The sequence below is a fragment of the Ruegeria sp. BE9 genome, from assembly GCF_056538765.1.
Genome location: NZ_JBQFTS010000004.1, coordinates 170,041 through 227,374, shown reverse-complemented (window position 1 = coordinate 227,374; position 57,334 = coordinate 170,041). Strand labels below are relative to the sequence as shown.

At 56.4% G+C, this 57,334-nt stretch carries 53 protein-coding genes (1 of these 53 cut by a window edge); 20 read left to right on the top strand and 33 right to left on the bottom strand.

Annotated elements, in window-relative coordinates; translation table 11 throughout:
• Positions 1-189: the 3' portion of an NUDIX hydrolase gene (locus ACR0EO_RS13815; RefSeq protein WP_480690846.1), read on the top strand. 270 nt of this gene lie to the left of the window's left edge; 189 of the gene's 459 nt are visible here — the last part of the coding sequence; the start codon falls outside the window, past its left edge; it ends in the stop codon at positions 187-189.
• A gap of 90 nt (positions 190-279) precedes the next feature.
• Positions 280-1,758 carry an inorganic phosphate transporter gene (locus ACR0EO_RS13810; protein ID WP_480690844.1) on the top strand — a complete coding sequence of 493 codons (1,479 nt, stop codon included), beginning with the start codon at positions 280-282 and terminating at the stop codon, positions 1,756-1,758.
• Positions 1,759-1,765: 7 nt separating this feature from the next.
• Here the strand turns inward: ACR0EO_RS13810 and ACR0EO_RS13805 are convergent, their stop codons facing one another.
• The 4 genes from ACR0EO_RS13805 to ACR0EO_RS13790 form a co-directional block, all read right to left on the bottom strand.
• On the bottom strand, positions 1,766-2,740 hold the full coding sequence (locus ACR0EO_RS13805) for a 2-dehydropantoate 2-reductase (protein ID WP_480690842.1): 975 nt from the start codon (positions 2,738-2,740) through the stop codon (positions 1,766-1,768).
• 66 nt (positions 2,741-2,806) lie between these two features.
• Positions 2,807-3,769, bottom strand: coding sequence for a pirin family protein (locus tag ACR0EO_RS13800; RefSeq protein ID WP_480690841.1), 963 nt, complete (start codon positions 3,767-3,769; stop codon positions 2,807-2,809).
• A 223-nt stretch (positions 3,770-3,992) separates the two neighbouring features.
• Entirely contained in the window at positions 3,993-4,919 is a 927-nt protein-coding gene (gene argF, locus ACR0EO_RS13795; RefSeq protein ID WP_480690839.1) for an ornithine carbamoyltransferase, read from the bottom strand.
• A gap of 28 nt (positions 4,920-4,947) precedes the next feature.
• Positions 4,948-6,135: an acetylornithine transaminase gene (locus ACR0EO_RS13790; RefSeq protein ID WP_480690837.1), complete on the bottom strand. Its 1,188-nt coding sequence runs from the start codon at positions 6,133-6,135 to the stop codon at positions 4,948-4,950.
• Between the two features lie 292 nt (positions 6,136-6,427).
• On the opposite strand from ACR0EO_RS13790, the gene ACR0EO_RS13785 reads away from it, so the two are divergent.
• Positions 6,428-7,318 (top strand): DMT family transporter, encoded by an 891-nt coding sequence (locus tag ACR0EO_RS13785; RefSeq protein ID WP_480690835.1) that lies wholly within the window; start codon positions 6,428-6,430, stop codon positions 7,316-7,318.
• Here the strand turns inward: ACR0EO_RS13785 and ACR0EO_RS13780 are convergent.
• Positions 7,300-8,103 (bottom strand): ABC transporter permease, encoded by an 804-nt coding sequence (locus ACR0EO_RS13780; RefSeq protein WP_480690833.1) that lies wholly within the window; start codon positions 8,101-8,103, stop codon positions 7,300-7,302. The genes ACR0EO_RS13785 and ACR0EO_RS13780 overlap by 19 nt on opposite strands.
• A 125-nt stretch (positions 8,104-8,228) precedes the next feature.
• Here ACR0EO_RS13780 and ACR0EO_RS13775 point away from each other — a divergent pair, with 125 nt between their 5' ends.
• Positions 8,229-8,804, top strand: coding sequence for a GcrA family cell cycle regulator (locus ACR0EO_RS13775; RefSeq protein WP_170377923.1), 576 nt, complete (start codon positions 8,229-8,231; stop codon positions 8,802-8,804).
• Between the two features lie 200 nt (positions 8,805-9,004).
• Positions 9,005-9,694, top strand: a complete 690-nt coding sequence (locus ACR0EO_RS13770; protein ID WP_480690831.1) for a hypothetical protein — start codon at positions 9,005-9,007, stop codon at positions 9,692-9,694.
• A 2-nt stretch (positions 9,695-9,696) separates the two neighbouring features.
• Here ACR0EO_RS13770 and ACR0EO_RS13765 read toward each other — a convergent pair whose 3' ends face one another.
• Together ACR0EO_RS13765 and ACR0EO_RS13760 are read right to left on the bottom strand one after the other, a co-directional pair.
• Complete coding sequence (locus ACR0EO_RS13765; protein ID WP_480690829.1) at positions 9,697-10,773, bottom strand: DUF2235 domain-containing protein; 1,077 nt, start codon at positions 10,771-10,773, stop codon at positions 9,697-9,699.
• Entirely contained in the window at positions 10,751-13,042 is a 2,292-nt protein-coding gene (locus ACR0EO_RS13760; protein WP_480690827.1) for a xanthine dehydrogenase family protein molybdopterin-binding subunit, read from the bottom strand. The genes ACR0EO_RS13765 and ACR0EO_RS13760 overlap by 23 nt, the downstream gene beginning before the upstream one ends.
• A gap of 139 nt (positions 13,043-13,181) precedes the next feature.
• On the opposite strand from ACR0EO_RS13760, the gene ACR0EO_RS13755 reads away from it, so the two are divergent.
• Complete coding sequence (locus ACR0EO_RS13755; protein WP_480690825.1) at positions 13,182-16,343, top strand: valine--tRNA ligase; 3,162 nt, start codon at positions 13,182-13,184, stop codon at positions 16,341-16,343.
• 129 nt (positions 16,344-16,472) lie between these two features.
• Entirely contained in the window at positions 16,473-17,630 is a 1,158-nt protein-coding gene (locus ACR0EO_RS13750) for a benzoate/H(+) symporter BenE family transporter (RefSeq protein ID WP_480690823.1), read from the top strand.
• A 209-nt stretch (positions 17,631-17,839) separates the two neighbouring features.
• On the opposite strand, the gene ACR0EO_RS13745 is transcribed toward ACR0EO_RS13750, so the two are convergent.
• Positions 17,840-18,622: a crotonase/enoyl-CoA hydratase family protein gene (locus ACR0EO_RS13745; protein ID WP_480690822.1), complete on the bottom strand. Its 783-nt coding sequence runs from the start codon at positions 18,620-18,622 to the stop codon at positions 17,840-17,842.
• Positions 18,623-18,773: 151 nt separating this feature from the next.
• On the opposite strand from ACR0EO_RS13745, the gene ACR0EO_RS13740 reads away from it, so the two are divergent.
• Positions 18,774-19,889: a pyridoxal phosphate-dependent aminotransferase gene (locus tag ACR0EO_RS13740; RefSeq protein ID WP_480690820.1), complete on the top strand. Its 1,116-nt coding sequence runs from the start codon at positions 18,774-18,776 to the stop codon at positions 19,887-19,889.
• A gap of 67 nt (positions 19,890-19,956) precedes the next feature.
• Here ACR0EO_RS13740 and ACR0EO_RS13735 read toward each other — a convergent pair whose 3' ends face one another.
• The 6 genes from ACR0EO_RS13735 to ACR0EO_RS13710 form a co-directional block, all read right to left on the bottom strand.
• Positions 19,957-21,147: a pyridoxal-phosphate-dependent aminotransferase family protein gene (locus ACR0EO_RS13735; protein WP_480690818.1), complete on the bottom strand. Its 1,191-nt coding sequence runs from the start codon at positions 21,145-21,147 to the stop codon at positions 19,957-19,959.
• A 51-nt stretch (positions 21,148-21,198) separates the two neighbouring features.
• A complete protein-coding gene (locus ACR0EO_RS13730) occupies positions 21,199-21,834 on the bottom strand; it encodes a bifunctional 4-hydroxy-2-oxoglutarate aldolase/2-dehydro-3-deoxy-phosphogluconate aldolase (RefSeq protein ID WP_480690816.1) in 636 nt (211 codons plus the stop codon).
• Positions 21,835-21,836: 2 nt separating this feature from the next.
• Entirely contained in the window at positions 21,837-23,642 is a 1,806-nt protein-coding gene (gene edd, locus ACR0EO_RS13725) for a phosphogluconate dehydratase (protein ID WP_480690814.1), read from the bottom strand.
• Between the two features lie 2 nt (positions 23,643-23,644).
• Positions 23,645-25,090: a glucose-6-phosphate dehydrogenase gene (zwf, locus tag ACR0EO_RS13720; protein WP_480690812.1), complete on the bottom strand. Its 1,446-nt coding sequence runs from the start codon at positions 25,088-25,090 to the stop codon at positions 23,645-23,647.
• A 116-nt stretch (positions 25,091-25,206) separates the two neighbouring features.
• A complete protein-coding gene (gene ptsP / locus ACR0EO_RS13715; RefSeq protein ID WP_480690810.1) occupies positions 25,207-27,450 on the bottom strand; it encodes a phosphoenolpyruvate--protein phosphotransferase in 2,244 nt (747 codons plus the stop codon).
• A 45-nt stretch (positions 27,451-27,495) separates the two neighbouring features.
• On the bottom strand, positions 27,496-28,734 hold the full coding sequence (locus ACR0EO_RS13710; RefSeq protein WP_480690808.1) for an aspartate kinase: 1,239 nt from the start codon (positions 28,732-28,734) through the stop codon (positions 27,496-27,498).
• Positions 28,735-28,898: 164 nt separating this feature from the next.
• On the opposite strand from ACR0EO_RS13710, the gene ACR0EO_RS13705 reads away from it, so the two are divergent.
• Positions 28,899-29,255, top strand: a complete 357-nt coding sequence (locus ACR0EO_RS13705) for a hypothetical protein (protein WP_480690806.1) — start codon at positions 28,899-28,901, stop codon at positions 29,253-29,255.
• Here the strand turns inward: ACR0EO_RS13705 and ACR0EO_RS13700 are convergent.
• The 5 genes from ACR0EO_RS13700 to ACR0EO_RS13680 all read right to left on the bottom strand — a co-directional run bounded on the left by ACR0EO_RS13700 (position 29,249) and on the right by ACR0EO_RS13680 (position 32,298).
• Positions 29,249-29,887, bottom strand: coding sequence for an SDR family NAD(P)-dependent oxidoreductase (locus ACR0EO_RS13700; protein ID WP_480690804.1), 639 nt, complete (start codon positions 29,885-29,887; stop codon positions 29,249-29,251). The two genes, ACR0EO_RS13705 and ACR0EO_RS13700, sit on opposite strands and share 7 nt — an antisense overlap.
• A 3-nt stretch (positions 29,888-29,890) precedes the next feature.
• On the bottom strand, positions 29,891-30,346 hold the full coding sequence (locus tag ACR0EO_RS13695) for a DUF1178 family protein (protein ID WP_480690801.1): 456 nt from the start codon (positions 30,344-30,346) through the stop codon (positions 29,891-29,893).
• A gap of 71 nt (positions 30,347-30,417) precedes the next feature.
• Complete coding sequence (locus ACR0EO_RS13690) at positions 30,418-30,882, bottom strand: NUDIX hydrolase (RefSeq protein WP_480690799.1); 465 nt, start codon at positions 30,880-30,882, stop codon at positions 30,418-30,420.
• A gap of 124 nt (positions 30,883-31,006) precedes the next feature.
• Positions 31,007-31,750, bottom strand: a complete 744-nt coding sequence (locus tag ACR0EO_RS13685; protein WP_480690798.1) for an EcsC family protein — start codon at positions 31,748-31,750, stop codon at positions 31,007-31,009.
• A 53-nt stretch (positions 31,751-31,803) separates the two neighbouring features.
• Positions 31,804-32,298 carry a GNAT family N-acetyltransferase gene (locus tag ACR0EO_RS13680; protein ID WP_480690796.1) on the bottom strand — a complete coding sequence of 165 codons (495 nt, stop codon included), beginning with the start codon at positions 32,296-32,298 and terminating at the stop codon, positions 31,804-31,806.
• A gap of 72 nt (positions 32,299-32,370) precedes the next feature.
• Here ACR0EO_RS13680 and ACR0EO_RS13675 point away from each other — a divergent pair, with 72 nt between their 5' ends.
• Complete coding sequence (locus ACR0EO_RS13675; RefSeq protein ID WP_480690794.1) at positions 32,371-32,976, top strand: flavin reductase family protein; 606 nt, start codon at positions 32,371-32,373, stop codon at positions 32,974-32,976.
• On the top strand, positions 32,976-33,617 hold the full coding sequence (locus ACR0EO_RS13670) for a CatB-related O-acetyltransferase (protein WP_480690792.1): 642 nt from the start codon (positions 32,976-32,978) through the stop codon (positions 33,615-33,617). The genes ACR0EO_RS13675 and ACR0EO_RS13670 overlap by 1 nt, the downstream gene beginning before the upstream one ends.
• Before the next feature lie 30 nt (positions 33,618-33,647).
• Here the strand turns inward: ACR0EO_RS13670 and ACR0EO_RS13665 are convergent, their stop codons facing one another.
• Complete coding sequence (locus ACR0EO_RS13665; protein WP_480690790.1) at positions 33,648-35,282, bottom strand: SulP family inorganic anion transporter; 1,635 nt, start codon at positions 35,280-35,282, stop codon at positions 33,648-33,650.
• 165 nt (positions 35,283-35,447) lie between these two features.
• Between ACR0EO_RS13665 and ACR0EO_RS13660 the strand changes: the two genes are divergently transcribed.
• Together ACR0EO_RS13660 and ACR0EO_RS13655 are read left to right on the top strand one after the other, a co-directional pair.
• Positions 35,448-36,005: an invasion associated locus B family protein gene (locus ACR0EO_RS13660; RefSeq protein ID WP_480690788.1), complete on the top strand. Its 558-nt coding sequence runs from the start codon at positions 35,448-35,450 to the stop codon at positions 36,003-36,005.
• A 72-nt stretch (positions 36,006-36,077) separates the two neighbouring features.
• Positions 36,078-36,950 (top strand): S-methyl-5'-thioadenosine phosphorylase, encoded by an 873-nt coding sequence (locus ACR0EO_RS13655; protein ID WP_480690786.1) that lies wholly within the window; start codon positions 36,078-36,080, stop codon positions 36,948-36,950.
• A gap of 13 nt (positions 36,951-36,963) precedes the next feature.
• On the opposite strand, the gene ACR0EO_RS13650 is transcribed toward ACR0EO_RS13655, so the two are convergent.
• Positions 36,964-37,827 carry an alpha/beta hydrolase gene (locus ACR0EO_RS13650; RefSeq protein WP_480690784.1) on the bottom strand — a complete coding sequence of 288 codons (864 nt, stop codon included), beginning with the start codon at positions 37,825-37,827 and terminating at the stop codon, positions 36,964-36,966.
• Between the two features lie 213 nt (positions 37,828-38,040).
• Here ACR0EO_RS13650 and ACR0EO_RS13645 point away from each other — a divergent pair, with 213 nt between their 5' ends.
• Together ACR0EO_RS13645 and ACR0EO_RS13640 are read left to right on the top strand one after the other, a co-directional pair.
• Positions 38,041-39,057 carry a DUF418 domain-containing protein gene (locus ACR0EO_RS13645; RefSeq protein ID WP_480690782.1) on the top strand — a complete coding sequence of 339 codons (1,017 nt, stop codon included), beginning with the start codon at positions 38,041-38,043 and terminating at the stop codon, positions 39,055-39,057.
• A 51-nt stretch (positions 39,058-39,108) separates the two neighbouring features.
• Entirely contained in the window at positions 39,109-39,738 is a 630-nt protein-coding gene (locus ACR0EO_RS13640) for a LysE family translocator (protein ID WP_480690780.1), read from the top strand.
• A 3-nt stretch (positions 39,739-39,741) separates the two neighbouring features.
• Here ACR0EO_RS13640 and ACR0EO_RS13635 read toward each other — a convergent pair whose 3' ends face one another.
• A complete protein-coding gene (locus ACR0EO_RS13635; protein ID WP_480690778.1) occupies positions 39,742-39,915 on the bottom strand; it encodes a hypothetical protein in 174 nt (57 codons plus the stop codon).
• A gap of 322 nt (positions 39,916-40,237) precedes the next feature.
• Here ACR0EO_RS13635 and ACR0EO_RS13630 point away from each other — a divergent pair, with 322 nt between their 5' ends.
• Both ACR0EO_RS13630 and ACR0EO_RS13625 read left to right on the top strand, forming a co-directional pair.
• Positions 40,238-40,777 (top strand): adenine phosphoribosyltransferase, encoded by a 540-nt coding sequence (locus ACR0EO_RS13630; RefSeq protein ID WP_480690776.1) that lies wholly within the window; start codon positions 40,238-40,240, stop codon positions 40,775-40,777.
• A 168-nt stretch (positions 40,778-40,945) separates the two neighbouring features.
• Complete coding sequence (locus ACR0EO_RS13625) at positions 40,946-41,428, top strand: fasciclin domain-containing protein (protein WP_480690774.1); 483 nt, start codon at positions 40,946-40,948, stop codon at positions 41,426-41,428.
• A gap of 39 nt (positions 41,429-41,467) precedes the next feature.
• Here the strand turns inward: ACR0EO_RS13625 and ACR0EO_RS13620 are convergent, their stop codons facing one another.
• The 11 genes from ACR0EO_RS13620 to coxB form a co-directional block, all read right to left on the bottom strand.
• The gene (locus ACR0EO_RS13620) at positions 41,468-42,880 is read right to left on the bottom strand and encodes an FAD-binding oxidoreductase (protein ID WP_480690772.1); all 1,413 of its coding nucleotides are present in this window, start codon (positions 42,878-42,880) and stop codon (positions 41,468-41,470) included.
• Between the two features lie 38 nt (positions 42,881-42,918).
• Positions 42,919-43,710: an MBL fold metallo-hydrolase gene (locus ACR0EO_RS13615; protein ID WP_480691025.1), complete on the bottom strand. Its 792-nt coding sequence runs from the start codon at positions 43,708-43,710 to the stop codon at positions 42,919-42,921.
• Positions 43,711-43,924: 214 nt separating this feature from the next.
• The gene (locus ACR0EO_RS13610) at positions 43,925-44,509 is read right to left on the bottom strand and encodes a GNAT family N-acetyltransferase (RefSeq protein ID WP_480690770.1); all 585 of its coding nucleotides are present in this window, start codon (positions 44,507-44,509) and stop codon (positions 43,925-43,927) included.
• Entirely contained in the window at positions 44,509-45,771 is a 1,263-nt protein-coding gene (locus ACR0EO_RS13605; RefSeq protein ID WP_480690768.1) for a M16 family metallopeptidase, read from the bottom strand. The genes ACR0EO_RS13610 and ACR0EO_RS13605 overlap by 1 nt, the downstream gene beginning before the upstream one ends.
• On the bottom strand, positions 45,768-47,156 hold the full coding sequence (gene thrC, locus ACR0EO_RS13600) for a threonine synthase (RefSeq protein ID WP_480690766.1): 1,389 nt from the start codon (positions 47,154-47,156) through the stop codon (positions 45,768-45,770). The genes ACR0EO_RS13605 and thrC overlap by 4 nt, the downstream gene beginning before the upstream one ends.
• A complete protein-coding gene (locus ACR0EO_RS13595; RefSeq protein WP_480690764.1) occupies positions 47,153-47,830 on the bottom strand; it encodes an SURF1 family protein in 678 nt (225 codons plus the stop codon). Before ACR0EO_RS13595 ends, thrC begins: the two co-directional genes overlap by 4 nt.
• A 157-nt stretch (positions 47,831-47,987) precedes the next feature.
• Entirely contained in the window at positions 47,988-48,803 is an 816-nt protein-coding gene (locus ACR0EO_RS13590; protein ID WP_480690762.1) for a cytochrome c oxidase subunit 3, read from the bottom strand.
• Positions 48,804-48,825: 22 nt separating this feature from the next.
• Positions 48,826-49,401 (bottom strand): cytochrome c oxidase assembly protein, encoded by a 576-nt coding sequence (locus ACR0EO_RS13585; protein WP_480690760.1) that lies wholly within the window; start codon positions 49,399-49,401, stop codon positions 48,826-48,828.
• Positions 49,401-49,562, bottom strand: coding sequence for a hypothetical protein (locus tag ACR0EO_RS13580; RefSeq protein WP_480690758.1), 162 nt, complete (start codon positions 49,560-49,562; stop codon positions 49,401-49,403). The genes ACR0EO_RS13585 and ACR0EO_RS13580 overlap by 1 nt, the downstream gene beginning before the upstream one ends.
• Entirely contained in the window at positions 49,559-50,515 is a 957-nt protein-coding gene (gene cyoE, locus ACR0EO_RS13575; RefSeq protein WP_480690756.1) for a heme o synthase, read from the bottom strand. Before cyoE ends, ACR0EO_RS13580 begins: the two co-directional genes overlap by 4 nt.
• A gap of 76 nt (positions 50,516-50,591) precedes the next feature.
• Positions 50,592-51,503 carry a cytochrome c oxidase subunit II gene (coxB, locus tag ACR0EO_RS13570; RefSeq protein WP_480690755.1) on the bottom strand — a complete coding sequence of 304 codons (912 nt, stop codon included), beginning with the start codon at positions 51,501-51,503 and terminating at the stop codon, positions 50,592-50,594.
• A gap of 176 nt (positions 51,504-51,679) precedes the next feature.
• Between coxB and tldD the strand changes: the two genes are divergently transcribed.
• From tldD to topA, 3 genes are all read left to right on the top strand, one after another.
• Positions 51,680-53,101, top strand: coding sequence for a metalloprotease TldD (gene tldD / locus ACR0EO_RS13565; protein WP_480690754.1), 1,422 nt, complete (start codon positions 51,680-51,682; stop codon positions 53,099-53,101).
• Between the two features lie 238 nt (positions 53,102-53,339).
• Positions 53,340-54,476: a DNA-processing protein DprA gene (gene dprA, locus ACR0EO_RS13560; RefSeq protein ID WP_480690752.1), complete on the top strand. Its 1,137-nt coding sequence runs from the start codon at positions 53,340-53,342 to the stop codon at positions 54,474-54,476.
• A 173-nt stretch (positions 54,477-54,649) separates the two neighbouring features.
• Positions 54,650-57,289, top strand: coding sequence for a type I DNA topoisomerase (gene topA / locus ACR0EO_RS13555; protein ID WP_480690750.1), 2,640 nt, complete (start codon positions 54,650-54,652; stop codon positions 57,287-57,289).
• Positions 57,290-57,334: the final 45 nt, after the last annotated feature.

The window sequence follows — 57,334 nt, the reverse complement described above, 5'->3', positions numbered from 1 at the left end:
ACTTATGACAAGGTTATGAACGACGGTTCTGGCCTACCAGTCCGAACCAGTGTCTATCGCATTGACGTCAAAGACCTTGCGGACACGTTTCCAGAGGTCACACAGCGTAAACGGCAATGGTTTCCACCGGAAGAGGCCGCAAACCTGGTCAGAGAGCCTGAATTGAGCGCCTTGCTCCGCTCAATGTAAAAGTTTGGTCACAATTTGATGACAGATGGTTGCCCGCGACGAGGAATCCGAGTAGCGGCCTACGTCAATCAAAAAAACTGTTGAACCCCTATGTCAAATTCGAACGCCAAAACCCGCTGGCAGGCACTGGACAGCGATCTGCACCGAATTTCCCGCGTTGAGACTGCGAACGTCCACGTGGCTCGCCCACTGCTGGCTCCGGGCATTGCCTTGGCCTTTATTGCCTTGGCTGGATTGTCGGCCGCAGTGTTGTTCGGTCAGGCAGATGGCGGGCTGATTGTTATCGCCGCAGCGGCATTTGGGGCTTACATGGCGATCAATATTGGCGCCAACGACGTTGCGAACAACATGGGCCCCGCCGTGGGAGCCAACGCACTGACTATGGGCGGAGCCATCGTTATTGCCGCAATTGCCGAAAGTGCGGGGGCGCTCTTGGCTGGTGGAGACGTGGTGTCGACTATCTCGAAAGGGATCATTGATCCTGCATCTGTCCAGAACAGTAACGTGTTTATCTGGGCAATGATGGCAGCACTGATTTCATCGGCTATGTGGGTAAACTTGGCCACATGGATTGGCGCTCCGGTATCGACCACACACTCAGTCGTAGGCGGCGTAATGGGCGCAGGCATCGCAGCCGCCGGCCTGAGCGCCGTTAGCTGGGGAACGATGAGCGCGATTGCAGCCAGCTGGGTCATCTCACCTGTTTTGGGCGGAGTAATTGCGGCTGGGTTTTTGGCGCTCATCAAGGCCAAAGTACAATATCAGGACGACAAGATCGCTGCTGCACGGCGTTGGGTTCCGATCCTCGTGGGACTTATGGCAGGGGCGTTCGCGACGTATCTGGCCGTAAAAGGCTTGAAGCGGATTGTGAAGGTAGATCTGGAAATTGCTCTGCTTATCGGCTTCCTATCGGGCGTGATGGCTTGGTCTGTCACGGTCCCTTGGGTCCGCCGCAAATCCGAGGGGATGGAAAACCGCACTCGGTCTCTGAAAGCACTGTTTGGCCTGCCTCTGGTCATTTCCGCAACCTTCCTCAGCTTTGCCCACGGGGCCAACGATGTGGCCAATGCGGTTGGCCCGCTGGCCGCCATCGTGCATGCGGCAGAGTTCGGTGACTTTGCTGCGAAAGTGACGATCCCCAGTTGGGTTATGGTGATCGGCGCCTTTGGCATTTCGTTCGGCTTGTTCCTGTTTGGGCCCAAGCTGATCCGGATGGTGGGCAGCCAGATTACCAAGCTGAACCCGATGCGGGCCTTCTGCGTAGCACTATCCGCAGCGATTACAGTGATCGTCGCTAGCTGGCTTGGCCTCCCGGTCAGCTCCACACACATTGCCGTTGGGGCCGTCTTTGGCGTTGGCTTCTACCGCGAATGGCATTCGGACCGTCGGTGGAAACAGTCGAACCGTCAACGTCCAGCCGAGCGCAGGTTAGCGCGCGAAGAGCACCAGAGACGTAAACTGGTGCGCCGATCGCATTTCATGACCATCGTCGCTGCTTGGATCGTCACCGTTCCCGCGGCTGCAACCATGTCGGCGGTTATTTTCTGGGTGTTGACTGCATTCCACTAGGCACGCTTCACCCCACTATCTGACTTGGCGAAAGCGGTTGCTTTGGGCCGCTTTCGATCAAAGCTTGAACTTTAGCGCAGATAGGAGTCGCCACGCCAAACTTGTTGCCGAGACGGATGACTTCTCCTTGCAGGCTATCGATTTCGGTCGATCTCCCCTCCATCAGATCATAGGCCATAGAGGTGCGTGCGCTTGGGTCGATCGTCAACATCCGGGCTGCAATCCGGGAAAAGACCGGGGTCGGCAAGCGCAATATATGAGGCGTCATCCAAGCAGGAAGCGGTGTCGTCGATGCAACCGAATGGCCCGCCGACTTGAGAACGGCCAGGGCCTCAGCCATCTGATCCGCCATCAGGCGGCGCCAATTTCGATCCAGCAACTGCTCTTTCAGGGTCAGGCCGGACAGCGCGTTCAGCGCATTGTTCAGATTGATCACAAGCTTGCCCCACTGGACCGCTTCGATTTCATCGCTCTCAACTACTGGGAGGGCGGGACTACTCAGATGTTGCCCCAATGCCCCGGGTCCACCTTGAATGACGATGTCGCCAGACGTTGCGCGGTGAAATCCTGCAACTCCGGACGGGACGACATTAAATGGCACCATCCCGGCGCGCACGTCATGGTTCGGCAGGGTCTCATGCAATACACGTCCATTTTCCATACCATTCTGCCAAGACAGTACAGGTACAGATTTGGGTGCATGACCCGCAATGTCAGCCGCAATCTGCGCCGTCGCGCCGGATTTGACGGTCACGACTACTAACTCAGCCTGGGCAAGGTATACGGGATCTGTAGTCAATTTCAGGTCTTGTGGCGCAATGTAACAATGCAGACCCGAGAAATCTGTAACGGTAAGGCCATTTTGTCGGATCGGGTTCAGAATGCGAGGGCGCCCAAGCAACGTGACCTCGTGCCCCGCATTCGCCAACAAAGCTCCGCAATAGCACCCAATGCTACCCGCGCCTGCGATCACGATCTTCATAGCCTGCCTCCCCTGCCATCAGGATTGCCGGGATCCTGAGCGCGGGCAAGACCATCTTACGTCTGGTCAGCGGGCCAATCGAGGACGGGTGCGCTCCAATTCTTGCGAGATCGGAATGAACTCTTGATCGTCCCCCGGCGGCAGATGGAAAGCGCCATTGGCCCAATCTGCCGTTTTCCATTCGCGCGTCGCAGTTTCAATCTTCTCTTTCGAAGACGAAACAAAGTTCCACCAGATATAGCGATCCTCGTTGAGGGTCGCCCCGCCAAGCAGCATCAGGCGTGCCCCTTTAGGCCCAGCTTTGACCGAAAGCTTATCGCCGGGGCGAAACACCATCATCCGACCTTCGTCAAAAGTGTCGCCTGCGATCTCAACTTGCCCCTGTGTGACGTATACACCTCGATCTTCGTGATCATCGGGGAGAGGAAAAGAGGCTCCGGGGTCAAGCACAACATCCAAATAGAAGGTTTCAGACAGCATATTAACCGGGCTGGCCTGACCATAAGCTGAACCAAGGATCAAACGGGCGCTCACCCCTTTGTCCTGAATATGCGGCAGATCCGCTTGTTTGTGGTGCTCAAAATCCGGTGCCATGTCCTCATGAGCTTCGGGCAGGGCAATCCAGGTCTGGATTCCAAACAAACTGTGTTTCTTCGCGCGTGTTTCGGCACTGGTGCGTTCGGAGTGGGTAACGCCACGACCAGCGACCATCCAGTTTACCTCGCCCGGGTAAATCATCTGATGGGTGCCGAGGCTGTCGCGGTGCTCGAACTCGCCCTGATAAAGATACGTTACAGTACCGAGTCCGATATGAGGGTGTGGACGTACGTCAATACCGCCTTCGGTGATGAATTCAGCAGGTCCCATTTGGTCAAAGAAAATGAAAGGGCCGACGAGCTGACGTTTGATCGAAGGCAGTGCACGGCGCACTTCAAACCCACCCAAGTCGCGGGCTCGGGGTATGATTAACGTCTCTAGCGCCGATTTATCCGATACACATTCCGGGCTGTGGGTTGGATTCCAACTCATGATTGCTCTCCTGCGACCAAACTTTCAGTGTTCACTAATGCAGAATATAGGCCGATTTTCTTTGAGGCCACCGGCATGAATGCACACTATGAGTGCGCTAGTCGCGCCTGAGTATTTAGAATTCAGGTCGGAGCACTTTTGCGAACGGTTGAGATACCAACACACAAAAGGCGAGCGTTTGCACACTCGCCTTATTTGGTTTCAGGACTTTAAGAAGCTTTAGTTAGACGCCAAGGCACCAGCGCATTACGGCTTTTTGCGCATGCAAGCGGTTCTCTGCCTCGTCAAAGATCACCGAGTTCGGCCCATCCATAACCTCAGACGTCGCCTCTTCCTCGCGGTGCGCAGGCAGGCAGTGCATGAACAGCGCATCAGGCTTGGCGTGAGACATCAGCTCAGTGTTTACCTGGTACGGGCGCAGCAGGTTGTGACGGCGTTCTTTGGCAGATTGGGAATCGTGCATTGAGACCCAGGTGTCAGCAACGACGAGGTCAGCACCTTCCACCGCTTTGAAAGGGTCACGTTCAACAACGATTTTTGAACCTTTTTGGCGGGCAAAGCCCATGAATTCCTCTTCCGGATCGAACTGCGCCGGGCCGGTAAAGGTCAGGTCAAACCCGAACTGCCCAGCCGCATGCAAGAACGATGCGCAGACGTTGTTGCCGTCTCCTGTCCAGACAACCTTTTTTCCTGCGATCGGGCCGCGATGCTCCTCGAATGTCAGCACATCGGCCATGATTTGGCATGGGTGAGTGCGGTCTGTCAGGCCGTTGATAACTGGCACGTCCGAATACTCGGCCATCTCGGTCAGGATGGTTTCATCAAACGTCCGGATCATGATCATATCGACATAGCGCGACAGAACTCGGGCGGTGTCGGCGATTGTTTCACCATGGCCCAGCTGCATGTCCTTTCCGGACAAAACCATAGTCTCGCCGCCCATCTGGCGCACACCAACGTCAAAGGACACCCGTGTCCGGGTCGAAGGCTTTTCAAAGATCAGGGCCACCATGCGCCCGGCCAAGGGCTGCTCTTCGTCCAAGGCTGCTTTGGGCAGCCCAAGACGGGCCTGCTTCATCGCGCCGGCCTGATCAATCATGTTCCGCAGTTCACCCGCGTCGGTTTTGTGGATATCGAGGAAGTGGTTCATTTCATTTCACTTTTCATTCGGGTGAATCTCAGGCCGTAGCCAGGTTGCTTTCGACTTTAGCGGCGGTCTTCTCAAGACGGATCAACGCTTGTGCGATGTCATCTTCTGTCAGGGTAAGGGGAGGCAACAAACGGATCACATTATCGGCGGCAGGAACGGTGATAACTCCGTTGTCATAACCCGCATTCACCACGTCGATATTGGTTGGCTTACACTTCAAACCCAACATCAGGCCCGAACCCCGAACCTCTTCGAAAACCTCGGGATGGTCGGCGACCAACCCTTCCAGTTTTTGACGCAACAAGCCTGACTTGCGATTCACACCCTCAAGAAAAGCAGGCGTTGCCACCTGATCGATAACCGCACAGCCAACTGCGCAGCCCAGCGGGTTACCGCCATATGTTGACCCATGGGTGCCTGCTGTCATACCGCTCGCAGCGTCCTCTGTGGCCAAAACAGCACCCAATGGGAAGCCACCGCCGATCCCTTTGGCGACCATCATGACGTCCGGTTTGATCCCTGACCATTCATGCGCAAACAGCTTGCCGGTCCGTCCGACGCCGCACTGCACCTCATCAAGGATCAAGAGCAAACCATTCTCGTCGCAGATCTGACGGAGGGCTTTGAGCTCGGCATCAGGCACCGGACGGATACCGCCTTCACCCTGTACCGGCTCGATCAGGATAGCCGCAGTGTTTTCGGTGATCGCATTGGTTACGCCGTCAAGATCGCCGAATGTGACGTGCACAAAGCCGGGCAACAGTGGGCCAAACCCTTTGGTCATCTTTTCCGACCCCGCCGCCGCAATACCAGCAGAGGAACGACCGTGAAACGAGCCGCTAAAGGTGATGATCTCAACCTTTTCGGGCTGGTTTTTGTCATAGAAGTATTTGCGAGCCATTTTCACGGCCAGCTCGCAGGATTCAGTGCCCGAATTCGTAAAAAACACCGTGTCAGCGAATGTGTGCTCGACCAGCTTGTCCGCCAGCGCTTGTTGCTGAGGGATTTGGTAGAGGTTCGAAACATGCCACAACGCATGTGCCTGCTCGGTCAGCGCAGCTACTAGCGCCGGATGCGCATGGCCCAGTGCGTTCACCGCGATCCCAGCGCCGAGGTCCAGAAAACGTCGGCCGTCCGCCTCGGTCAGCCAAGCGCCTTCGCCCTTCACAAAAGTCAGGGGCGCACGATTATAAGTCGGCAGAACGGACGGGATCATCGGATCATCCTTTTCGATATGTTGAGCCCCGTGAGTGATACACGAAGGCAGGGTTCGTCAACTGATTTGGTGGAAAGTGCGCGGATTCTAAGCGCACATAAGATCAAACGGGCCGATTACGCAGCAATGCGTCGGCGTCGGAGTCGCAGGATATTTGCGTTTTTGATCATGACCGCGCGTATAGCGAGGCGCGGACCGTCTGAAAACCCTGAAAATTCCGTTGTCCGAAATTTCATCATGAGACGTTGTTTCTGACTTGCTATTTGGCTGTCGCTGGCCCACCGCTAAGGCCATGCCCCCTGTGCGCCAAAACCCCACCCTTGCGGCCTTGTTGATTGTTTCTGCCAGCGCATTTATCGCGGGCACAACTTTGCTTGCCAAAGCACTTGGAACGGACACGTTAGGTCCGGCACTGCATCCAATGCAGATCAGTCACGGGCGATTTCTGTTTGCCTTTCTGGTGATCGTAAGTGCGGTAGGCATCATGCGCCCGCAATTACGCCGGCCACACTGGGGGCTCCACGTTGGACGGACGAGCTTTGGCTGGGTGGGCATCACCTTAATGTTTGCTTCCGTGGCCTTCATCCCCATCGCAGACGCGACCGCAATCTCGTTTCTGAACCCGGTTTTTGCGATGGTTCTGGCAATCCCACTTCTTAAAGAAGGGGTCGGCCCGTGGCGATGGCTGGCGGCTGCTGTAGCTTTGGCCGGAGCTTTAATTCTGTTGCGCCCGACACCGGATAGCTTTCAGCCTGCGGCCCTGTTGGCTCTGGCCGCTGCCGCTTCGATTGGAATGGAACTAATTTTCATCAAGAAACTCTCCGGCCGGGAAATTCCGATTCAGATCCTGCTGATCAATAACGCGATGGGCTTAACGATCGCCTCGGTCGCGGTCAGCTTTGTGTTTCAAATGCCTACGCCCGCCCAATGGGCGGCACTGGCGGGAATCGGCGTACTAATGGCGTGCGCTCAGGCATGCTTTGTTAATGGCATGGCCCGAGCCGACGCTTCGTTCGTTGCCCCGATCAGCTATGCGACTCTGATCTTTGCGGCTTTTTATGATTTCATAGCGTTCGACGTGGTACCAGACTCAGTCAGCCAAATCGGATCCGCCATTATTCTGGCGGGCGGATTGATTCTGGTTTGGCGGGAAACACGGCAGCGTCAGGCCTTGAGACGATAACCTGTACGCAACATCTGCCATGTGATTGTACCAACCACGAGCGTTGCGCCCGTGCAGAAGACCATGCCCAACCACGGTGAGCTGTCAGACACACCGATCATTCCATAGCGCAGTCCGTCAATCAGGTAGAAGACCGGATTCAGGTGGCTCAACTTGTTGAGCAACGGAGGCAAAGCCTCGACCGAGTAGAAGGTGCCTGACAAAAAGGCCAGCGGCGTTACGATGAAGTTGGTGATCGCCGCCATTTGGTCGAATTTATTAGCGAAAATCCCTGCAAACAAACCCAACGCTCCCATGAAAGCGGCACCGAGGATCACGAAGATCAGGGTAATAAACGGATTCTGTGGAGCAATAGACAGGAAAAGCAGAAACGCACTGGCAACAACGAAGGCAATCAAAACACCACGGGCGATACCGCCAGCGAGATAGCCCAAAAGGATTTCTAGCGGAGACAACGGCGGCATCAAGGTATCCACAATATTCCCTTGAACCTTGGCGATAATGATCGAGGACGAGGTATTGGCGAACGCATTCTGGATGACCGTCATCATCATGATCCCCGGTGCGAGAAAGACCAGGAACGGTACACCCATCACATCCGGCCGCCCTGGCCCGATAGCGATGGTGAAGATCAATAGAAACAATCCTGCGGTAACCAACGGCGCCAGCAAGGTCTGCGTCCAGACAGCCAGAAACCGCAGGGTTTCACGTTTGGCCAGCGTGTAGAGGCCCATCCAATTGACCGCACCGAAACGGCGCGCGTCCTGATCCATAAGATTCTGCATGTCTGCCCCATAGCTGATTCGAAGACCGCTTGTAACTCGGACCACAGAGATTAAAATAGGGCGCTGAGACGAATTCCCAAGGCGGCCCGAATCGGGGGCCGCTTTCCGCTTTTGAAAGGCAACCCATGTCCTGGACTGACGAGCGCGTAGAACTTCTTAAGAAAATGTGGGGCGAGGGCCAATCGGCAAGCCAGATCGCCAAGGAATTGGGCGGTGTGACCCGCAACGCCGTGATCGGCAAGGTGCATCGCCTGGGCCTGTCAAACCGCGCAACCGGTGCTACTCCGGCCAAAGCCGAGCCCAAGGAAAAACCGGCGCCCGCGCCCAAAGCCGAGGCAAAGCCAAAACCAGCACCCAAAACAGAACCGGCCCGTCCGGCCCCTGCCCCAGCGGCCGAGGCGAAACCAGCCGTTCCTGCCCGCCGTCAGATCATTCCGGCCGGGCAACCGCTGCCTCCGCAACCCTCAGCCAACGAAATCAGCCCCGAAGCTCTGGCCAAGGTCAACGAGGTTGAGAAAAAGGCTAAGAAGCTGACGCTGATGGAGTTGACTGAGAAAACCTGTAAATGGCCCGTCGGAGACCCCGCAACCGAGGATTTCTGGTTCTGCGGCCTGCCCGTTGAAGCTGGCAAACCTTATTGCGAGGCACATGTGGGCGTAGCCTTCCAGCCCATGAGCTCGCGCCGCGACCGTCGGCGGTAACTTCCTGAGCGTGATGCGCACCAGTATTGTCGGTGTTTGCATCAGGCTAAACACTGGATAAATCTATAAGCTGGCTGTCCAATTTAAATGAGTGGGTGGCCAGCTTTTTTTGTTGCCTCTAGAAAGTTTCAGATATTAACCCGCATTTGAGACTTAGAATACTTTTCTGGGCCTACGCAGCATTGATCTTTGCGGCGTACATGCAACCGCTGAACCCTGCGGTTTTCTCCAAGAACCTTCTCGGGCACACTGCGCCCCTTCATGCCAAGGTTATGTACGTTTCCGCCTGGCTCGCACCACTTGTCCCTGCGGTTGTTGGTTGTGCTGCGCTGTTAGGCACGCGTCAAATCGCAAGGAACATTGCGCGCGTTCTCGCGTTTTTAGCCTTGGCCTACGGCCTTTTTCTCACCCTCGCGTCGTCAGTTTTTTCACTTGGGTCTAACACACAGTATGTTCACGGCATCACGCTAACGATTGCCGTAGCTTCCAGCATTCTCATCTGGTCGGGAAGCGAGGGCAAAACGCGTCCTCCCCGCGTCGCGAAGGCTGGTGTCTTGATTTCGGCACTTGCAGCACTTTGGTCTGTGCTCACAGTGCCAATGGTCCTGATCCAAGCCCAAGCAATCTCGGAGGGGTTTCCCTATTGTATTGGTCGCCATCAGGCGGATTCACCGGTCACCACCCTATCCGAATTGCGTGGGTTTGCGTTCTACACTGAAAAAACAGGATATAAGTCCACGTCAGAATGGTTCTTTCACGGCGTTATGCTTGTTGACCACCCCGAAGGTCAGAAAGCTTACAACTGGTCCCCAAGACGGTGGCGGTTTGATTTGGTCAATGAACCAGACAAATTAATCGAATCCGTCGGAAACGTCTGCGTTCCGACCTGACCCTACTGAGCTGGGTGAGACGGCAAATCCGGCATCGGCACCCACCCCGGCAGATCATCAGGTGAGACTGAGACATGCAGGCGTTCGGATTGATCTCGTCCAATCTTACGGTGTTTACGCAGCAGGAAAATCTTGCCCCACCCGCGCCAGGTTCCAACAGAAGGCGCTGTCGTTGAGGTGGGGAAACGATCGCGCCAGCCTTCGGGCAAAGGCAGCCCGTGCAACTCGGCCTTGTCCAACATCCAGATCAGGGAAATGTTGCTAAGGGGACGTGCTTCTTCGAATCCATTCAATTGCCCCCCTACATCTCCGTGAGTGCCGCGAAACCAGACCTGCTCGACGTGACCTTTAAAATCAGGTGTACATTTCCACAGCACAGGTTCGAACACCTCACGCGTTTCGTCCAATGCCATGGCGTGGTAACCATGTCGGGTGGCCGGACCCAACTGATGGTTGTGAAAGGCGTGCCGTTCCTCGGCCCAGCGCCACAAAAGCGGAAGGCGCAAACCTAGCGCCTTGACCGTGTCCCAGACCCCAACCATCTCAATTGCCACTTCTTCGTGGCAAAACTGACGACGAAAAGCGGCGGCGGCTTTGCCGTTGGCGTTACACTCGTAATGGCGGTATGCCTGTTTGATGTTTCGGACGGTTGCATGCTCAGCCTTGAGCAAACCAATGATGTCGATGACACCAGCCAAGCTGCGCACGCCATAAGCACCGCGTGAATAACCAATGAAATAGATGCGATCACCGGGTTTGTATCGCGATGCAAGATAACCGTATGCGCGGCGAATTTGGCGATTGATACCGCGCCCCATCATGACATCCAGTGAAGATTTCCAATTATCCCACTGCACTCCGGACTCATAAAAGACCGATACTCTGCTGCCCATTTCATTACACAGGCGCAGCGTCTGACCCGCATGGGTTTCGAAACCGGGCTCCAGCGTCGACATAGTGCCATCAAGGATAATAACGTGACTAATTGGTTCGCGATGCAATCCTTCGGCCGAGTGCTCGGACCGGAGAGGCCGCCCGAGCCATCCCAGTACCTTTTTACTCAGCCGCGTCAGAAACATGTGTCAACAATTCCCATACTCTGAGGGGCGTGAACGGCATATCTGCCTGCCGCACCCCGTAATCCCAAAGCGCATCCTGCACTGCGTTTGCCACCGCAGCCAGCGCGCCTACGGTGCCGGCTTCTCCGCATCCTTTCATCCCCATCGGGTTTGAAGTTGACGGAACCGGCGCCGAGGTAAACTTTATCATGGGTATCTCAGTGGCACGGGGCAAGGCATAATCCATCAACGAAGCCGTGAGCAGTTGCCCCTGAGCATCATGTACTACACGTTCACTTAACGCTTGACCGATGCCTTGAACCACGCCGCCGTGCACTTGCCCCTCAGCCAGCATCGGGTTGATAAGATTGCCGAAATCATCAACGACCGTATAGCGGTCCACCCATGTTTCGCCGGTGTAAGAATCGATAACGATTTCGGCAACATGTGCGCCATTGGGATAGCTGCGAGCATCGAGGTTGGCACGCGCCTGATGTTGCAGCAAATCGGTACGGCCATCCGCACGGGCCATTTCAGCGGCCTCGGTCAATGTCGGTGTCAGGTTCGACCCTGGGGCGCGGAAGGTTTCATGATCAAAACTCACCTCGCGCTCATCTACGCCCATCTTATCGGCCAGATAGGGTGTGAAAGCCGCGATCATGACGTCAATGGTGGCCAGAGTCGCCGTACTTTGCACAGTGACCGAGCGTGAACCGCCGGTACCTCCGCCATGGGGCAGTTGATCGCTATCACCTTGCACCACGTTTATTCGATCCATCGGAATCCCGGTCTGATCCGACAGGAAATGGGTGTACACTGTCTCATGTCCCTGACCGTTGGATTGGGTGCCGACATATAGATTCACTGTCCCGTCCTCACAGAACTCAACCTTCGCATTCTCAGAAGGGTCGCCCAGAATACTTTCGATATAGTAACAAAGGCCCTGACCTCGGATTAGTCCGCGTTCGGCGTCAGCAGCCTTGCGTTCAGCAAAACCGCGGGTTTGGCTGTCGGCCAGCCTGAGAACCATGTCAAAATCACCTACGTCATAGGTCTCGGCCGTTGCGGTCGTGTAAGGAAAGCTCTCTGGTTTGATGAAGTTCTTTCGTCGCAGTTCCCAAGGGTCGACCCCCAATTCACGGGCTGCACGGTCCATCACGCGTTCCAACACATAGATTGCCTCGGGCCGGCCGGCACCGCGATAGGCGTCCACTTGCGTGGTGTTGGTATAAAAACCTTCAACCCGTAAATATGTGTTTTGCACGTCATAGACGCCCATCAACACCTTGCTGAACAGGTTTGTTTGAATCGCCTGTCCAAAGTGGCTGTTGTAGGCACCAAGGTTCACCTTGCTATGTACGCGATAGGCCGTAATCCGATGATCTTTGTCAAAAGCCAGTTCGGCCAGCGAGGTCAGATCTCGACCATGATGATCAGACAGCATCGCCTCGGATCTATCTGACATCCAATGTACGGGGTGGCCCAATTTCATCGCAGCGCCTGCTACACAGAAATACTCAGGGTACGGCATCACCTTCATGCCAAAACCACCGCCCACATCTGGAGTGGTGACGCGGATGGCCTCGGGTTCCAGTTTCAGCTTCTGCGCCATCTGCGCCCTCATGGCCCAGACACCTTGCCCTCCGTAGGCAAAGTGCAAACGCCCATCGGACCATTGCGCCTGACAACCGCGTGGCTCGATCGAGGTAATGATCACCCGGTTGTCTTCCACATTCAGAGAAACCGTATGAGCAGCGTTCTCAAAAGCGGCCTCGACTGCGGCCTCATCGCCCAGCCCCCAATCAAACGCACGATTGTCGGGAGCTTCTTCGTGCAGCGGCTCGCCTCCGGCATCGACATCCAGCTTGGTAGGCAGACCTTCGGTTTCCATCCATATCAGCTCAACCGCATCACGCGCCTGCATCTCGGTCTCAGCGATCACCACCGCGACTGGCTCACCGACAAACCTCACGCGGTCCTTGGCTAACATATGACGATCTGGAGCCGCCGCCTTCGATCCATCCCGGTTAGTCACTGTCGCGGCATTCAGAACCGTGTCGATTCCTGCATCGGCGAGATCATCCAGCGTCATTACCAAATGCACCCCGTCCGCCTGACGGGCAGCGTCCAAATCCAGAGTGGTGATCCGCCCATGCGCGACAGGGCTGCGAAAGAACGCAGCAACCAGCGCTCCGCTTGGAACGTCATCATCCATGTACTTTCCCTGCCCGGTCAAAAAGCGCTGATCTTCGGTCCGTTTAACCGGCTGGCTCTTTCCGAACTTTTCCATGGGATGCTCCTGTCGCTGCCTCAAAGGCGACATTAGGCTGCGGTAGATCGTTGTCCAGAGCACGCGCAGACCCTTCCCCTTCCTGCACGCATTCGTTATTGCAGGCGCTGACCCGAGATTGATGACGCAGGACGCACCCATGGCGATGGAAAAGACATTCAACGCGGCCGAGGCCGAGGCCCGCATTTATGAAGCCTGGGAACAGGCCGGAGCCTTCAAGGCAGGCGCGAACAAATCGCGCGACGAAAGCTTTACCATCATGATCCCGCCGCCCAACGTGACAGGCGCGCTGCACGTTGGCCATGCGTTCAACAACACGCTGCAGGACATCCTGATCCGCTGGCACCGGATGCGCGGGTTCGACACGCTATGGCAGCCCGGTCAAGACCACGCGGGCATCGCCACTCAGATGCAGGTCGAAAAGATGCTGGCCGCCACCCAGCAGCCCGGTCGGCGCGAGCTGGGCCGCGAGAAGTTCCTTGAGAAAGTCTGGGAATGGAAAGGCGAATACGGCGGCACGATCATCGAGCAGTTGAAACGTTTGGGCTCCTCCTGTGACTGGTCGCGTAACGCCTTTACCATGGCCGGTGCGGCAGGTGACCCGCGCACGGGGCACGAGAACTCGGCCAACTTCCACGACGCGGTCATCAAGGTCTTCGTCGACATGTACGAAAAGGGCCTGATCTATCGCGGTAAGCGTCTGGTCAACTGGGACCCGCATTTCGAGACCGCGATCTCGGACCTTGAGGTCGAGAATATCGAAGTCGCGGGCCACATGTGGCACTTCAAATACCCACTCGCCGGCGGCGAAACCTATACCTACGTCGAAAAGGACGAGGACGGGAACGTCATCCTCGAGGAAGAGCGCGACTATATCTCGATCGCCACGACCCGACCCGAAACCATGCTGGGCGACGGCGCGGTTGCAGTTCATCCGTCAGATGAGCGTTACGCGCCCATCGTCGGCAAGCTCTGCGAAATCCCGGTTGGCCCGAAAGAGCATCGCCGTCAGATTCCGATCATCACCGATGACTATCCCGATCCTGATTTCGGCTCGGGCGCGGTGAAGATCACTGGTGCGCATGACTTCAACGACAACATGGTCGCCAAGCGCGGCGGCATTCCGATGTACCGCCTGATGGACACCAAAGGCGCGATGCGGGCTGACGGTGCACCTTACGCCGACGAAGCAGGCAAGGCGCAGGAATATGCGCGTGGGCGTGAGTTCACCGAGAACGAGATCGACGCGATTAACCTTGTTCCCGATCACCTGCGTGGGCTGGACCGGTTCGAAGCGCGTGCGAAGGTCGTCGAAGAGATTACCAATGACGGTCTGGCCGTAATGTGCCGCGCCGATGATGCGCGCCTGGGATCAACCGCTCTGAAACCCGAGCATGAAGGTGCGGACAAGCTTGTGCCGCTGGTCGAAAGCAAACCAATTATGCAGCCCTTCGGCGACCGCTCAAAAGTCGTGATCGAGCCGATGTTCACCGACCAGTGGTTCGTTGATGCTGCCAAGGTTGTTGGCCCCGCGCTGGATGCGGTCAAGGACGGCACGGTTAAGATCATCCCCGAGTCGGGCGAGAAGACCTATTACCACTGGCTGGAAAACATCGAGCCCTGGTGCATCTCGCGCCAGCTATGGTGGGGGCATCAGATTCCGGTTTGGTATGGCCTCGATCTCTCGGCTGAGAACTTCAAGGATGACGAAAACGACGGCGACCTTGATTTGGTCGAGCTGGGCCGCTTGCTGAACGAAGGCGGCATGCTACACCGTGGCAATGTCATGGAATGTGCCGCGAGCCTTGAGGCTGTCACCGAAAAATTTCTCGACGACAACGCAAACATTCCGAGCCCGCTGAGCCACGCGACCGTTATCGAAGTCGCTGATAAGCAGGCAGCGATCCATCAATTCGCCGAGAGCCTTGCTCAGTACGCGGTCGAACAAGACCCGACCAAGCTGGTCTATCCGGTCTGGCGCGACCCCGACGTTCTGGACACTTGGTTCTCTTCCGGCCTCTGGCCGATCGGCACGCTGGGCTGGCCCGAGCAAACCGAGGAGCTGGAACGGTACTTCCCCACGGACGTTCTGATTACCGGCTTTGACATCCTGTTCTTCTGGGTCGCCCGGATGATGATGATGCAACTGGCTGTGGTCGATCAGATCCCTTTCCACACCGTCTACCTGCACCAGCTCGTCCGCGACGAGAAGGGCAAGAAAATGTCCAAGACCACCGGCAACGTAATCGACCCGCTGGAGATCGTGGACGAATTCGGCGCCGACGCGCTGCGCTTCACCAACGCCTCTATGGCGGCGATAGGCGGTGTGTTGAAACTGTCCAAGGAGCGCATCACTGGTTACCGGAACTTCGGCACCAAGCTGTGGAACGCCGTTCGTTTTGCCGAGATGAACGAGGTCTTCACCGACGCCGTCCCACAACTGGATGTGGCTGACTTGAAACCCAAAGCCGCCGTGAACCGTTGGATCATTGGCGAAACCGCCCGCGTTCGTGAAGAAGTCGACGCAGCGCTGGAAAGCTATCGTTTCAACGACGCGGCCAACGGGCTTTATGCCTTTGTCTGGGGCAAGGTCTGCGACTGGTACGTGGAGCTGTCGAAACCTCTGCTTCAAGGCGATGACGCCGAAGCACAGGCCGAAACCCGCGCGACCATGCGCTGGGTTCTGGATCAGTGCATGGTCCTGCTGCACCCGATCATGCCCTTTGTCACCGAAGAGCTGTGGGGCCTGACCGGCAACCGCGCTAAGATGGTTGTTCACGCCGACTGGCCGAGCTACTCCGCCGCGGATCTGGTGGATGCCGACGCGGATCGTGAGATGAACTGGGTGATTTCGGTGATCGAAAACACTCGTTCAGCGCGCGCGCAGATGCGTGTTCCGGCTGGCCTTTATGTGCCAATGCTGGTGACCGCGATCGATGATCACGGCCAAGCCGCATGGGATCGCAACGAAGCGTTGATCAAACGTCTGGCACGGATCGATAGCCTGACCAAGGCAGACGAACTGCCCAAAGGCACAATCTCGATCGCCGCCCCTGGCGCGTCCTTTGGCCTGCCGCTGGCGGACATCATCGATATCGGCGCGGAAAAAGAGCGGCTGGAGAAAGCCAAGGGCAAACTGGCTAAGGAACTGGGCGGTTTGCGCGGTCGCTTGAACAACCCGAAATTCGTGGCCTCGGCCCCGGAAGAGGTTGTCGCAGAAGCCAAAGCCAACCTCGCCGCTCGCGAAGAGGAAGAGGCCAAATTGAACGAAGCTCTGGCCCGCCTGGCCGAGATCGCCTGACCTTTATCTCTCCCTAAACACATCAACCCCACCGCCAAACCAGCGGTGGGGTTTTCTTTTGCCCAAGGGACTTGTCCCCGCCGCTAAACCCTTGTTAGCAAGTGAGGGTTCATCCCCCCTGAGGTTCCAATGGCGTGCGCAGTCCCACCGTTTCAAACTGTCTCCACCGGGCTTGTGGTCGCCATTGTAGGCTTCTTCAGTTCGTTCCCAATTGTCTTGCAAGGTCTGGCTGCGATGGGGGCCTCGGCATCCGAGTCCGCATCGGGTCTGATGATGGCTGCGATTGCAATGGGCCTGACGGCCATAGCGCTCAGCCTCTGGTACCGGCAACCTATCAGCGTGGCATGGTCGACCCCGGGTGTAGCCTTACTAGCCGTTACGGCGACCCCCGCGGCAGGCTTCTCTGAGGCAGTCGGTGCGTTTCTTTGTGCAGGGGCCCTTACGATACTTGCTGGTCTTTGGCGACCGCTTGGGCGTTTGGCAGCTGCGATCCCTACAACTCTCGCCCAGGCGATGTTGGGCGGCGTTCTGTTGCCGCTGTGTATCGTACCCTTCAAAGCCGCCGTAGATTTACCTTGGCAAGCGTTGCCGGTGATCCTGACTTGGTTCATCGCGGGACGGATCAATCGCCTGTTCGCCGTTCCTGCGGCTGTGGTCGCCGCAGCGATCGTAGTTGTGCTCAACTCTGGCGACTCTTCTGTGGCTCCGTCCCATTTCATCGCGGCGCCAGTATTGACCATGCCGACCTTCTCGTTAGCCTCAATCATCGGCATCGGCATTCCCCTGTTCATCGTCACAATGGCCACTCAAAACATCCCGGGAATCGCGGTGATGCGCAGCTTTGGGTACACACCTGCCCCGGGTCGGTTGTTCTCTTCGGTCGGGACAGCCAGCATCCTGTCTGCTCCTTTCGGCGCCCCTGCCACCTGTCTCGCCGCGATCACTGCTGCGATGTGTTCGAACGAAGACAGCCACCCTGACCCGGATCAGCGCTATTGGTCAGCAGTTATGGGAGGCGTGTTTTATTGTCTGTTTGGGGTCTTCGCCGTAGCAATCACTGGTTTCGCCGTACATGCCGATCCATTGCTGATGGGGACACTAACCGGCATCGCACTGATTGGCGTCCTGGCCAATGCCACCCACGCGGCGCTGGAAGTGCCCGCCGAACGCGAAGCCGCGATCCTGACCTTTGCCATCACAGCCTCTGGAATTTCAGTGTTTGGTTTGGGCGCTGCTGTTTGGGGGTTATTGGCCGGCGGCATCGCCTATCTCGTGACCAAAAGATAGGCATAAGGTCTAGCTTTAATCCCCTGCTAAGGTCCGGTTGTGAATTGAGGTTGAGTTTTCTCAGGGTCTTTTGCATTCGCAAACTGACAACCGAACGATTGTTGAACCACCTAACGACGGGCTTTGCACCCGAAAAGATGCCATGTTGAAGCGTACTATCTCATTCAAGGGCTTGGATTAAACGACCAGTCGATTCAGTAGTAGATCGTTCATTTGAATTCGGGTTTGCGGCCCTGCATCTGCGCCATCACGACCTCCATCTGATCGGGCTTTCCAATCAGTTCGACCTGCTCGGCGGACTCTTCTAACAAGACCTCGGCACGTGTTTTGGTTTCGCCCACTTCGATCAAGCGTTTGGCTGCACGTATGGCGGATGGGCTTTTGCCCGCGATGTCCTCAGCCAAAGCCAGGGCCTCGGTCAGTGGGTCATCCGAAAGCTTGGTAACCAAACCCCACTCGGCCGCCTGCTGCGCTCCTATGGGACGCGCGGTGTAGGTCAGCAAGCGCAGCACGTCCGACCGTACCAAATGGGGCAACAGAACCATGCCACCCATATCAGGAATGATGCCCCATTTCATCTCCATCACAGCCAGCTTGCTTTCAGGATGTGCAATTCGGACATCTGCGCCCAGCGCGATCTGCAAACCACCGCCGTAAGCAGCACCCTGAATGGCGCAGATCACCGGCACGGGTACGCGCCGCCACGTAAGCGCCAGTTCCTGCATTTCGTTGGCGTCCGAATGACTGCGGGTCATCAGCCATTCTGTCGGATCCATATGCGCCATCTTGGCAAAACTCGCCATATCGAGCCCGGCACAGAAGCTTTTGCCCTCCCCGGAAAGCACAACGGCGCGGGCATCCGAAGCGGCAACCTCTTGCCCTGCAGACAGGATGGCCTTGATCATGGCATCGTCCAGCGCGTTCATCTTGTCACCACGGGTCAGCGTGACATGGGCGATGTGATCTTTGTATTCGACGGATACGCGTGACATGCGGGCCTCCCAATTCATGTTGCACCAACCATGCCCGGAAGGCTTGCCAAGTTCCAGTTCAACGTCGGGGCAGTTTTTCGGATGCAGTGACAGAAGCAATTCCTTGCACCTCACGGTTGCCCGGCACGCAGCCTAACGTTTATCTGGTCGCATGACCGAACCACGTTACACCCCGCTTACGCTCTCTTTGCCCGCAACCGTGCCATTTGTTGGCCCTGAAACACAGGAGCGTCAGCGTGGCGCGCCATTTGTGGCGCGACTGGGCGCGAACGAAAGCGTTTTTGGTCCATCTCCCCTTGCGATTGAAGCGATGCAGAACGCCGCGCAAGAAATTTGGATGTACGGTGACCCGGAAAACCATGACTTGCGCCAAGCTTTGGCAAATCACCACAGGATCAGCGCTGAGAACATCGTGGTGGGTGAGGGAATCGACGGCCTTTTGGGGTACTTGGTGCGATTGATCGTCGGGCCGGGTGATGCGGTTGTAACCTCAGACGGTGCGTATCCGACCTTCAACTATCACGTCGCGGGTTACGGCGGTGTATTGCACAAGGTGCCGTATCGCGACGATCACGAAGATCCGAAGGCTTTGTTTGCCAAAGCCGCTGAAACCAACGCCAAACTTGTGTATCTGGCCAACCCTGACAACCCCATGGGCAGCTGGCATTCCGGCGAAGACATCGTCTCAGCAATGGACACCTTGCCAGACGGCTGCCTGTTGGTTCTTGACGAGGCTTACGTTGAATGCGCGCCAGAAGGAACAGCCGCGCCAGTAACGCCTGATGATCCCCGCGTGATACGGATGCGGACATTCTCTAAGGTCTATGGCATGGCTGGGGCGCGAGTTGGTTACGCGATAGCCGAGCCAGGGCTGATTTCGGCCTTCAACAAAGTGCGGAACCATTTCGGAATGAACCGCGCGGCGCAAGCAGGTGCGTTGGCAGCGTTGCAGGATGCCAAATGGTTGGATCACGTCCAGACGCAGATCACCGAAGCCCGTGAACGAATTGCTCAAATCGCGCAGAACAATGGTCTCTCTCCGTTGCCATCTGCCACAAATTTCGTGTCAATCGACTGTGGGCGGGATGGGGCATTTGCGAAGTCAGTGCTGGATTCTCTAGTCCGCCAAGGCATCTTTGTCAGAATGCCGTTTGCAGCTCCACAAAATAGGTGCATTCGCGTCAGTTGTGGCTCAACAGAAGATCTAAATGCCTTCGAAGCGGCTCTGCCTCGAGCACTTGAAGACGCCTCAGCAGAACCATCGTGACTGATCATGGTCCAAGAGGCCAAACAGGCCTCTCGGACTTGGCTTTAAGGCCGGTGTCGGCGAAATCTTAACTGGCCAAAACGGCTGCGGCCGCTTCAAGGGCGCGGTTCCCACGGGGAATATCCAGAGCGGCCATGGCTGTCTCGACGCTCCCCAGCATTGCCATCACCATCTGGCCGTTAACGTGCCCCATATGGCCAAGACGGAAATACCCGTCCCAGTCCTCCATCCCCAAGCCGATGCCCAAGGTCAGACCCAGTTGGCTCTCGGTGTATCCACGCAGTTTGGTACCGCGGCCTTCGGTCAGGCGCAAAGTTGTCACCGCGTGGCTACGATTGGCGTGGTCAGCGACGTTGAGATGAAGCGCACCGCCCTCGGACCAAACTTCGCATGCTTTCCAAACGGCGTTGGCCAGCTTTTCGTGACGGGTCCAGACGTTTTCCATGCCCTCGGCGTGAATCATGTCTAGCGCAGCGCGCAAACCATACAGATGATGCGTCGGCGCAGTACCATTGAAGAACTGGTAGAACAGATCGGGATTTGCGCGCGGCTGCCAGTCCCAGTACTGCGATACGCGCGGCATCGTGGCGCGTTTGGCCTGTGCTTTGTCATTGAAGAAAACAAAGCCAACACCCGCCGGAGTCATGAGCCCCTTTTGACAGGCAGTAACCATAACATCGACACCCCAAGCATCCATTTCAAACCGGTCACAGCCCAAGGATGCAATGCAATCGGCCATCAGCAAAGCCGGGTGTTTCAGTTCATCCAGTAGTGACCGCAAGGCCGGGATATCGTTTCGTATCGAACTGGAAGTATCCACATGTACGGCCAGAACGGCCTTGATCTCATGCGCGATGTCTGCGCGCAGAGCGTCCGCGACTTGCTCCAGGTCCCAGGTCGATGCGGATCCAAAATCAATCAACTGAACGTTTGCACCAATGCCCTTGGCCATCTCGGCCCATCCATGAGTGAACAGACCTGACGAGGGCGCCAAGACCGTTTCTCCCGGAGCGATTACGTTAGAAAGCGCGGCCTCCCACGTACCGTGACCGTTAGAGATGTAGATGGCGACACTATGCTCGGTTCGGGCGACGCGACACAAATCACGGGTCAGAGTGGGCATCATTTCAATCAGTTCGCCGTCATAAATATTTGGAGACGGTCGATGCATCGCCTGCAATACCGCATCCGGCATTACTGATGGGCCTGGAATAGCCAGATACTCGCGCCCACGCACGATAGAGAGTTGGTTTGTCATGGGATCAACCTGTTTGAATTGCCGCCCACCCTAGCGCGGCAACAGGCCGCGTCAATCCATCAGTCTGGATGCCTCGCGGGCAAGTGTTTCAATTCCTGCCCAATCCCCCTCTTGCACCATCTGTTTCGGAGCAACCCAGCTTCCGCCAGCGCAGACTACGTTCGACAATGACAGATAATCCCGCGCATTCGACGGAGAGACCCCACCGGTCGGACAGAACTTAATCTGCGGCAAAGGCGCGCCTATGGCCTTCAGCGCGGGGGCACCGCCCGAGGCTTCGGCGGGAAAGAACTTGAGCATGTCGTACCCTTGCTCAAGAAGGCGCATAGCCTCGCTTGCGGTGGCGGCACCGGGTAGTAAAGGCAAACCCTCGGCCTCACATGCAGCGATCAGCGCGTCTGTCGCACCAGGCGAGACCCCGAATTGCGCACCCGCTTCCTTCGCAGCCCGAACATCTTGTGGGGTGACCAGTGTGCCGGCACCGACAACACCGCCCGGTACACGGGCCATCGCTCGGATCGCATCCAAGGCTGCGGGTGTACGCAGAGTAACTTCAAGCGCGGGCAATCCACCTGCAACCAAGGCTTCGGCCAACGGGCCTGCATGCGTTGCGTCATCAACTACCAAAACGGGCACGATTGGGGCCAGTTCGCAGATTTCGCGAGTACGTTGGGTTTTAGAAGACATCACTACGCTCCGAAAATACTGGCACCGGCATCGGCCGAACCGACGGCATTGCGGAAAACGCCGAACAGATCGCGCCCGACGCCATGTTGATTTGCCGAAAGATCGGCTTTCGCTGGCGCGCGATCCAGAACGCCTTCTGTCAGGATCTCTAAATCGCCCTTCTTTGCATCAACCCTTACAACATCACCGTCTTGCAGATAGGCGATTGCACCGCCATCCAGTGCTTCGGGACAAACGTGGATTGCAGCAGGGACTTTACCTGAAGCGCCAGACATCCGACCATCGGTAACCAAGGCCACTTTTTGCCCTCGCCCTTGCAGGATCGAGAGCATCGGGGTCAGGGAGTGCAGTTCCGGCATTCCGTTGGCTTTTGGCCCTTGGAACCGAACAACCACGACGACATCGCCGGTGAATTCGCCGGCTTTGAACGCTGCTTTAACTTCGTCTTGGTCGTGGAACACACGAACCGGAGCTTCGACCACTTGATGTTCGGGGGCAACGGCCGAAACCTTCATGACCGCTGTGCCCAGATTGCCGGTGAGCCGCGACAGACCGCCGGTCGGCTGGAACGGGTCCTTGGCAGAACGAACGATCTTTTCGTTCAGGCTATGACCAGCACCTTCCTCCCACACAAGTTCATCGCCAATCAGCTTGGGTTCCTTGGTGTAGTTGTGCAGACCCTGCCCCGCTACGGTCAGGGTGTCAGGATGCAGAAGCCCGTCTTCTAACAGTGTTCCGATACAGTAACCCAGGCCCCCGGCTGCGTGGAAGTGGTTCACGTCCGCCAAACCGTTGGGGTAGACCCGTGCAACCAGCGGTACAACGGCCGAAATATCTGAAAAATCCTGCCAGTCCAATACGATACCGCCCGCTCGCGCCATAGCGATGAGATGGATCAGCAAGTTTGTTGACCCACCGGTGGCCATCAACCCAACGATGCCGTTCACAAAGGCACGTTCGTCGAGCACCTTGTACACAGGCGTATAATCGTTACCCAACGCACTCAGCGACAAGGCTCGGAGTGCGCCTTCTTCGGTCAGGGCGTCGCGCATTGGCGTATTCGGGTTCACGAAACTGGCACCCGGCAGATGCAGGCCCATAAACTCCATCAGCATCTGGTTGGAATTGGCGGTTCCATAAAACGTACAGGTTCCAGGCCCGTGGTAAGCCGCCATTTCCGCCGCCATGAGCGCGTCACGGCCCACTTCTCCGGCAGCGAACTGCTGGCGAACCTTAGCTTTTTCGTCATTCGGCAAACCGCTGGTCATCGGCCCAGCCGGCAAGAAGACTGCTGGTATGTGCCCAAACGTCTGCGCGCCGATGACAAGGCCCGGCACGATTTTATCGCAGACGCCGAGGTATACGGCTGCGTCATATGTGTTGTGGCTCAACGCAACACCCGTAGCCAAGGCAATTACATCGCGGGAAAACAGCGAAAGTTCCATTCCCGCCTCACCCTGTGTAACGCCGTCACACATAGCGGGCACTCCGCCTGCGACCTGCGCTGTACCACCCGCTTCACGGATCGCCTGACGGATCAGTTCGGGATAGCGTTCGAAAGGTTGGTGAGCCGAGAGCATGTCATTGTAAGCCGTGACAATACCCAGGTTCCCCGCGGTCCCCTTTGCCATTGATTGCTGATCCTCGCCCGCCCCTGCATAAGCGTGAGCTTGGCCGCTACAGGACAGATGCGCCCGGGCGGGGCCTTTGGATTTGGCCTGCTCCATTCGCTCTATGTGCGGGCCGCGCAAATCCGCGCTGCGGTCGATGATCCGTTTCGTAACATCGGTGATGACTGCGTGAACCATGATTACCCTCCGATCTGACGCCAGCGGCGTCCATCGCGATGCATTAACATTAGCGCTTCCTCAGGGCCTGAACTGCCCTGATCATACCGTGCAGGACGATCGCCGCGTTCCTCCCAACTCTTGATGATGGGATCGACCCAAGCCCAAGCAGCCTCGGCCTCATCCCCTCGCATGAACAGTGTTTGATCGCCGCGAATGACGTCCATAACCAACCGCTCATACGCATCGGGCGACTTGGAGGCATCGCCCAGCGCTTCGGCAAAGCTCATGTCCAGTGCGACATCAGACAAGCGGAACCCACCCTGCCCTGGCTCTTTGATAGTCGTGCGCAGAGTAATGCCTTCGTCAGGCTGCAAGCGGATCACCAAAACGTTGCCATGCAGCGGGCCGACATTGGGGAAAATTGTATGTGGCGGATCCCGGAAATATACAGCAATCTCAGATTCCCGTGCGCGCAGGCGCTTACCGGTTCGCAAATAAAACGGAACCCCGGCCCAACGCCAGTTCCCCAAATGCACCTTTAGGGCGATGAAACTCTCGGTCCGGCTGGCGGGGTTTCCGACGTGATCCAGATATCCATCACCCCCCTTATCCGTCCGGTACTGCCCCCTTGCAATGTCTTTGGGTTCTATAGGCTCCAGCGCCTCGATCACCTTGACCTTTTCATCGCGCACCGCGTTGGGAGAAAATCTGGAAGGAGGCTCCATCGCCGTCAGACACAAGAGTTGCACAAGGTGGTTCTGTATCATGTCCCGCATTGCGCCAGACTGGTCGTAGTAGGCCCCGCGACCCTCGACCCCGACTGTTTCAGCCACGGTGATCTGTACGTGGTCGATATGGGTTGAATTCCAAAGAGGCTCAAACAGAGAATTGGCAAAGCGCAGAGCCATGAGGTTCTGTACCGTCTCTTTACCAAGGTAGTGATCAATCCGGTAAATCTGGTGCTCTTCAAAACAGGCGCGCAGGCCTTCATTCAGCGCCTTTGCCGAAGCGAGATCGTGACCAAAAGGTTTTTCAACCACAATCCGGCTATCCGGTGTCGCCAAACCATGATCATGCAATCGCTTGGCAATGCCCGAGAACAAGCTTGGCCCAACGGACAGATAGAACGCACGAACGACATCAGGACGCAAAGCCTTGGCCAAGTCTGACCACCCTGCATCCCCCAGTGCGTCGACTGCAACGTATTCAACCCGCTGCAAGAACTGATCCAAGACATCCGCTTTGAAGGCCGGTGCAAATTCCTTCATCGAGGCGCGGATCTGCTTTCGGAAATCGTCACTATTCATTTCAGAGCGGGCAGTGCCGATAATCCTTGCCTCGTCCGGCATCTGGCCGACCTCGAACCGATGATACAATCCAGGCAGGATTTTCCGTTGAGCCAGATCGCCGGTCGCGCCGAACAATACCAGATCGAACGGGTTAACCGGAATTACGCGTGAAACCATCGACGGGCTCCTTCAGTTCTCACCAGGATCACCTTAGCACCGCTGTTGGATGCATGTGACAGAAGCAATGTTATCGCTAACATTTGTGCACTGGATAGGGAACATGCAAAGAAAAATCAACCCTGATTTCGCAACCACTCCATTACAGCAGGGCGCACCGACTGTTCGCCCCGGTGTCGTGCGTCAGCGATTATCTTGCGAAGGGATTTCAAATCGGCTCGCAAAAGAACGCTTTTGACAGGGCCAATAGACGCGGGCCGCATGGACAGCGACCGAATACCCATAGCCGCCAGGCAGAGTGCTTCAACCGGGCGCCCGGCGTCCTCACCGCAGAAGGAAAGTGGCGTATTCGAGATATTGCAGCGCTCAACAATCCGCTCGATGAAACTAAGGAAACTAACGTTCAGCGTATCATAGCGACGGCGCACCAGTTCGTTCTCGCGGTCGGCGGCAAAAAAGAACTGCTTTAGGTCATTGCCACCGATCGAGACGAAATCGACCTCATCAAAGAACTTCTGCGGAGCAAAAGCGAGCGAAGGCGTTTCAAGCATCGCGCCGACTTCGATCGTCTCTGGCAGTACATGGCCAAGGCGTTTTTCACGCTCGATGGTCTTGTTGATTTCCCATTTGGCCTCGCGGAATTCATCAGCTTGCGCGACGAACGGGAACATGACTGTAAGCGGGCGGCCGTTGGCTGCACGCATCAGAGCCTGCAACTGCATCCGCATCACGCCGCGCTTGTCCAGCCCGACGCGAATCGCCCGCCATCCCAAAGCCGGGTTTGGCTCTGCCACATGCTTCATGTAGGGCAGCACCTTGTCCGACCCGATGTCCAGCGTGCGAAAGACCACGCGTTTACCGCCAGCGGCATCCAGAACCCGCTGATACTGCGTCACAAGCTCGGAACGCTTGGGCATCTGGCTACGGATCAGAAACTGAAGTTCAGTTCGGAACAGCCCCACGCCCTCGGCTCCTGAGGTATTCAACGAAGGCAGGTCCGCCATCAACCCGGCGTTCATCACCAAGTTGATCCGCTCACCATCCCGCGTCACCGTAGGAGTTTCGCGGATCGAGGCATAGCGCTCCTGCGCCTTGGCTTGCATCGCGATCTTGTCGCGAAAGGCGCTTACAACGGTCTCCTCAGGGCGCAACTGCACTGTGCCGTTGTCTCCATCGACCAGGATGTGGTCGCCATTCAGCGCCTCGGTCGTGATCCGCCCAACATGGACGACCAGCGGAATCGCAAGCGCACGGGCAACAATGGTCGCGTGGCTGCCGACAGATCCCTCTTCAAGCACGATCCCTTTAAGAGAGCGCCCGTATTCCAACAAATCACCGGGGCCGATATTACGCGCAACCAGTATAGGATCAGGCGGCAGATCGGCACCGTTCGTCCTTCCCTGCCCTGTCAATATGCGTAACAAACGGTTCGAGAGGTCATCCAGGTCCGCCAGACGTTCGCGCAGATACGGGTCCGTGACCTGCCCCATTCGCGCCCGAGCTTGAGATTGCTCTTTCTCAACCGCCGCTTCGGCGCTGAGACCAAGGGCGATGTCCTCTTCCATCCGGCGCATCCAACCCTTGGAGTTGGCGAACATTCGATAGGCTTCCAGAACCTGAAGCTGCTCTTTGTCGCCGCCCTGAGAAATCTCAAGCATCTTGTCCACGCCAACGCGCAGCTCTTCGACAGCTTCGATCAGCCGCTCCCGCTCGCGATGAGGATCTTCGGCGATTGGATTTGTGACCACCACCCTTGGCTCGTGCAACCAGACGTGGCCTTCAGCAGAGCCTTCCTGCGCCGGCCCGCCAGTCAGCTGAACTGAATGCTGGTGACGAGGGGAAAGGGCCGCGCCCTCACCTACAAAGGCACCTAGCTCAGCCATTTCGGCCAGAACCATCGCAACAACTTCCAGCGCATAGACCTCGTCGGCAGAAAACTCACGCGCGCTTCGGGACTGAACGACCAGTACGCCCAGTTTTTCACCGAGCCTCTGGACGGGCACACCAAGAAATGACGAGAACTTTTCCTCACCGGTTTCGGGCATATACCGAAACCCTTTGGCCGATGGCGCGTCAGCGGTGTTGACCACCTTGCCAGATCGCGCGACACGACCCACCAAGCCCTCGCCGAGGCGCATCCGGGTTTTATGCACCGCTTCGGGTGACAAACCTTCCGTTGCACACAGCTCTAGGGTTTCTTCATCACGGAACAGATAGATCGAGCAGACCTCGGCCCGAATGCTATCCGCAATCAGGCTGGTGATCCGGTCAAGACGTTCCTGACCGGCGGCCTCGCTCGCCATCTCTTCGCGCAGCCGCCCAAGCAGCTTGCGGGATTCTGTTTCGGTGCCGTCCGCCATGGCCCAACCAAATTAAGGTGTCAGGCTAAACCTTTGGCTGAATGCTCAGGCCGCCTTGTCCAATTCAAAGGCATCATGCAGTGCCTGAACCGCAAGTTCCATGTATTTCCTGTCCACGAGGACGGAAATTTTTATCTCAGAGGTTGTAATGACCTTAATGTTGATCCCCTCATCCGAGAGTATCTTGAACATTTTGGCCGCAACACCGGACTGAGATCGCATCCCGATGCCTACGACAGAGACCTTGCAAACGTCTTCATCGGCGACCAACTCGGCGTAATTCAACTCACCCGCATCCTTGATCGCAAGCAGCGCTTTTTCAGCGCGAGCCACCTGATCAGTCGGGCAAGAGAACGTCATGTCAGTCCGGCCCTCGTCCGAGATGTTCTGCACGATCATATCTACGTTCACGCCTTCATCGCTGAGCGCAGTGAAGATGGTCGAGGCAATACCGGGGCGGTCCGCCACCGATACGACAGTCATCTTGGCCTCGTCGCGGGAATAGGCCACACCGGCCACAACATTGGATTCCATGATATCCTCCTCGTCAACGACCAGCGTACCGGCCTCGTCCGATTGTTCTTCAAAACTTGAGAGAACGCGCAGTTTAACCTTATAGCGCATCGCCAGCTCGACCGAGCGAGTTTGCAGCACTTTGGCCCCCAGCGAGGCCAGTTCGAGCATTTCCTCAAACGAGATCTTGTCAAGCTTACGCGCTTTTTCACAGATGCGCGGGTCAGTGGTATAGACGCCGTCCACATCCGTGTAGATGTCGCAACGCTCGGCGCCGAACGCCGCAGCAAAAGCGACGGCAGTTGTATCCGAACCACCCCGCCCCAGCGTGGTGATGCGACCCTCGGGGCTGATCCCTTGGAACCCGGCGACAACGGCAACCTTCATGCCTTCACCGAACTTCTGGTTCAGGTTCTCGGTCGGGATTTCCTCGATCCGGGCCTGGCTGTGAGCGCTGGTGGTCAGCAATGGCACCTGCCAACCCTGCCAACTACGGGCCGGAATATCCATTTCCTGCAGGGTCAACGCCATCAGGCCAGCGGTGACATTTTCGCCAGAAGAAACAACTGCATCGTATTCACGTGCGTCAAACAAAGGAGATGTTTCATTCACCCAGCCCACCAACTCATTGGTCTTACCGGACATGGCAGAGACGATGACAATCACGTCATAGCCCTTGGCCACCTCGACGCCGATGCGTTTGGCCGCGCGGCGGATGCGGTCAAGATTGGCAACCGAAGTGCCACCGAATTTCATAACGAGTAAGGGCATGGGGGTGGGATCTCCGCGCCTTGGAATTCAGATCCCGTGCGTCTTATGCGAGGGGAACCGCAAGGGCAAGGGTCCAATACAGCCCTGAACGCGGCATTGGGCCGCTTTACAACGGTTTGTAGGGGTGACAGCTTATGGCCAACGAATATTCCACGAGGTTTTCAATGTTCCGCTTTGCTATCGCCTTTGCTTTGCTCTCTTCACCTGCGCTTGCACAGGTCGCCACCCTCGCCGGGACTGACGGAGAGAACTCGTTGGGCACCGTTCCGTGTGCGGCCAATGCAGGCGACGCGCTGCAAAGCTGCCACGCTGAGCTGCGCCATCACGACGATGGCACCACCACTCTGGCCGTTTCGCTGGGTGGCGGCGCAGTACGCAGCATTTACTTCACCGATGGCGTGCCAAATTCCAGTAGCTCGCCTGCTAATCTCTCGTATGAAACACGCGGAGACCTAACGGTCGTCTTCATCGAGCCCGGCGAGGTATATGAGATCCCTACAGCGGCGCTGATCCGTCAATAAGAATGGGGGCGACCGTCCCATGTTTCAAAACAGCCGGTCGTATCCAATGACAATGCATCAAATCTCTCGATCAGGCTGTCCGCGGCCTGGTCTACGGTAATTTCGGCACCGGTTCCGCCCATGTCAGTCTGCACCCAGCCCGGATGGTATATGCCAACGGCGATCCCGTCCTTGCGAAGATCAGTCGCTAGATTGCGCCCCAAATTCAAAGCCGCAGCCTTGGACGCGCGATAGATATAGCTACCGCCCGGGGCACGTGTATGGGATGCCATTTGCGAGGACATGATCGCAATCTTACCCCCTGCCGCACGCAAATTGGGAAGCAATGCCTGAACTGACAGGAACACCCCCGTCACGTTAGTCGCAAAGGAATGTGCCCACATATCGGCAGGATAGCCGTCGATACCATGCCCTTTGTCCAGATAAACTCCGGCATTACAGATCAGTAGATCGACCGGCTGGCCTTTAAGCTGAGCCGCCATTTCAGCATGTTGTTTGGGGTCCATCACGTCCAGAACAACCTGCGCGCTTTCATCGCGTGCTGTACCTGTGAGTGTATTGCCTCTTGCCAGATAGCGATCTGCCAGAGCCCTTCCAATTCCACGGTTGGACCCGGTGATAACGATATGCACGGCTCAGTTAGTCTTTCTTTTGGGGACAAAAGGTAGCGGCGCAACGGGTACGCCATCATCAATCAAAGCCTGCGCTTCTTCTGGCTTGGCTTCACCATAGATGGCCCGCTCAGGGGCGTCGCCAAGATGGATTTTTCGCGCTTCCGAGGCAAACTCTTTGCCGACGTAATCCGAGTTCTCTTCAACTTTGCGCCGAAGCTCAGCCAGGACTTTTTCAACGTCCGCCGGTGGCGTTGCTACATTTATCGTATCAGCCTCGGGAGCAGGTGCCTGTGCTATTTCCTTGGCTTTTCGCGCAGGACGTACACGCGGTGTCATGACTGCTTTTTCGACATGCAGGTCACCGCACACCGCGCATGTCACCATGCCCGCTGATGCCAGCTTGTCGTAAGCGTCCGCAGATTGAAACCAACTGTCAAAGGTATGGCCGTTGCTGCATTTCAATGCGTATTGAATCATGTTTCGTCCAAATATCGGTTGCCGAATAGATACCGAGAGCCTTGACAATATCAAGCCCTCTCAGCGGCCATTTAATGACGGAGAGGCCCACCCGCGCGTAACAATGATGCGAGATCAGCCAAATGAACACGCGCCGCCGCCTTTTTCGGCGATAACCATTTTAGCTGGCGCTGACCCCGTTCAGGAAAGCGCTCAGACATCGACTGGACGTATAGCGGGAAGACGTCCACCTGACACAGCACACTGCCTTTTTTTGGCCGATGCTTGTAGTAAGAGAAACCACCTAGAGCCTGCTTTGCACATTTACCCGTTACGCCGGCTTCTTCCCAAGCCTCCTGCCGAGCAGTTTCAGACGGAGTCAGCCCGTCAATCAACCAACCTTTGGGGATAATCCAGCGACCCGACTTGCGCGTTGTAATCAACAAAACCTCAGTACCACCATGGTTTGTACGATAGCACAAAGCCGCCGCTTGCCGCAGCACCGGAAGATGCCCGGATTTTCGCGCAATGCGAGACGATAGGCTTACGTCGTACACGCTGTGCCGCCTTTCGATTGAGGTTCATGCCTGTCTGCCAGCTCGCAGATTTTGTGTTTTTTTAGCGAGCCTTAGCCTTTGACATACCACATAAGGCGTTTTTCTCAAAGCGTTTGTGCAAGATTCACATGCGCTTTGCGAGCTTTCGCACAAGTTCATCATGGGGAATATCTGCATCTAAGGCCAAACGCCTGAGACCAAAGTGCACCCGTGCAATCTGCTGGTAATACCGGGTGTAGACATAGTTTGTACCGCTTCCCGCGATGGCCCCTAGCACAGGGACAGACTGAGCAGCCAGCTTCTGACCCAGCACGACTGATAGCTTAGGCGCAACAGCTGCGATCAGACGCTGCATCGCTGGTCCGGTCAACGTGAGGCGCACTGAGAAAAACCCAAGATCCGCTCCGTCATCATCTGCCAACGGTCCCGCCGCAGACAAAACCTGAATGCAATCGAACTTGACCCCTTCTTCCGACGGATCAAATCCTTCGCGGGCTGCGGCCCCCTGAATCGAACGCAAAAGCATGGCCGTTGTTGCAGGTAACTCCATCAAGGCTGTAGATACGCCGCCAAACCCTCCGGCTGCCCCCATGGCGGTCGCGACTGCTGTATTGACCCAAGGCTGCTGGTCCGGGACAGCGCGGCGCGATCCTTCGGCTGCATGCATTGCAAACCACAAAGCTTGCTCGGTCGCCCCGGTCAATCCATTCCTGATTGGTTCAGGCAGTTGATCTAACAAGGATTCCGCTGACCCGCCCAAGCTGTTCAATAACTTGACGCCCGGCCCTCCGGCGGATTTGTAGTAGCCGGCCAACCGATCCAACTCGGCCTCTGCATCCAGTTTTTCGACGAGAATTACGTCCTGCATAAAATCCCTCCTGCCCCTATGACATCGGGGCTGAAGGATCATGTTTCAATAGATCAGCGGGTCCAGCGCGTTACCAAGCCACTCACGCCATCCCAGACACCTGGGGTCAATGTCAGCCCCAAAACCCGCTCTGGGTTGGTCGGAGGTGGCATTTCTACACCTGCCAGCCTGGAAAACCCAAAGCGCGAGTAATAGGGCTCATCCCCCACCAACATGACCCGTTCCCAGCCTTTCGTGCGGCCGGCCTCAATCCCCTCGTGGATCAGGAATCCGCCCAGCCCCTCGCCCTGATGCGTCGGGTGAACGGCGACGGGCCCCAACAGCAATGCATCGCGATCCCCGATGTGAACCGGCCAAAAACGGATTGCACCGGCCAGAATGCCCTGCCCATCGCGCGCAATCAGTGAAAGCCCCGCCACCGGCGGTACATCATCGCGCAAACGATAAGAAGACAGCGCCTCGCGCCCAGGCGCAAAGCACAGGTCATAGAGGGCCTCAACCTCCCACCAGTCGTCCGGCTCTTCCGGCCTGATCCCGAATTGCTGCACCCCTGCCCTCTTTTCCTTGCTGGCATTCGCCCTAGCACTTCGATACGCCTTGAGCAAACGCTTGGAGACCAGATGTTCTACCGCCCAGAAGACGGCCACGGATTGCCGCATAACCCGTTCAACGCCATCATAACGCCCCGCCCGATCGGTTGGATATCGACCCGCGACGCTGACGGGGTCAATAATTTGGCTCCGTATTCATTTTTTAACGGGGTCGCCTATACGCCGCCGCAAGTCATGTTTGCTTCGACAGGCACCAAGCATGATCAGGAAAACGGCAAAGACAGCCTGGCAAATATCGAGGCAACCGGCGTTTTCTGCGTTAACGTCGTCGCGCACGCCCACAAGGACGCCATGAACGCAAGCTCAGAGGGGCTTCCGAAACACGTTGATGAGTTCGGCCACGCGGGTCTGACGCCTGTGATGTGCGAAACCATCCCTTGCGCACGCGTCCAAGGTGCGCCCGCCGCGCTGGAATGCAAGCTTACGCAGATTGTGACCCTTCCCGGAGAGGCCAATCGCGTCGTGTTCGGCGAAGTCACAGGTATTCACCTGCATGACGACCACATCAAAGACGGAAAGTTCGATGTAACGTCCTTCCAGCCTTTGGCGCGGCTGGGGTACCGAGACTACTCGGTTGTCACCGAGTTATTCAACCTGTCCAGGCCTGACGACTGATGCCACTCCCCGATCCTCATCTCAGATACCCGGTTACCCTGCCAGACGGGTCCGTTCACAAAGGCACAGTGTTTTTGTCCGAGGCAGTCGATCATCCGCGTTTTGAGGCCGGGGCGTTCAGCTACGCATCAGACTTTGACCCGCCCGAGGATTGGGGCGCACGGCTGGCTCCTTATTTGTTTCCGTTTTCGAAAGAAAAACTGATCCTGGGAAAATTTTGCCAGATTGCTCATGGCGTTAGGTTCATTACTTCTTCGGCCAATCACGCAATGGCGGGTCTGACTTGTTTTCCTTTTCCTATCTTCGATCCGGACAGGATGTCAGGATACCAACCCGACACGCGGGATACGATCATCGGGCATGATGTGTGGATCGGATATGGCGCGTTGATTCTGCCCGGGGCCCGGATCGGTAACGGATCTATCATTGGCGCCGGATCGGTTGTCAGAGGTGTTATCCCACCTTACGCAATCGTCACCGGAAACCCTGCAGAGGTGCGGCGATACCGTTTTGAAGCGGATGTGATTGCCAGACTGGAGGCGCTGGGCTGGTGGGACTGGCCACCACAAGCAGTCGCAGCCGCCGAAAGCGCCCTTCTATCCGGGGATATTGATAGGCTGGAACGACTAGCACCAAATTGAAAGGCGACCCTCGGGCCGCCTTTCAATTTGTCAGTGGCCGCCCAAAATGCCGGTCCGGACAGTGTAATCAACAGCCAGTTCGTAATCGGGGTCGTCGTCGCTGTCGACCATCAGATGGCCGGCCTTGTTCAGCAACTTATGACAGTCGCGGCTCAGGTGACGCAGCATGACGCGCTTTCCTGCCGCTTCATACTTGGCCGCAACGTTTTCGATTGCCTGAAGGGCCGATTGGTCGACAACGCGGCTTTCGGCGAAATCCACGATCACAGTTTCCGGGTCGTTCGGAACGTCAAACAATTCGACAAAACCCTCAGACGAACCAAAGAACAAAGGCCCCTGAATTTCGTAAACCTTCGCACCTTCTTCAGTCGACGACTCTCTGGTTACCGCATGGATGCGTTTGGCGTTGTTCCACGCATAAGCCAGCGCCGAAACAATAACACCGACGACAACGGCGACTGCGAGGTCTTCCATCACAGTCACCACCGTGACCAGTACGATCACGAAAGCGTCCATCAAAGGCACTTTGCTCATGATCTTAAACGAGTTCCAGGCAAACGTTCCGATCACCACCATGAACATTACCCCGACCAGAGCGGCCAACGGAATCTTTTCAATCAAGGGTGAGGCAAAGAGAATGAACACCAGCAGGAACAACGCCGCAGCGATCCCCGCGATACGGGTACGTCCGCCGGATTTTACGTTGATCATCGACTGACCGATCATGGCGCAACCGCCCATGCCGCCAAAAAAGCCGGTCGCTACGTTGGCGACGCCCTGCGCGATACACTCCTGCGAAGCACCACCACGTTTACCGGTGATCTCTCCAACAAGGTTCAGAGTCAGCAGAGATTCAATCAAACCGATTGCCGCCAGAATTACGGCATACGGCAAAATGATCTCAAAGGTTTCCCAATTCAGCGGAACCATTGGAATGTGGAACGCGGGCAACCCGCCCTCGATCGAAGCAAGGTCGCCAACCCGCGGTACGTCCAGACCAAAGCCGATTACCAGCGCGGCCACGACGACAATGCCGGCCAGCGGCGCTGGTACGATACGTGTGATGCGAGGCATAACCCAAATAACGGCCATAGTCAGAGCCACCAGGCCCAACATGGTATAGAGCTGGATACCGGACAGCCATTCGCCGCCACCCATACCGTGACCCGTGTTTTCCATGCTGCCGGGAACTTTGAACTGACCCAACTGAGCCAAAAAGATCACAATCGCCAGACCATTAACAAAACCCAGCATAACCGGATGTGGCACCAGCCGGATAAAGCGCCCCCAATGCATTGCCCCTGCAATAACTTGAAGAATGCCCATCAAAACAACCGTCGCGAACAGGTATTCAACACCGTGTTCCGCCACCAGCGCGACCATGACAACGGCCAAAGCCCCGGTTGCCCCTGAAATCATACCCGGACGACCGCCGATCAACGCCGTGATCAGGCCAACCATGAACGCGGCGTACAGACCGACAAGCGGATGAACCCCGGCAACGAAGGCAAAGGCCACTGCTTCGGGGACAAGAGCCAGCGCAACGGTCAGACCAGATAGAAGTTCGATCCGCAGACGTGAGACGGTCAGCCCCTCATCCGGAACCCAACGGAGGTCGGGTTTGGCTATACGATTGGCAAAGCTTGCCAGCATGGCTCGGGGCATGGGGCATCCTGTGGATTGATATGTTCGCGCGAATTGGGTCTTCTACCTGTCATAAGGCGCATAAGCTACCGCACCAATCGGGATGCTGGTATGCGCAGATCGCATAGCTAACAGCTCGCAGCTTCGTGAATTGAACACCTGCGTTCGGATACGCACCTTTGCGGCATGCGATGGTTGTTATTATTCCTACTAGCCCCGTTTTCTGGATTTGCACAGGATTTACAGGGCAATGACACGGCCAGCAATTGGCGTGTGACGCACTATGAGTCCTTTGGAATCTGGAATTCCATTTGTGATGAGAGGGAAGAAAGCGCTGCCTTACGCCAGAGATGCTTCATCCGCCGCGCCGAGGTTTTTTCCTTCCGCCCCAAGTTCGGTGCGCAGTTTATGTTCATAACTCCCCAACCCGATGGTTACGAAATCGAGTTCGGGATGGAGCCCGGAACCCTGTTCTCTCCTTCCGGGTTTCGCATTGACGGAGAGAATGATGTCTTGTGGCGCACGCGGCGGCCGGGATGCCTGACCGGGCTGAGCTGCACATTCGGAGGGAGCCGCGCGCAGGATATCTTGGATGCAATGCTGACGGGCGATGCCTATCGTTTTGTTTTTCGGGACCGACATGGGCAATCACAAGATCTCACCTGGTCATTGCAGGGTTTTAACGCAGCTTGGGATGATTTTCGCCAACAGGCTGACGCCCGCGGTCTGTTACCCTCGCAATAGGTCTTGCCCCTTGTCAAATGCAGCCACGCGACGCAGAAATCATTGACCACTCATAACATTCGGAGAAAGCCAGTGACCCAGACCAAGATTGCCGTAATCGGCGGATCAGGCATTTACGAAATCGATGGGCTGGAGAACGCCGAGTGGGTCACAGTGGAAACGCCCTGGGGCGATCCGTCAGATCAAATTCTGACAGGGTCCCTGAACGGCGTCGACATGGCTTTCTTACCCCGGCATGGGCGTGGCCACGTGCATTCGCCGACCGAGGTACCCTATCGCGCCAATATCGACGCATTGAAACGGCTGGGCGTAACGGATGTGATTTCGGTTTCTGCCTGCGGTTCGTTCCGCGAGCATATGGCACCAGGCGATTTCGTTATCGTCGATCAGTTCATTGACCGTACTTTTGCTCGGGAAAAAAGTTTCTTTGGCACCGGGTGCGTGGCGCATGTCAGTGTAGCCCATCCCACATGCCCGCGCCTTTCGGATGCCTGCGAAACGGCGGCCAAGGCTGCAGGGATCACAATTCACCGAGGCGGCACCTATTTGGCGATGGAGGGACCTCAGTTCTCAACCCTTGCCGAGTCTAAGATGTACCGCGAACACTGGGGGGCGGATGTTATCGGCATGACAAACATGCCCGAAGCAAAGCTCGCCCGAGAAGCAGAGCTATGCTACGCCTCTATTGCTATGGTCACCGACTACGACAGCTGGCATCCGGATCACGGAGAGGTCGATGTGACAGCCATCATCGCCACCCTGACAGGTAACGCGGACAAGGGCCGTGCTATGGTGAAAGGCCTGCCAGAATTGCTGGGAGGCGACCGCGCGCCCTGTGTACACGGTTGTGACAGAGCTCTCGAGTACGCGATCCTGACTGCGCCCGACAAACGAGACCCGGCATTGTTGACCAAACTGGATGCCGTAGCCGGGCGGGTTCTTTGAACCTCGCCCTCCTCTATTGCGAAAGAGTTTTCTGAACCTCATCCCACAGACCATACGACCAAAGGTCGTTGTGCCCCCCATCCGGGATAACGTACAGTTGCGCCGTGTCACCGGCGATTGATGCCAAGGCCTCGCCGTGGTGAACCGGGACGGTTTGGTCCTCTGTCCCATGAAAAATCAAAGTTGGAACAGTGATTTTCTCCATCAAGTCCCGCGTCGCGAACTGATCATTCATAAGAGAGTGGACAGGCAGCCACGGGTAACGCTCGGCGGCGACATCAACCGTGGCGGTGAACGGTGCCTCCAGAACCAGTAACTGAGCGTCAGGGCGTTGCTCGGCTACTGCCGACGCAATCGCGGTTCCCAGGCTTTGACCGTGCAGCACAACGTCCACCCCCTGGCTGGCCAAACGGTCGTACATCTGGACACCGTCCGAAATCAGCGCCAGTTCCGAGGGCTCACCTTCGCTGCCCGGATAGCCACGATAGCTGGGCGCAAGGAGCCCAAACCCGCTGTTAAGAATCTCACGCAACCGATCAGCCCGGTCGCCCAGATTGCCACCTTGCCCGTGAAAAAACAAAACCGTGGGGGCACCTTCGATCGCCGGAGGCGCGGCCCAAGCCGTCAAGCCTGTCCCGTCTGACATGGTCAGGGAAACCACCTCGACATCCGCAAGTCCAACCGCATTAGGTTCGGGCAATTCACCTGAAGGCTTGTAAAGCAGTGATTGCTGATTGGTGTACATGTATCCCACGGCGCCCATGTAGATCACGCCTCCGACGACCAGCAGTAGGACCAACGCTCCTTTTAGTCGTCCAAGCCCCAACCGCAGACGGTGAGAAAGGGCGCCAGAGTTTTCATGAGGTATTTGTGTCATCGCTTTCTCCGACGCCGCTGTATTCAATCCTAACTTTGGGTCTTTGTAGAATTGCTTCAAGCCGCTGACCGAAGACTTAATCCAATCTTAAAACTTACCGATCGGCCTTGAAATGTCGACTTGTTACTCGCGATTTGTTTATCGTATGCAAGGAACTAGGCCGTACTTGCGCCATAAACGCCGTTCAGAACAGCGCCCGAACAGAGGATCGCTATGAAACGACTTGAGGCCTTGGACGCCGCCCGCTTTTTAGCCTATTGCGGCATGGTTCTGGTGAACTTCCGCATCGCAGCTCAGGTTGCGCCGGGCGACGATTGGGCTTCGGTCGTGATCACCGCAGTCGAAGGGCGGGCGGCCGCTCTTTTCGTTATTCTCGCCGGTATCGGAATTGTATTATCAACCGTTACTTCAACTGTTCTGCTTCGGCGCGCCGTGTTTCTTTTCGCAATCGGCTTGATCAACATGGCGATCTTCGACGCAGATATCCTGCACCTTTACGCCATCTACTTTGTGGTTGGCGTCGTCTTTCTTACATCCTCAACCCCGAGGCTTTGGTTTGGAGCTTTGGCGATCGTCGTTTTGGCCGTTCTGGCGAATATGGTTTTCGACTACGATCAGGGCTGGGATTGGCCTGCTCTGCAATATACCGATCTTTGGACCCTGCCCGGATTTGTTCGCAACACAGTCTTCAATGGCTGGCATCCGGTTTTGCCTTGGGCAGCGTTTCTTTTGATCGGGATGGCCATTGGGCGGTCGCAACTTCAGACAGTATGCATCCAGCACCGCCTCATTATGTGGGGATTTGGTGCTGCTGTGCTAGCAGTTTTTCCTCAGATGCTGACATCCGACCCAGAGCTTGCGATGTATCTGGGAACCGCTTCCATCCCACCGGGACCGTTTTACATTCTGGCAGGGACAGGAACGTCTTGTGTAGTAATCGGGCTGCTACTGAAACTTTGGCCGAAATTCAGTCAGCTACGTCTCGGCCCGGCCTTAACTGCCCCCGGAAAACAAACCCTTACGCTCTATGTCGCACATATCCTCATTGGCATGGGCATCTTAGAGGAAGCTGGGCTGTTGGATGGCACGTTAACCGCCCCACAGATCATCTGGTACGCACTGGGCTTCTGTGTCCTGTCATCCGTTTATGCCACGCTGTGGTCCCGGAAGTTCAAACGCGGCCCCTTGGAAGCACTGATGCGGCGTCTGACAGATCCGCGAAAGTCTTGACGCAGCGCTAAAGGCGGGGCTTTGTGTGGGAAACAACACAGCGGATTTCCCATGTCTTTTGACCTATGGCTGGCCTTCGTGGCCGCATCTACAGCATTGCTTTTGATCCCCGGCCCAACTGTGCTGCTGGTGCTCAGCTACGCCTTATCCAAGGGGCGCAGCGTTGCAGTTGCATCAGCCACTGGGGTCGCCGTTGGGGATTTGGTAGCCATGACAGCTTCGTTGCTTGGGCTGGGCGCACTTGTTCTGGCCTCGGCCACTTTGTTTTCAGTGCTGAAATGGGTGGGCGCTGCCTATCTGGTCTGGTTGGGAATCAAGCTGCTGCGCAGTGCACCTTCGGGCGGATTAGAGGCATTGGAAACCGAACGAGATGTAACAGCCCGCAGCGTGTTTGGTCACGCCGCTGCAGTCACCGCGCTAAATCCAAAGTCTATCGCGTTCTTCATCGCATTTGTACCGCAATTCCTGCGCCCCGCAGAACCACTGGGTCCACAGTTCGCAATCCTGATTGCAACTTTTGTAGGCTTGGCTTGGCTGAACGCACTGGCCTATGCACTGTTGGCAGATCGCCTGCGCAGGATGATTGGGCGCGCTGGAGTCATTACGGCTATGACACGCTTTGGAGGGTTAACCCTGATCGGAATGGGAGTGGCAACTGCAGTTCTGCGCCGCCCGGCCTAAGCTCTACTCCTCTGCGTGTTCCTTCATGAAACCGCGAATAAACCGGCGGATTTCCCGCGCGGCCGATGTATCCAGCTCTTTGCACAGCTCAACGAAAGAGTCGCGCTCGTCCTTATCAAGTCGCAAGACCAACTGACTGTTTTTCTTGGTAGAAGCCTTACCGTCTTTTTTCGCCACGCGCCCTGACCCCATCGAAGACTTGAATCTAAAAGCGATGCATTGTATATACATCGCATAGAAGATGTAGATATCGAGCAACTAACAACAAAAAAAGGATTATGGCAATGAACCTTCACGCTGCCCAAGCATTTCTTTTGCGAGACCAACGGAATTGGCGCAAACCGCATTTGTCGTGGCTACCTGCTGCGCTCTACCGCTATCAAAGCTTACCGAACGTTATTCGCCGCCGCCGCAACTGAAACCATCACAATCTTTTCTTGCATGACTGACTCTGATGGGCCAAACAGCCCAGCGTGTTTTGACGCCAAAGGGGTTGGTCATGTCCAGAAACAAATCGGTCAAGGATTACATTCGGACCATCGTTGATTTCCCACACGAAGGGATCATGTTCCGGGATGTAACCACTCTGTTCGCAGATCCACGCGGTTTTCGGATGGCTATTGACCAAATGCTGCACCCTTATGCTGGCGAACGCATCGACAAGGTTGTCGGACTAGAGGCGCGCGGCTTCATTCTCGGCGGCGCGATTGCGCACCAGCTCAGCGTCGGTTTCGTTCCCATTCGCAAGAAGGGCAAGCTGCCGGGCACCACCATCAGTCAGGATTACAAACTGGAATATGGAGAAGCGATCGTCGAAATTCACGACGACGCCATTCAGGCTGGCGAAAAAATCCTTGTTGTTGACGATCTGCTCGCCACCGGTGGAACGGCCGCTGCAGGTATAAAACTGATCGAACGGTTGGGCGGTGAGATCGTTTCATGCTCGTTCATCATTGATTTGCCCGAGCTAGGTGGCAGGAAAGTGCTGGAAGACATGGGCATGGATGTCCAGGTGCTGTGTGAATTCGAGGGACTCTGACAACGACCCAATCACGTTATTGTGAGTGGAAAATAAAATCAGAGCTGGCTTAGCGCAATCTTTGACCTGTTCAAGTCACTTTCACCAACACATTCAGTGATCTTGTTTCGAAGCAAGCGCGTAACCCCTGTGATGCCACTAGAGGCATTTCAACAAGGGAATTAAACCATGCTTCGTAAGCTCGCTTTCGCCGGAGTGGCAAGTCTCATCGTCAGCACATCAGCGTATGCAGACGGCCATTCCAAGGACATCGTAGATACCGCTGTAAACGCCGGCAGCTTTGAGACGCTTGTAGCCGCAGTGCAGGCCGCCGAACTGGTAGACACTTTGAAAGGTGAAGGTCCGTTCACCGTATTCGCTCCGACCGATGAGGCCTTCGCAGCTCTGCCTGAAGGGACCGTCGAGACCCTGCTCAAGCCTGAGAATAAAGATCAGCTTGTAGCAGTTTTGACTTACCATGTTGTACCCGGAAAAGTGATGTCAGGCGATTTGTCAGACGACATGACCGCCGCAACGGTTCAAGGTGGCGACATCACGATCGACCTCGACAATGGCGTGATGGTGAATGATGCAAACGTGGTCCAAGCTGATATCGAAACATCGAACGGCGTTATTCACGTTATCGACAAAGTCATTTTGCCTGCGTCGTAACTAGGAATGAGCGGTCCGCAGTTCTGCTGGCCGCACCAACTATTTCAAGACCGCGCCCGGGTTCATAATTCCTTGAGGATCTAGCGCGGTCTTGATCGCTTTCATAGCAACTAGTTTTGCAGGATCTCCGTAAAGCTCAAGATCATCAGCTTTGAGGCGCCCAACCCCATGTTCGGCACTGACTGATCCATCGAATGCGTGAACAAGATCGTGCACAGCCCGCTTCACACTTTGCCTTTTTGCATCAAACTCTGATCGGCTGTGACCCTTCGGAGGGAACACATTGTAGTGCAGGTTCCCATCGCCCAGATGTCCGAAACAGTTAACGCGAAATGGCCCTAGCGTCGCGACAGCATCGTTACCCTGGCGAATGAAGTCTGGGATCCTGGAAATCGGCACAGATATATCGTGGCTGGAAACTGACCCAATCATTCGATTGGCCGCCGGAATATGTTCACGTACCGACCAAAGCTCCTGCCGCTGCGCCTCGCTCTGCGCAATCACAGCATCCCCTACCAGCTCACGCTCCAGAGCTGCTGTATACAGCGTTTCGAGTTCCGTTTCAGGCGAGAGACCTTCGGGCAATCCGAGTTCAATCAGAACGCACCACTCTGGAGCAGCCTCGAACGGTTGACGGATGTCCGGCAACATTTCAGTCAAGAATTCCAGACCCTGCCGGTGGATCAGTTCGAAAGCGCTTACACACTCCCCCACCTGATCCCTTGCCAGCGACAACAGGTCAATTGCGGCTTCGGGAGATGTTACTTGAATCACTGCTGTTCCAGTCGAGGATGGCTGGGGATGCAACTTTAGTGCGGCCGCTGTGATGATACCCAGGGTTCCCTCAGCGCCGATCAACAGGTTGCGTAGATCATAGCCCGTGTTGTCCTTACGCAAGCGGCTAAGGCCATGAAGAATTTCTCCGTTCGGCAAAACCGCTTCAAGTCCAAGGCACAAGTCGCGCGCATTGCCATAGCGCAAAACGTTTACACCCCCGGCATTGGTTGCCAGATTTCCTCCAATCCGACAGGATCCCTGCGCGGCCAGCGACAAAGGGAAAAGTCGGCTGGCGTCTTCTGCGGCGGCCTGAACGTCAGCGAGGATGGCTCCCGCTTCGGCGATCAGGATATTCTCAGTGGGATAGACCGCCCTGATTGCGGCCATCCGCTCCAGCGAGATCAGCAACGGTGCCGGGCCATCGGGCATGATTTGCCCTCCAACCAAACCAGTCCCCCCTCCGTAGGGGACGACAGGCACAACGGCCTGAGATGCCAATCTCACGAGGGTCGACACCTCCTCGACTGAGCGCGGCAGGGCCAATAGGCCTGCCTGCCCCGAAAACCGACCACGCGGTTCTTCCACGTAACGTTCTTCAACTGGCCGCAAAATGTCGTCGCCCAAAGCAATGCGGATCGAGTTGGCCAGAGTGTCATCAGCAGGGTTCAGTGTCATACCCATTCCTTGCCCAAGCTGAAGCACGGCGACAAGCCCTATTCCAGTTCCATCAGGTATTGCGGCTCTAACACCACGACAGTCGGGCGGTCCGGAAGAGTACGTAAAGACACGGTTATTTCGGACACCCCGTCACGCTCAACCGGAAACTCATCGCGAATATCCACGAGGAACCGGTCTAGTGAGAAACCCGAAAACCAATGCATCGGAATGATGACCGAGCTCTTCAGCCTTTTCAGAACCGAAATCATCTCAGGCAGCGGCATGGTCGTGCCACCATCCACAGCCGCCATCACGACATCCAAGCGCCCCAACGCCGCAAACTGCTCGTCAGAGGGGACATGATGCAAATGACCCAGATGACCGATGCACAGCCCTTCGATCTCAAACACAAAGATAGAGTTGCCGCGCTCTTCCACGCCACCATAAACGGACCGGATGTCTGTCGAGACGTTGCGCACAAGCATCTCGCCCAGATCAAGGTGATGTTCAATTCCCTGCCCGAATTCGCCCCAACCGGGCAACACATGCGGAATGGCAGGATCGGGATGCGCTGTCCAATGAGTGCTGTGGGCGTGGTTCATCGTGACCACATCCGGGATCAGGTTGGCGCCGCCGATAAAGCCGGTGAAATCGGTCACCGCATTCAGTCCACCCTGCGTCTGGATTAGAAACGAGGCGTGAGCGACATAGCTGATCCTGACCGAAAAATCTGGGACCGGGTCCGTCCAAACAGCCTTGTGCACAAACTCTATGCCCGGCGCCGCGTCAGCAATTGCGATGCAATGGCTCGGCCGGCGCTCCTGCGCCTCAGCCGCACCCGAAACCATCAACAATGCCGCAATGACCCAGCGCATGAAGGAAGTGTAGCGCACAGCGCACATAAGTCACGTCTGCATATTGGTCGCCAACTAGAACCCCAGTTTGGCAATTAACGGTCGTTTGGAACGCGCTTGGTCTGCACGAACAGCCACATACTTGCGACAAAGTTACTGTCTGAAAATTGCGCTGCACTTGGACTACCGGCCTACTGGGCCGCGCGCCCTACCCGGCGTCTGTCTTCCCGCGCCGATCCGAACGCAGGCTGGCATACAGCACATGCGTCCGCCATCGACCGTTGATTTGCAGATATGATTGCGCGACGCCCTCGTATTTGAACCCCGAACTTTCCAGCAACCCACGCGAGGGTTCATTTTCAGGCAAGCACGCCGCCTCGATGCGGCTCAGGTCCAAGCGTGTAAAAGCGTGGTGTACCACCGCGCCAATGGCTTCGCGCATATACCCGTTTCGGGCAAACGCCTGCCCTGTCCAATATCCCAAAGTTCCGGCTTGCGCCGGTCCGCGGCGAATATTGTCTAGCGTTATCGCTCCAATCAGCACGTCGTCAGACCGACGGAACAGAAACAGAGGTATTGCTGTGCTGCTGGCGACAGATCGCTGTGCCCAATAAACGCGATTGGTGAACGACTTTCGGCTCAGGTGGTCCTGAGCCCAAATCGGCTCCCACGGCTTAAGGAAATCCTGGGACGAACGCCGCAGAGCAGCCCAATCGTTAAAGTCAGAGTGAATGGGCGGGCGCAGGCTAAGGCGCTCGGTCTCGAGTTTTAGCTTGCGTCTGCCCAATAGCATCACGCTGCTCGCCTCTCCTGCAATTCCGCCAATGATGGCGCACCTGAAACCGGGCCGTAAAGCGCCAGAGCCGCAGGAGCCTTAATGGCCATCTGCTCTGCGAACACTCGAACATCTTCGGTGCTGACACCGTCAATCTTGGCGACCGTATCCTCAAGCGAAGGCACCTGCCCCCAAATCTGCACCAGACGCGCCAAACGTTCCGCCCGATTTGACGGGCTCTCCAGCCCCATCAGCATCCCGGCTTTCATCTGCGCACGGGCGCGGGCAACCTCTTCGGGACTCATGTCCTCAGCGGCGCGTTTCATCTCATCGATGGTGATGGTGGCCAATTCCGCGACCTGATCGGCCGAGGTTCCAGCATAGATCGTCGTTGTTCCGGTATCGGCATAGGCACCGGTCTGCGCAAAGATCGTATAACACAGCCCGCGCGTTTCCCGAACCTCTTGGAACAGACGCGAAGACATCCCACCGCCCAGAGCTGTCGAATAAATCTGCGCCGTGTAAATCGCGTCGTCACGATACCCGGGGCTTTCCAGGGCTAGCGCGAAATGGGCTTGTTCCAGCTCTTTTTCCTGACGCGCCTCGCCTCCGGTAAACCGAGCAACTTCGGGGATCAGGCCTTTGCGCGGTTGCAGGTGGCCAAACATCTCTTCGGCCATTTTCATCAACTGGTCATGATCAACCGCGCCAGCCGCAGAAAGGATCATCTGTTCGGGGCCGTAGTGTTCGGCCACAAACCCCGACAAATCCTCACGCGAGAATGAGCTTACGCGTTCAGTCGGGCCAAGGATCGTACGGCCAAGCGGTTGATCATGGTAACTTTGCTCTTGCAGCCAATCAAAAATCACATCGTCGGGCGTGTCATAGGCCTGACCGATTTCCTGCAGGATCACACCACGCTCAACTTCAATCTCTCGCGGATCGAAGATGGGGTTCATAACGATGTCGCCGATCACGTCCATCGCCAGCGCAACGTCATCTTTCAGAACACGCGCGTAGTAGGCTGTCACCTCACGCGAGGTATAGGCGTTTATATAACCGCCTACATCCTCGATCGCCTCGGCGATTTGCAGCGCAGAGCGGCGCTCGGTTCCCTTGAAAGCCATATGCTCAAGGAAATGCGCAATACCGTTCTGTTCGATCCGTTCATGCCGCCCACCGGCGGTCACCCAGATGCCGACGGCCGCAGATTGCAGCCCCGGCATGTGTTCACTGACGATACGAAACCCGTTCTTCAGTTGGTCTTGTCTGACTGTCACTCAGCAATATGCCTTCTGATATGATCCTCTAGGGCACCCAGATCGTTGGCAATGCGGGTCACCCGTTCCGGACGTTCATACAGATCAGACATGCGGGATGGAAGAGGCGGATGCACGTCGCTTGCCTTCTCGACCGCGGCCGGGAATTTCGCGGGGTGCGCGGTGGCCAGAGTGATCATCGGAACATCTGCCGAGCGGTGCTCTTCAGCGACCTTGATACCAACGGCTGTGTGCGGGCAAACCAGCTCGGCGCTGTGGGCAAGGGTGTGCTTGATCGTCTCCAACGTCTCATCTTCGGACACGCGGCCCGAGTCAAAGCTCTCGCTCAGCGCTTCCATCGCGCCTTGGCTGACGTTGAAGCCTCCGTTCTTGAGCTCGTCCATCAATTGCGCGACTGCGCCGCCATCTTCACCGTAGGCGTAGTACAGCGCGCGTTCAAAGTTTGAGCTGACCTGAATATCCATAGACGGGCTGATCGAAGGGATAGTATCGCCCTTGAAATACCCCTCACCCGACAAGCAGCGGTGTAGGATGTCGTTCTGGTTCGTCGCAACGACCAGACGGTCGATGGGCAGCCCCATGCGTTTGGCCAGAAAGCCTGCGAAGATGTCACCAAAGTTACCGGTCGGCACAGTAAAGCTAACCTTACGATGCGGCGCACCGAGGCTGACTGCAGCTGAAAAGTAATAAACGATCTGCGCAAGAACCCGTGCGAAGTTGATCGAGTTCACACCCGCCAGTTTGACACCATCGCGGAAGTCGAAATCGTTGAACATGTCCTTCAACGCGGCCTGACAATCGTCAAAGTCTCCATCGACTGCCAGCGCGTGCACGTTGCTATCCGCAGGCGTGGTCATTTGTCGACGCTGCACCTCGGACACTCGGCCATGCGGGAATAGGATGAACACATCTACCGCATCCAATCCCCGGAACGCCTCGATAGCGGCCGAACCTGTGTCGCCACTGGTCGCGCCGACGATGGTTACTCGGTCTCCGCGACGCTTCAAAGCCACCTGGAACAGCTGACCGATAAGCTGCATAGCAAAGTCTTTGAACGCCAGCGTTGGGCCGTGGAACAGTTCCAGCAAGAAGTGGTTCTCGTTCAGCTGTTTCAGAGGTGCGCGAGCGTCATGGCCAAAGCCTTCGTAAGCGCGGGCGATGATCTCCTTGAACTCATCCTCAGCAAACGATCCGCTGACATAGGGCCACATCACACGAAAGGCGATCTCTTCATATGGCAGCCCAGCCAAAGCGGCGATCTCGTCCTGCGACACCACTGGGATCTCGGCGGGCAAATACAGACCACCATCGCGGGCCAATCCGGTCAGCATCGCCTCTTCAAAGGTCAGTTCTGGCGCTTGGCCACGGGTCGAGATGTATTTCATTGCTCTTCACTCTCAGAAGGGGCGCGGTTGCGCCACAGGAAATAACCGGTCATCGCGGCCCAAACCAGAGCCAGACCAAACCAGGTGATTGCGTATTGAAGGTGATCGTTGGGAATACCCGCCGTATCCACCGGCAGAGGCGTTACACCCGGATCCGTTTCCGAACGGGCGATCAACAGCACAGGCTCTGCCCCAAGCGTTGCAGCGAGATTTTGAACGTCCCGGGCAAACCATATATTTGCGTCAATATCGGCCTCGGGCGTGTAACTGTCGATCTCGTCAGGCCAGTGTAGGTTTCCGGTAACTTCCATCTGCCCATTTAGACGCTCGGACTGTTTGGCCGTGGTCGGCACAAAACCCCTGTCCACCAGTATAGTCCGGTCTTCGGTGCTGAACGATTGGATGATGCGATAACCCGCGCCGACCTGCTTGACCGAAACCAGAACATGGACTTCCCCCGGCTCCATTGCGCCAGAGATTGTCACAGGAAGGTATTTATCGACTTCTTCGGAAACCTTCGGTGGCAAGGCTACGGGATCAGCTGAGATACGGCTTTCGATTTCAGCAAGGATCTCTTGCTTCCAAGCCAACCTCTGCAACTGCCACACACCCAGAGACAACAGCACGCCCAAACCGGCGAGACCGAAAATCAATGGGAACAGGATACGGCGCATGTCAGAACCAAACCTAGCTGCGGAAACCGGCGTCTTGTTAAGGGGCGCGCGCACCGAAATGCAACCACGCAATTGTATGGGGCGCAATCTTGCGTCCCTGATAGAGAAAAAGCCGCCCCAAATGGGCGGCTTTTGCATTTAGAAAGCCTGACAGGCGTTACAGCAACGGCGCTTGGCCCCAGATGTAAACAGCGAAAAACAGGAACAGCCATACAACGTCAACGAAGTGCCAGTACCAGGCCGCAGCTTCGAAACCGACGTGTTTTTCAGGCGTAAAGTCACCTCGCAGCGCCCGGATCAAACAGACGGTAAGGAAAATGGTACCGATGATCACGTGCGCGCCGTGGAAACCCGTGGCCATGAAGAAGTTGGAGTAGAACTGATCGCCACCGAACTCCCAGCCGCCGTGTGCCAGCAGTTCGTAGTATTCAAAGGCCTGCAAGAACGTAAACAGGACACCCAGCACGATACCAATGGTTAGACCCTGAACCAGTGCCTTGCGATCATTGTCGTGCACCAATGCGTGGTGAGCCCAAGTGATGGCACAGCCCGACAACAGCAGAACCAGCGTGTTGATCAGCGGCAGGTGGAACGGGTCAACCGCGTGGATATCCGGCTGGATGTACTCGGTGCCGGCATAGTCGTACATCGGGTACATACGATGTTTGAAGAACGACCAGAACCAGGCGAAGAAGAACATCACCTCGGACATCACGAACAGGATAAATCCGTAGCGCAGACCGATGCGAACAACTGGCGTGTGATCCCCGGCACGGCTTTCGGCCACAACTTCGGACCACCATGCGAACATCGTGTAAAGAACGGCGACAAGACCTGCCCAGAACATGAACGACGTTACGCCGTGCATCCAAAGAACAGCCCCGAACAACATTACAAAACCGCCAACGGCGCCTAGCAGTGGCCAGATCGATGGGGCCAGAATGTGGTAATCGTGGTTTTTAGCGTGTGCCATCAGAGTCCCTCACCTAAAGGCGTTAGTTCGTGTTTTTGTCGACTTGCGTATCGAGAGCGGCATACCCCTCGGGCAAGTCAATTTCGTAGAATGTATACGACAGAGTGATCGTATGAACATATTTTGCTTCCAGATCCTCGACCAGCTCAGGGTCAACGAAGAAGGTTACCGGCATCTGAACCCGTTCACCTGGCTGCAGAACCTGCTCTTCAAAGCAGAAACAGGCAATTTTCTGGAAATATCCACCAGCCGAATACGGCGCGACGTTGTAGGACGCTTGTCCGGCAATAGGTCGATCGGTGGGATTATAAGCCTCGTAGAACGCAAGCCCAGTTTCTCCGATGCGCACTTCCATCTCGCGTTCAACCGGCTTGAACTCCCAAGCCATGTCCTTTGCCTTAGAGGCATCAAACCGAACGGTAATGGTGCGATCCAGAATGTCTTCGGGGGCGGTTTCGGCTACACCAGTTGTTCCGCCAAAACCTGTGACCCGACAAAACCAGTCGTAAAACGGCACAGCTGCCCAGGCGAGGCTGCCCATCAGGACGACGACCCCTACCGTCTGCGCAACTGTTTTCTGCGGTCCCGAAAGCGCCATCAGTTCTGGACCTCTTGTGTCGCCATTCCGAAATCCGTGCCAGCGACCTTTACAACAGTCAGACCGAAGATAATGACGATGAATGCCGCCAGTGTCAGACCAACACCGAGGTTCCGGCTAAAACGACGTTCGTGCAGTTCGTGGCTTTTACGCAGGCTCATGACCAACCTCCCAAACCGTAGGGCTTCAGCAGCGCCTCAACCAGAATCGCTCCGAAGTGTAGGAAAAGGTAGAGCAGCGAAAGCTTGAAGAAAGAGCGCTCAACCTTGAAGTTGTCTGCCTCGGAATCATCCTCGGTCCGGCGAGAAATCTGCCAGGCGCCCCTTAGGAACAGCGCATTCATCACGACAGCGACAGTCAGATAGATTGGACCACCGATGCCCGAGAACGATGTGCCCACAGCCAGAGTTGCCAGCAAAGCGGTGTAGACCAGTATGTGCCAGCGTGTTGCGCGGCGACCGTGCGTTACTGTCAACATCGGAACACCCGCATCGTCATAGTCCGAACGCATGAATAGCGCCAACGCCCAGAAATGCGGCGGGGTCCACATAAACGTCAGTGCGAACATCAGCCAGGGCTCAATCGACATTGAACCTGTCGCCGCAACCCAGCCGATTACAGGTGGGAAAGCTCCGGCAGCGCCACCAATCACGATGTTTTGCGGCGTCGAACGCTTTAGCCACATTGTATACACGACGACGTAGAAAAAGATCGTAAAGGCCAGAAATGCGCCTGCGAACCAGTTTGTCGCAAGCCCCAACATGATCACAGACAGGCCAGACAGCGCCAAGCCTAGAGATAGCGCCTCGCCTTCTTCTACTTTGCCAGAGGGAATCGGACGCCCTTTGGTCCGTTTCATGACGCGGTCGATATCCGCATCCCACCACATGTTCAGAGCGCCAGAAGCGCCGCCGCCGATGGCAATGAACAGAATCGCGCAAAAACCGATAATGGGGTGGACAGGCACAGGAGCAGCCAGCAAACCCACCAAAGCGGTAAACACCACCAGCGACATGACGCGAGGCTTCAACAGTGCAAAATAGTCGCCAAAGCCGGCCTCATCCGCACGGGTCTGCGCGGTGACGGTGCTGGCATTGATGCTTGCGTCGCTCATGTCCGGTCCTTCTGGGGTGAAAGCTGCGCGAAACCCGCGCAGCTAGCATCTTAGTTCAAACAGGCTGTAACCCGTCTTATTTCGAGGCAACCTGATAAGAGGCAGGCTGGCCGGCATACTCTTCCAGCGCGCCTTGCAGCCACTGCTCATACGCTTCTTCGCTGACCACTTTGACGGTGATCGGCATATAAGCATGGTCTTTGCCGCACAGTTCAGAGCACTGACCGAAATAGATACCTTCTTTGTCGGCTTCGAACCACAGTTCGGCCAAACGACCCGGAACACCATCCTGCTTCACGCCGAAGGACGGGATGGTCCAAGAGTGGATCACGTCCGAGGCGGTGACCTGCATCACGACCACTTTGCCAACAGGCACAACTACAGCAGTGTCCGTGGCCAGCAGCCATTCGTCTTCGCTGTAACCCGCATCGGCCAGTTTCGCGCGCATCGCATCGTCCAGAACGAACGGAGTTACATCTGCATCCGCAGGGCGTGCGCCCTCGTCCAAGGTTGCCGGATGTCCCAACAGATAGCTGTCGAACGCGAAATCGTGATCAACGTATTCGTAAGTCCAGTACCACTGATTTCCGACAACCTTGATGACTACGTCACCTTCGGGAATTTCCTGTTGCTTGAACAGAACCGGCAGCGAAAACGCCCCGATAAAGACAAGAATCAGGATAGGACCAAGGGTCCATGCGATCTCAACCGGGGTGTAATGCGAGAACCGCGCCGGTTTGGGGTTAACGCGCTCGTTGTAGCGGACGATGCAGTACACCAGCAGACCGGCCACGAACAGACAGATCACTGTAATGATTACAAGAATCATTCCATCCAGATCCCGAATGCCTTGGGCCAGGCTGGTGGCTGCGGGCTGGAAACCCATCCCGCCATCGACCGGCTTGCCAATAATCTCAAGCTCCTGAGCCATGGCTGGAAGGCTGGAGAGGGCTGTCGCAACCCCTGAAAGCATCAAAGCGTTCTTCATGTTCTGTCCTGGTCGTTTGATCTTTGCGTCTCTGGCGAAAAGGTGTGAATCGGACGCACCTCACCCGTTGTCATTGGCTGCGTTAAAAATCATATTCCTGATGCTAAATAAAGCAAAATGCTTGCGTCAAACAGACGCTATTTTTGATCTGGATCAAACCCGAAAGGCCCAAAGCGATGCCCAACGACCCATTTCGCCCTTTTGATAGCGTTCTACCGCAAGACGAAGCACTTGCAGTTTTGCAATCCACAACCGCCGGGGGCGAGGACGGAGAGTTGTTTGTGGAGCGCCGAAAATCAGAGTCTCTGGTCTTTGATGACGGTCGTTTGCGCACCGCGTCCTATGATGCATCCGAAGGATTCGGCCTCCGTGCAGTACAGGGTGAGGTCGCAGGTTACGCCCACTCGACGGAAGTTTCGATTCCCGCGCTCAAGCGCGCAGCCGAGACCGCGCGCCTTGCAGTTGGGGACGGTGGCGGGACGCTGGCAGAAGCTCCGCGCGCCACGAATACGCGTCTCTACACCGACGAAGACCCAATCGAATCCGCCAGTTTCCCGGTCAAGATTGAAACCCTTCGCGAGATTGACGCCTTTGCGCGCGACCTTGACCCTCGGGTCATGCAAGTCAGCGCAACGATTACAGCCGCCGTTCAAGAAGTAGAGATTCTGCGCCCAGATGGTGTGATGGTTCGGGATGTTCGCCCAATGACCCGCCTGAACATCTCTGTGATCGTTGAACAGAACGGTCGCCGCGAGAGCGGCTCGGCTGGAGGTGGCGGTCGCGTAGGTCTAGATGGCTTGATCGATCCTTCCGATTGGCAAGACAAAGCACGCGAGGCGCTTCGGATTGCGCTGGTTAACCTTGACGCCGTCCCTGCCCCGGCGGGAGTAATGGAGGTGGCGCTTGGCCCCGGCTGGCCCGGCATTCTGCTGCATGAAGCTATCGGTCACGGGCTGGAAGGCGACTTCAACCGCAAAGGCAGTTCCGCTTTCGCCGGGCTAATGGGGCAGCAGATCGCTTCAAAGGGTGTGACCGTCGTGGACGACGGTACAATCGCAGATCGGCGGGGCTCAATCAGCGTGGATGACGAGGGTACGCCCAGTTCGCGAACGGTTCTGATTGAGGACGGAATCTTGACCGGCTATATGCAAGACCGCCAAAACGCACGCCTGATGGGCGTTAAACCAACAGGCAATGGTCGGCGACAGAGCTACGCCCATAAACCAATGCCGCGAATGACAAATACCGTCATGCTGGGCGGTGACTCTGATCCCGGCGCGCTGGTTGCGGATATCAAGGATGGGATTTGGGCCGTTGGTTTTGGCGGCGGGCAGGTTGATATCACCAACGGCAAGTTCGTTTTTTCCTGCACAGAAGCCTACCGCGTTGAGAACGGTAAAATTGGAGCCCCAGTGAAGGGAGCGACCTTGATTGGCGACGGGCCTTCAGCACTGAATCGGATTAGGGGGCTGGGAAATGACATGCAACTTGATCCGGGCATGGGAACGTGTGGCAAAGACGGTCAATGGGTACCTGTTGGTGTGGGACAGCCGACTGTTTTACTGGACGGTCTGACAGTTGGCGGGTCGGCCACATAGTAAAGAATCCTACGTGCCTGACTGGTTCAGGGTTAACGCTGCGCTTTTGTTTTTTTAAAAGCGCAGCCCACAATGAAGAACTGCGCCTCTGCTGATGGCAGGATTTTTTGTTTTATTTTCAATATACTGTCAGAAATGTCGTGTCACTCCATCAAAAATTTACGGAAAAATTGACGAGATTCACAAGCTGTTAACCTCGCCAACCGTAAACCAGTTCTGCAATCAGGCGGAGCATCGGATGGCCGAAGAGCAGCATTCTTCCTATCACCCCACACTCCCACCCACCACGGAAGAGGATCGGTTTTCCTGGCTCCGTCTGTTGCGCTCGCGCAAGGTAGGTCCGGCGACATTTCGCCGGCTACTGCGGGAACATGGCTCAGCGCAGAACGCGCTAGCCGCGCTGCCTGAAATGGCTCGCGCTGCCGGAATCCAAGGGTATGAAACGTGCCCGCCCGGCGTGATTGAGGCGGAACTCAAGGCTGCAAGAGCAGCGAATGCACGACTTTTGTGCCTTGGGTCCGCCGATTTCCCAAATGCTTTGAATGATCTTTCCGACGCTCCACCGATGCTTTGGGCCGTGGGGGATGTGTCAGTCCTGCGCAAACCAACCGTCGCGATGGTTGGGGCGCGCAACTGCTCGTCTCTGGGCGCACGGATGGCGCGCGGTCTGGCGGCAGATCTTGGAAAAGAGGGGTTTGTCGTTGTCTCAGGGTTGGCGCGCGGCATCGACACATCCGCGCACAAGGCTGCATTGGAAACTGGCACAGTGGCCATCATGGCCGGCGGTGTGGACGTTATCTACCCGGCCGAAAACTCTGATCTGGCGAGGGATATCGCACAGTCAGGGCTGCGGTTGTCAGAGCAGCCGATGGGCGTAAACCCGCAAGCGCGGCATTTTCCACGTCGCAACCGTATAATTTCGGGTTTAGCTCAGGCCGTTGTGGTTGTTGAGGCCGCCGCAAAATCAGGCAGCCTAATCACCGCGCGCGACGCGTTGGATCAGGGCCGAGAGGTTCTGGCCGTTCCGGGCCACCCATTCGACGCTCGCGCAGCTGGGTGCAACCTCTTAATCCGTGACGGAGCAACCTTAGTGCGATCTGCCGAAGACGTCATCGAAGCCCTCCCGCAGCAACCGTCTGACCTGTTCTCAGAACAACTGCACACACAGCCCGACGATCAACCGGACCCTTCGGTTCCACCAGCCTCTCTGCACCACGAAATCTTGGTGCGGTTAGGTCCATCCCCAATAGCGGAAGATCAACTGATCCGTGACATTGCGGCAACCGCTGGAGCCATCGGCCCTGCATTGGTTGAGCTGGAACTGGATGGGCGCATTCAACGTCAGCCCGGCGGCTTGCTGTCACTGACGGCCTGAACAGTTTGCAAGGAATCACCGCCTGCGACGCATCCCCTATTCAGCCGTGTATCAACATGAAATCACCTTCAAATTTTGCTTTTGAAAGGAACGCATTGACAATTCGCTCTTGCCCTACACATTTTGCACGATCATAGAAGGCGCCCAATTCGTCGAGCGAGGTTTTCCCTTAAATGCCTGTAGTTGTTGTAGAATCCCCTGCCAAAGCCAAAACAATTAACAAATATCTTGGCTCCGACTACACCGTTCTGGCGTCTTACGGCCATGTGCGCGACCTGCCTCCAAAGGATGGATCGGTCGATCCCGAGCATGAATTTGCAATGAAATGGGAGGTCGGGAACGACAGCCGCAAACATGTCAAAGCCATCGCCGACGCACTGAAAGAAGACAACGCACTGATCCTCGCGACTGACCCCGATCGCGAGGGTGAAGCGATCAGTTGGCACTTGCAAGAAGCGCTGACCAAACGCCGTTCCATCAAAAAGGACACGCCGGTCAGCCGCGTAACGTTCAACGCGATTACCAAAGACGCCGTGACCGAGGCAATGCAGAACCCGCGCGAGGTCGACATGCCCTTAGTCGAGGCCTACTTGGCCCGCCGCGCGCTGGACTATTTGGTCGGCTTCAATCTCTCACCCGTTCTGTGGCGCAAGCTACCGGGCGCGAAGTCGGCAGGTCGCGTTCAATCCGTCTGCTTGCGCCTGATCGTAGAGCGAGAGATGGAGATCGAAGCGTTCAAACCCGTCGAGTACTGGTCGGTTCGGGCGCTGTTTGAGACGCCGCGAGGCCAGACTTATGAAGCTCGTCTAGTCACTCTGGCAGGTAAGAAGCTCGACAAACACGATTTGGCCAATGCCACTCAGGCGGAACTTGCGGTTCAGGCGATCACCAGCCGTGCGCTCAGTGTTAAGTCGGTCGAAGCAAAGCCTGCCGCCCGTAACCCGAGTGCGCCGTTCATGACCTCTACCCTGCAGCAGGAGGCCAGCCGCAAGTTTGGTATGGGTGCGCGACATGCGATGCAGGTGGCTCAGCGGCTGTATGAGGCAGGCTACATTACTTACATGCGGACCGATGGTATCGACATGGCCCCTGAGGCCGTGGCCGCCACCCGCGACGCGATCACGGAACGCTATGGCGCGGAATACGTACCGGACAGCCCGCGCATTTATAAGAACAAAGCCAAGAACGCTCAGGAAGCGCACGAATGCATCCGACCAACGGATATGTCGCGCGATGCCAAGGCGCTGAAGGTAACGGATGAGGATCAACGCAAGCTCTACGACCTGATCTGGAAGCGCACGATTGCCTGTCAGATGTCTGCTGCACGCCTGGAGCGTACGACGGTTGAGGTCGGCAGCGATGACGGCCAGGTTGGTCTGCGTGCCACCGGCCAAGTTGTCTTGTTTGATGGTTTCATGCGCGTCTATGAAGAAGGCCGTGACGATGTGGCCGACGACGATGAAAAGCGCCTGCCGCAGATCATGCAGGGCGATCCTGCTAAATTTGCCAAGACCTCGCTGCGGGACCAGTTCGCCAAAGCAACCAGCGAAAGTACAGACAAGGCTGCCAAAGAAGCAGTTCTGTCCGAAAACGAGGCGGTTTTGGCGCTGCAACACCACACCCAACCGCCACCGCGCTATACCGAGGCGACACTGGTCAAGCGGATGGAAGAGCTGGGCATCGGGCGCCCCTCGACCTATGCCTCAATCGTGACTACGATTCAGGATCGAGAATACGTACGCAAGGACAAGAACCGTCTTATCCCTGAGGAAAAGGGCCGGATCGTCACAATCTTCCTGCTGAATTTCTTCCGCCAGTATGTGGGATACGAGTTCACCGCCAATCTCGAAGAACAGTTGGATGACGTCAGTGCAGGTGATCGCGACTACAAGGATCTTCTGGGCAAGTTCTGGCGTGATTTCTCGGCCGCGATTGGCGAAACTTCCGAACTGCGCATATCCGAAGTGCTCGACAAGTTGGACGAAGCCCTTGCACCACAACTTTATCCCCCGCGCGAAGATGGGTCAGACCCGCGAGTCTGCCCAAAATGCGGTACCGGCCAACTGCATCTGAAAACTTCGCGTACCGGAGGGTTTGTGGGCTGTGGAAACTATCCTGAATGCACATATACCCGTCCTATCGCTGGTGAAGGCGCCGAAGGCGATGAGCGTCTTCTAGGCGAAGATGCCGGCGATGAAATCTGGCTGAAATCTGGTCGGTTTGGGCCTTACGTCCAGCGTGGTGAGCCCACCCCCGAGAACAAGAAGCCACCACGCGCCTCTTTGCCCCGCGGCTGGAGCAAAGATGACATGGATCTGGACAAAGCGCTGACGCTGCTGTCCCTGCCCCGCCAAATCGGTGAGCACCCTGAGGGCGGTATGATCAGCTCGAATTTCGGGCGGTTCGGGCCCTATATCATGCATCAGTTGCCGGAAGAGGCCAAACCCGTCTACGTGAACGTCAAAGATCCAAACGACGTGTTTGAAATCGGAATGAACCGTGCGGTTGAAATGTTGGCTGAAAAGCGCGCCAACCCGGGACGGGGTCAGCGCGCGGCTGCCAAACCGCTAAAAGAACTCGGCGATCACCCAGATGGTGGTGCAATGCAAGTTCTGGACGGACGCTATGGGCCATATGTAAAATGGGAAAAGGTCAACGCCACCATCCCTAAGGATATCAAGCCCGAGGACGTGACGCCGGAAATGGCCGTTGAATTGGTCAATGAACGTGCGGCCAAGAAAGGCACCAAGAAGAAGGCAGCACCGAAGAAAAAAACCGCTGCCAAGAAAACCACGAAAAAAGCAGCCAGCTAGGGGCTGATAGGTAGAAATACCACCAGCCCCTTGGATTCGTTGACT

Coding starts and splice junctions, on each gene's coding strand:
- ACR0EO_RS13745 (WP_480690822.1), bottom strand. CDS start 18,622: ATGTCACGCGTATCCGTCGAATACAAAGATCACATCGCCCATGTCACG.
- dprA (WP_480690752.1), top strand. CDS start 53,340: ATGGCCGAAGAGCAGCATTCTTCCTATCACCCCACACTCCCACCCACC.
- ACR0EO_RS13660 (WP_480690788.1), top strand. CDS start 35,448: ATGCGATGGTTGTTATTATTCCTACTAGCCCCGTTTTCTGGATTTGCA.
- ACR0EO_RS13780 (WP_480690833.1), bottom strand. CDS start 8,103: ATGCAGAATCTTATGGATCAGGACGCGCGCCGTTTCGGTGCGGTCAAT.
- coxB (WP_480690755.1), bottom strand. CDS start 51,503: ATGAAGAACGCTTTGATGCTTTCAGGGGTTGCGACAGCCCTCTCCAGC.
- ACR0EO_RS13770 (WP_480690831.1), top strand. CDS start 9,005: ATGCAACCGCTGAACCCTGCGGTTTTCTCCAAGAACCTTCTCGGGCAC.
- ACR0EO_RS13735 (WP_480690818.1), bottom strand. CDS start 21,147: ATGACAAACCAACTCTCTATCGTGCGTGGGCGCGAGTATCTGGCTATT.
- ACR0EO_RS13710 (WP_480690808.1), bottom strand. CDS start 28,734: ATGCCCTTACTCGTTATGAAATTCGGTGGCACTTCGGTTGCCAATCTT.
- ACR0EO_RS13620 (WP_480690772.1), bottom strand. CDS start 42,880: ATGACACTGAACCCTGCTGATGACACTCTGGCCAACTCGATCCGCATT.
- ACR0EO_RS13705 (WP_480690806.1), top strand. CDS start 28,899: ATGTTCCGCTTTGCTATCGCCTTTGCTTTGCTCTCTTCACCTGCGCTT.
- ACR0EO_RS13740 (WP_480690820.1), top strand. CDS start 18,774: ATGACCGAACCACGTTACACCCCGCTTACGCTCTCTTTGCCCGCAACC.
- ACR0EO_RS13755 (WP_480690825.1), top strand. CDS start 13,182: ATGGCGATGGAAAAGACATTCAACGCGGCCGAGGCCGAGGCCCGCATT.
- ACR0EO_RS13810 (WP_480690844.1), top strand. CDS start 280: ATGTCAAATTCGAACGCCAAAACCCGCTGGCAGGCACTGGACAGCGAT.
- ACR0EO_RS13785 (WP_480690835.1), top strand. CDS start 6,428: ATGCCCCCTGTGCGCCAAAACCCCACCCTTGCGGCCTTGTTGATTGTT.
- ACR0EO_RS13625 (WP_480690774.1), top strand. CDS start 40,946: ATGCTTCGTAAGCTCGCTTTCGCCGGAGTGGCAAGTCTCATCGTCAGC.
- ACR0EO_RS13630 (WP_480690776.1), top strand. CDS start 40,238: ATGTCCAGAAACAAATCGGTCAAGGATTACATTCGGACCATCGTTGAT.
- ACR0EO_RS13645 (WP_480690782.1), top strand. CDS start 38,041: ATGAAACGACTTGAGGCCTTGGACGCCGCCCGCTTTTTAGCCTATTGC.
- edd (WP_480690814.1), bottom strand. CDS start 23,642: ATGGTTCACGCAGTCATCACCGATGTTACGAAACGGATCATCGACCGC.
- ACR0EO_RS13730 (WP_480690816.1), bottom strand. CDS start 21,834: ATGTCTTCTAAAACCCAACGTACTCGCGAAATCTGCGAACTGGCCCCA.
- ACR0EO_RS13585 (WP_480690760.1), bottom strand. CDS start 49,401: ATGGCGCTTTCGGGACCGCAGAAAACAGTTGCGCAGACGGTAGGGGTC.
- topA (WP_480690750.1), top strand. CDS start 54,650: ATGCCTGTAGTTGTTGTAGAATCCCCTGCCAAAGCCAAAACAATTAAC.
- ACR0EO_RS13590 (WP_480690762.1), bottom strand. CDS start 48,803: ATGGCACACGCTAAAAACCACGATTACCACATTCTGGCCCCATCGATC.
- ACR0EO_RS13665 (WP_480690790.1), bottom strand. CDS start 35,282: ATGCCCCGAGCCATGCTGGCAAGCTTTGCCAATCGTATAGCCAAACCC.
- ACR0EO_RS13650 (WP_480690784.1), bottom strand. CDS start 37,827: ATGACACAAATACCTCATGAAAACTCTGGCGCCCTTTCTCACCGTCTG.
- ACR0EO_RS13775 (WP_170377923.1), top strand. CDS start 8,229: ATGTCCTGGACTGACGAGCGCGTAGAACTTCTTAAGAAAATGTGGGGC.
- ACR0EO_RS13580 (WP_480690758.1), bottom strand. CDS start 49,562: ATGAGCCTGCGTAAAAGCCACGAACTGCACGAACGTCGTTTTAGCCGG.
- ACR0EO_RS13760 (WP_480690827.1), bottom strand. CDS start 13,042: ATGGAAAAGTTCGGAAAGAGCCAGCCGGTTAAACGGACCGAAGATCAG.
- ACR0EO_RS13595 (WP_480690764.1), bottom strand. CDS start 47,830: ATGCGCCGTATCCTGTTCCCATTGATTTTCGGTCTCGCCGGTTTGGGC.
- ACR0EO_RS13675 (WP_480690794.1), top strand. CDS start 32,371: ATGTTCTACCGCCCAGAAGACGGCCACGGATTGCCGCATAACCCGTTC.
- zwf (WP_480690812.1), bottom strand. CDS start 25,090: ATGGTTTCACGCGTAATTCCGGTTAACCCGTTCGATCTGGTATTGTTC.
- ACR0EO_RS13750 (WP_480690823.1), top strand. CDS start 16,473: ATGGCGTGCGCAGTCCCACCGTTTCAAACTGTCTCCACCGGGCTTGTG.
- ACR0EO_RS13615 (WP_480691025.1), bottom strand. CDS start 43,710: ATGGTTTCGGGTGCGGCTGAGGCGCAGGAGCGCCGGCCGAGCCATTGC.
- ACR0EO_RS13800 (WP_480690841.1), bottom strand. CDS start 3,769: ATGAGTTGGAATCCAACCCACAGCCCGGAATGTGTATCGGATAAATCG.
- argF (WP_480690839.1), bottom strand. CDS start 4,919: ATGAACCACTTCCTCGATATCCACAAAACCGACGCGGGTGAACTGCGG.
- ACR0EO_RS13640 (WP_480690780.1), top strand. CDS start 39,109: ATGTCTTTTGACCTATGGCTGGCCTTCGTGGCCGCATCTACAGCATTG.
- tldD (WP_480690754.1), top strand. CDS start 51,680: ATGCCCAACGACCCATTTCGCCCTTTTGATAGCGTTCTACCGCAAGAC.
- ACR0EO_RS13805 (WP_480690842.1), bottom strand. CDS start 2,740: ATGAAGATCGTGATCGCAGGCGCGGGTAGCATTGGGTGCTATTGCGGA.
- ACR0EO_RS13790 (WP_480690837.1), bottom strand. CDS start 6,135: ATGATCCCGTCCGTTCTGCCGACTTATAATCGTGCGCCCCTGACTTTT.
- ACR0EO_RS13670 (WP_480690792.1), top strand. CDS start 32,976: ATGCCACTCCCCGATCCTCATCTCAGATACCCGGTTACCCTGCCAGAC.
- ptsP (WP_480690810.1), bottom strand. CDS start 27,450: ATGGCGGACGGCACCGAAACAGAATCCCGCAAGCTGCTTGGGCGGCTG.
- thrC (WP_480690766.1), bottom strand. CDS start 47,156: ATGAAATACATCTCGACCCGTGGCCAAGCGCCAGAACTGACCTTTGAA.
- ACR0EO_RS13685 (WP_480690798.1), bottom strand. CDS start 31,750: ATGCAGGACGTAATTCTCGTCGAAAAACTGGATGCAGAGGCCGAGTTG.
- cyoE (WP_480690756.1), bottom strand. CDS start 50,515: ATGAGCGACGCAAGCATCAATGCCAGCACCGTCACCGCGCAGACCCGT.
- ACR0EO_RS13610 (WP_480690770.1), bottom strand. CDS start 44,509: ATGCTATTGGGCAGACGCAAGCTAAAACTCGAGACCGAGCGCCTTAGC.
- ACR0EO_RS13765 (WP_480690829.1), bottom strand. CDS start 10,773: ATGTTTCTGACGCGGCTGAGTAAAAAGGTACTGGGATGGCTCGGGCGG.
- ACR0EO_RS13695 (WP_480690801.1), bottom strand. CDS start 30,346: ATGATTCAATACGCATTGAAATGCAGCAACGGCCATACCTTTGACAGT.